The following is a 57,671-nucleotide window of genomic DNA, read 5'->3' on the forward strand; positions in this document are numbered from 1 at the left end:
GGATGATGATGATTATCGCAGAGGTCGATTGACCAATCACAAAGTTTATGGTGAGGCGATGGCCATCCTTGCGGGAGATGCTCTATTGACAAAAGCCTTTGGTGTGATTGCAGAGGGTGTTTTACAAGCGGATCTACCTCCAGAGACAGGATTGGAATTGATACATGAAGGGTCGATTCGAGCAGGGGCGGAAGGGATGGTTGGTGGCCAAGTTAAAGATATCTTGGCTGAGAACAAACAAGTCGATTTAACCCACCTACAAGAGATTCACCGTGCCAAAACGGGAGACTTAATTACCTACTCGGTTCGTATGGGTGCACAGGTGGCAGGAGCCACTTCATCCCAGATAGCGGCGGTGACAGCATTTGCCGAAGGAATTGGTCTTGCCTTTCAAATCCAGGACGATATCCTGGATATCGTCGGAGAACAAGAAAAACTTGGTAAAACGACAGGTAGCGATGAAGAGAAAAATAAATCCACTTACCCTGCTTTGTTGGGCCTTGAAACATCACGGCAATGGGTAACGGAGTTAATCACCGAAGCGAAGGCGAGTATTACCTCTGAGCCTAGTATCAATGGTAACTATCTATTGGCCATTGCAGATTATCTCGTCTCTCGTGATCGATAAGCGCGCACCGATTGACATCTTTTGAGTAATACATCTGTAGAATTTAATGTGACGGTGTGATGAATAAAATGACACACCTTTTAGAAGAGGTTCTTTACAGAGCCTCTTCGTTGTCTGTCTGCGAAAAATTGTGATATAATGAGCCCAATGCAGAGTGGTGCAGTATTCTAGTCGGTTCCTCTCTTCTGAAGGCGGGGCTAAAAATCCGCCAAAGGGCACATCGATGAAGTCCCTGGTGTTGGCTTCTGACGCCCAGTCGGGGGTCGATCCAGGGGTTAAGGAGGAAGGGCGATCCACAAGGGCATGTGGGCGAGGACCCAGCCTCCGCGGAGGCCTCGACGGGGATGTCGTCGGACATCTCCTGTCCCTTCGAGGTATCAACCTGCCTTGCGGGTATTCGACGGCCTAGTAGGCAGCGTAGCCTGCCTTGAGTGGTGTCGCGGGGATGAAGGTTTCCGCCCTCTTTGGATGGCTCCTACTGAAAGCGGCACTGCAAAAGAGGCTAGGAAGAGCATAATTGGGACCGCTGGGGAAAACCCCTAGACTGTTTGCCTTTTGGCGAGGTGGAGCGGGGATTGCAGTGCGGACTAAGTGGTAATCCAGTCCGGCGAACGGTAACGCGTCGAGGAGGAGTTAAAGGGAAACCACCACGATGGCGACATCGAGGATCTCCTCTTGGGAAAACCTACTGGACCTAAGCCGCAATATTTACCCGAGCTGCTGCCACTCTCAACTCGAATTCTTACTTAAAGCTGTCTTTGGTCATCCGTATGATCGGCCGTTGGCGGCTGTCCTCCATCGCGCCGGTCCACCGGGAACCGAGTGCCGGCCCGTTGCTTGGGCCGGCACTCCGCTTGTTTATAGATTATTGCTTAGAGGAGAGTGGCTGAAGCGATGATGAGTGAAATCCTTCGTCGGTCTCTGCGCTGGGCAGTCCTGATCAGTTTGGTGACTGCATGTTTATCGATGGGGCTCACTATTGTATCAGGATCTTTCCTTAGAGGACTGCCTTGGGGTGGTGGGTTGCTCATCGTTATTCTGATCGTGATCACAGGAGTGATTTTTGATATGCTGGGGATTGCAGCAACTGCTGCTCAGGAAAAGCCCTTTCATTCCATGGCTTCCCGAAAAGTAGTGGGAGCCCGCCATGCGATCGCGATCATCCGTAAAGCGGATCAATTTTCAAATTTTTGTAATGATGTAGTAGGCGATATTAGCGGAATAGTAAGTGGTGCTGGGGGCTTTGCTGTAGCAGCTTCTCTATACTACTCCCTAGACCTATCGGGTAGCAGTTGGTGGTTGGAAACCATAGTGATTGGCTGCATATCGGCGGTAACTGTGGGAGGAAAAGCCCTTGGCAAAGCTATATCGATACGTTACAGTAATAAAATCATATTTAGACTAGGTAAATTCTTTTATCTTTTGGAGAAAAGGTTTCATATCCATCTCTTCGATGTAAAGAATAAGAAAAAAAGAAAGCGAAAGCGGGGCGTTCTTCGTGCACCTCGAACAGATAAGCTCGCCTGAACAATTGAAAAAAGTGTCCGCAGAAGAACTTCCTCAACTAGCAGAGGAGATTCGTCAATTTCTTCTCGAAAGCCTCTCCGTTACGGGAGGTCACCTGGGCTCCAACTTAGGTGTGGTTGAATTGACTCTTGCTTTGCATTATCTTTTTGACAGTCCTAAGGACAAGCTCCTGTGGGATGTAGGTCATCAAGCGTATGTACACAAAATCCTGACGGGTCGTCAGGATGATTTTCCGACCCTTAGAAAGTATAAAGGCCTATGTGGATTTCCTAAGCGAAATGAAAGTGAACATGATTGTTGGGAAACGGGTCACAGTAGTACCTCCCTCTCAGGCGCTATGGGTATGGCCGCTGCGCGAGATATTAAAGGGGAAAAATTTCGTGTTATCCCGATCATTGGTGACGGAGCTCTAACGGGCGGAATGGCCCTGGAAGCCCTCAACCATATCGGAAATGAACAAGCGGATATGATGGTAATCCTGAATGATAACGAGATGTCTATCTCTCCTAACGTAGGTGCCCTGCACAATTATCTAGGCAAACTACGTACCAACCGTTCTTATCATAAAATAAAGGACGAAGTAGAAGCACTGTTGAAAAAGATCCCTTCTGTTGGTGGTACCTTTGCCCATGTTGCAGAGCGTATCAAGGATAGCTTAAAGTATCTCATCGTCTCTGGTGTTTTGTTTGAGCATCTTGGCTTTACCTACTTAGGGCCTGTAAATGGTCATAATCTGAATGGATTGATGGAGAGTCTCAAACAGGCAGATCGCACTCCTGGACCGGTATTGGTACATGTAATCACCGAGAAGGGGAAAGGGTACCTTCCAGCTGAAACCAAGGAAGATAAGCTTCATAGTGTAACAAAAGGTTACAAACTGGAGGAAAGCAAGTTAGCAGAGACCAAAAGTGAAAAAAAGGCCGGTACAGAACCGCCAAAGTACACAAAGGTATTTGGAGATACGTTAATTCGTATAGCGAAGGAAGATCCACGCTTGGCAGCGATTACCCCAGCGATGCTAGGTGGGTCAGGGATGAACGAATTTGCTAATCAATTCCCTGATCGTTGTTTTGACGTCGGGATTGCCGAACAACACGCAACCACCTTTGCTGCAGGTTTGGCTACCCAAGGGATGAAGCCTGTATTAGCGATCTATTCAACCTTCCTCCAACGGGCGTATGACCAGTTGATCCACGATGTTGCACGGCAAAACCTCGATGTACTGATCGCGGTGGACCGGGCTGGTTTTGTGGGGGCAGATGGAGAGACTCACCAGGGAGTTTACGATATCGCTTTCATGCGCTGTATCCCTAATATGGTGATCATGATGCCGAAGGATGAAAATGAGTTCCAGCAAATGATCTATACTGGGCATCAATATGAAGGTCCGATTGCTGTACGTTTCCCTCGTGGTAATGGAATCGGAGTTGAGATGGATAAGGATTTGAAGGAACTTCCGATTGGTAAAGGGGAGGTCTTAAGAGAAGGCCGTGATGTAGCGCTCTTTGCTTTTGGTACCATGGTTCCAGCCGCTGTGGAAGCTGCAGAACAATTAGCACGAGAGGGTATTCAAGCTCGGGTTATCAATGCCCGCTTTGCCAAACCCCTCGATACGGAATTGCTTGATCAATTGATCGCAGATAGAATGCCGATGGTTACCATTGAAGAGGGCAGTGCCATGGGTGGTATTGGAAGTGCCACACTTGAATATGTCTCCTCCCAGGATGCTCAGCTGGAGGTCAAAGTGTTGGGTATTCCCGATTATTATGTAGAACATGGCTCTCCCGAAGAGCAGAAAAAAGAAGTAGGTCTTACGGCTGAAAACATTGCTGTCGCTGCCCGGGGTTTAACGCCTCGTCGGCGACAACGGGCGTGACGGCTCGTGGCTAAAGAACGGTTGGATGTTTTACTGGTCAATGGTGGTCATTATGAGACACGTCAGCAAGCACAACGGGGGATTATGGCTGGTTTAGTGCGGGTGAATGGTGAACGGGCAGACAAGCCGGGTACTCGTTTTTTAATGGACGTGGATATCGAAGTGATTGGAAAGGAACATCCCTATGTAAGTCGGGGTGGACTAAAACTAGCCCGGGCTATTGAAGCCTTTGCTCTGGATCTTTCTCATAAAACGGTGTTGGATATTGGTGCATCGACGGGTGGCTTTGCTGATTGTTCCCTGATGAATGGTGCAGCACGAGTTTATGCCGTTGATGTAGGGTACAATCAACTTGCATGGAAGTTACGCCAGGATCCTCGTGTTGTGGTGATGGAGAGAACCAACTTTCGTCATATGAAACCTGAGGACCTTAAAGGAGATCGTCCTGATTTTGCAACGATTGATGTCTCCTTTATCTCCTTGTCTAAAATTCTACCACCGTTAAAAGAACTATTGGTGGAACATGCTACAGTCGTTGCACTAGTAAAGCCTCAATTTGAGGCTGGTAAAGGGCAAGTGGGTAAAAAGGGGGTTGTTCGCGATCCAGAGATTCATCGCCAGGTACTCCAGGGCTTCGTAGACCTGGTACGAGCAGAGGGCTTTGGGCTTCGTGGATTGATCTCTTCCCCCATCAAAGGGGGAGAAGGAAATGTGGAGTTTTTAGGTTGCCTTACCTGGCCCGATGAGCAAGGGGTAGAAAATGAGGAGGCACTCATCTCAACTTTGGTTAAAGAAGTACACAACCTGCCAAAAAACTAAAGTCATCTTCTTTTCTTTTTCTTAAATACAGGATTTTTCGCCGAAGAATGCGAATCTGTTGGAGGAAAAGGAGGTAGCCTGATGATGCTCCGTGATGGAGATTTGATCGTCCTCTTCCTGTTGCTGATTCTCGTTGTTTTTTTCATTATTCGTTGGTGGAAAAAAGCAGATTTTCGTCCGGTACTGACAGCATCCAATCATCCTATTCGGGGTGAAGTTCCGACGATGCTGGAAGCTGATGGATTTGAGTTGATTGCAGCAAAACAGAGACTTCCCATCGCGGTGCGTGTTGGTGACACCAGTTATGACAGTCGGTTGTATGTGGACTATGTAGCAACTAGAGCAGGGAATACGTATCTGGTTGTTTTAGCTAAAGATAAGAAACCCCTCCGTTTTTCAGGAGCGATTCTCAGAGATCGTTTTCTTGCACATGTATTGGCTTTCCGAGCAGCTGGCATCTTGTATGTCGAGCCACATCACGGGATGTATAAAACGGTTTCATTTGATGTGACTGGGGTTCGATATCCTCCAAGGCGTCGATTAGCTTCCTATGTGATCACTCTGGTCATCGGCGCGCTGATCACCCTCCTGATCCGATAATTCTCTTGCATATACCACGAGGTGAGCCATGAAGACAATCGGCATAATAGTCAACAATAGCAAACCAAAGGCACGTACGATATTGCGTGAACTCGTTATGCTTCTTGAGGAAAGAGGCGCAAAGGTATGGGTCGAACCAGAGATGGCTATCGATATGGATCGAAAAGATTTAAGCTTGGTGGCGGATCAATTTTCAACTTGCGTTGAGCTCGTATTTGTCCTTGGTGGAGATGGCACATTGTTAGGTGTCGCAAGGCAATTGGCTGGACATGGGATCCCTATTTTAGGGTTTAATCTGGGTCATCTTGGCTTCCTATCTGAGGCGGAACCAGATAGCCTCTCGACTGCAGTGGATTGCGTATTATCAGGTAATTTTTACATAGAAGAACGACTGATGTTGGAAGCCGAAGTGGACCGAGATGGAACAGTGGTGGAGGGTGGAATCGCACTTAACGATATCGGGATTGCTAAAGGTTCTTTCAGTAGGATGATTCAAGGGAAGGTGTTTTTGGACGGTGCGTATCTCGGCACTTATTCAGGGGATGGCCTTATTGTCTCAACACCAACAGGCTCCACAGCATACTCCTTATCCTGTGGAGGCCCAATTGTTTGGCCAAGTGTACCATGTATCCTACTAACGCCGATCTGTCCCCATACCCTAACATCCCGTCCGATGGTTCTTCCTGCCGATGGCACCCTGGAGATTAAAGTGAATACCACCCATCAAGATATTGCCTTAACCATTGATGGGCAACAAGGATTTGCACTTCAGGTGGATGATGTGATTCGTGTGCGAGTCTCATCTCATATCACATCACTCATTAAATGGAAAGAACGTTCCTTTTTTGAAGTGGTTCGTAAGAAGCTGCAGGGAGAACAAGAAGAAACACCGAGGGTGGAGGGCTGATAATGAAAGCACAGCGCCATATCAAAATTCGGGAAATTATTACTACCTTGGATATCGAAACCCAGGAAGACCTTGTGATCCAGTTAAGAAAAGCAGGGTATAATGTGACCCAGGCGACGGTTTCTCGGGATATTAAGGAACTGCATTTGGTTAAAGTACCTACAAATAATGGGTTTTATAAATACTCCCTACCTGCGGATAATCGATTTAATCCGCATCAAAAATTGAAACGCATGATGACAGAAGCTTTTGTAGGTATCGACCGTAGCGAAAATATGCTCGTCATGAAGACGATGCCTGGAAACGCGAATGCCATCGCTGAATTATTGGATAAGCTGGATTGGCCTGATCTTCTTGGCACCATAGCCGGTGATAACACGATACTTTTGATCTGTCGAGATAAGGATCAGTCCCCGCAGGTTGAGGCAAGGCTGATTGATATGCTGTAGGGGTGAAGTTGCATGTTGCATGAACTATCTATCCGGGATTTTGCAATTATCGAACAAGTACATCTCACTTTCTCTGAGGGATTTCACATTCTGACAGGGGAAACGGGGGCTGGGAAGTCGATTCTGTTCGATGCACTCAGTTTAATTGTTGGCGGAAGGGGCTCTGCTGACTTTGTTCGTCATGGAGCAAAAAAAGCCGAGGTAGAAGCTCTTTTTGAGTTGGCGGCAGGTCATCCAGCAATCAAAGAGTTAGAAGTGCTGGGCCTTACCCAGGATGACGGATCTCTATTAATTCGACGGGAAATTTTGCAAAGCGGCAAAAGTACCTGTCGAATGAATGGCCAGCTTGTTACGTTAGCGATGCTAAGGCAGGTTGGTGAGGTTCTATTAGATATCCATGGTCAGCATGAACATCAATCTCTTATGCGGACAGAAGAACACCTAGTGTGGTTAGATGCTTACGGTGGTCCTTTTCTTGCGGCGGAGTTAGAAAAATACAAGCAATCCTTTCAGGAATATCAAGATATCACCAAGGAATTGGCTAAAATTAATCGGGATGAGAAAGAAATTGCTCAACGGATCGATTTATTAACCTTCCAACGGGATGAAATCGCTGCTGCTCGACTCCAGGTCGGTGAGGATGAGGAGCTGAATCAGGAGCAGAGTCGCCTTGCCAATGCAGAACACCTCACTCATAGCTCAGCGAGTGCCTTTGAGCTATTGTATGGAGAAGAACAAGGGGGCGAGCGCATCAACCGTGCCGCTCGTGATCTAGAAGAAATCGTGTCCTTTGATGACTCCTTGAAAGATGTGTTGGAGTTAGTTCAGTCTGCCTACTTTCAGGTGGAGGAAGCGGCCCGACAGTTAGGGCGTTATCGAGATGAATTAGAATTTGACCCGATGCGTTTATCGGAAGTGGATGAACGGTTGACAGTCATCGAACAGCTTAAGCGTAAATATGGTGACACGGTTGAAGAGATTATCCTTCATGGTGAAGCCGTTGCTAAGGAATTGGAAGGCTTAGAACATCGTGATGAAACGAAGCAAGAGCTCTCCGAGCGACAAGCATCCATACTTACGGAACTTGGGGAACAGGCGCCCCTTTTAACCCAGTTGCGAAAGGAAGCCGCAACTTCCTTAGAGCATCGGGTAGAAGGAGAGCTGATGGATCTCAATATGAAAGGGACACATATTAAAGTAGCCTTTCACGAAGATGTTGGAGGAGAACAAGAAATCCAATTCACAGCGACTGGTGCTGATGACGTGGAGTTTCTCATCGCTCCCAATCCAGGTGAACCACCACGCCCCTTGGCGAAAATCGCCTCTGGTGGAGAGTTATCGCGTATCATGCTTGCTTTGAAAACGATCTTCTCTGACTTAGATGGCATAAATACATTAATTTTTGATGAGATTGATACCGGAGTAAGTGGTCGTGCCGCCCAGGCGATTGCTGAAAAAATTGCGCGACTGGGGAAAAACCGACAAGTCCTTTGTGTTACGCATCTCCCCCAAGTGGCATGTATGGCAGATATTCATTTCAGTATTAGCAAAGAGTCCAAAGAGGGCAAAACTCGGACTCGTGTCAAAATGCTGACAGAGGATGGCCGAGTGATGGAGCTGGCACGGATGCTGGGTGGTGTCGAAGTGACTGAGACAACCCGAACTCATGCGATTGAGATGATTCGCTTAGCTGAACAGACAAAAGAAGGAATGTAGCCTCTTCCCCCCCATAGTGGAGGGATTTTTTTGTCATTCATGCTGAGAACAAATGTTTGCGGAATCATTTGCGTGACATAAAAGGTTTCCGGCGCGGACACCTTAACAATACGATGGAGACATCGCTGTGGAGGTGTAGGTAGGAGCGCAGGAGTGTGAGAGCTTTGGGGCGCAGACAGAGAAGTAAGTGGATGGGTTTGTTTTTGGTTTTATTGCTGGTATTGGGAAGTATGAGTACACCCTTTCGGCAATATATGGCGTTTCCATCGGAAATGAGGCTTTTTTCTGGGAATCTAAAGGAGATTCGACTAACGATGCCGGTATCCGCAACGGCAGTTGTTTCTGATCCGCGGATTGCGGCAGTCAATCGTTCCACAAGTGATCGCGTACAGCTTCATCTGAGTCATCCCTTTACACTGGTACCAAAAAATATTGGTCAAACAGAGCTTTCATTAAAGCTATTTGGCATGGTACCATTCAAAAAAATGCAGGTAAAAGTATTGCCCAATATCCGTGTGATACCGGGTGGACAATCGATTGGTGTGAAGTTGAAATCAGCTGGACCCTTAGTTGTAGGGCATCATCTTGTTCAAGGAACGGATAAATCACCCAGTGAAAGTTCCGATATCCGTGTAGGCGACTATATTGTAGCCATGGATGGACAGCCCATACATGAAATTGCAGAAGTGGGTAAAGTGGTAACGAAGGCAGGACTAGAAGGACGTTCGATTCGTGTGCTTTTGAAACGAGGAGCCAAGGAAAAATTGGTCACCTTAACACCAGCTTGGGACAGGAAGGAAAAGGTATACCGTATTGGGCTTTATATCCGAAATTCAGCAGCGGGTGTAGGGACCCTCACATTTTACGATCCAAAACAAAAAGTATACGGAGCACTGGGTCATGTAATTACTGATATGGATACCGGACAACCGATTAGAGTTGGTGGCGGAAAGATCATTCACTCTAGTGTAACCTCGATTCAAAAGGGCGAAACAGGAGAGCCTGGAGAAAAGAGAGCGATTTTTTTCCAGGAAAACAACACACTCGGAAACATTCAGCGGAATACTCCCTTTGGTATCTTTGGTAGTATGTCACAAGAACCCGATAGTGGCTTCACTCGTCAGTCGGTTCCCGTGGGGTTATCCGAGGAAGTCAAGGAAGGTCCCGCCCAGATCCTTACGGTAGTGGATGGGCAAAAGGTGGAGAGTTATGATATCCAAATCGCTCATCTGATCCATCAAAAATTCCCTGCGACCAAGGGGATGATTATCAAAGTGACGGACCCTCGACTGTTGAAAAGGACAGGAGGCATCGTTCAAGGGATGAGTGGGAGCCCCATCATACAGAATGGAAAGTTAGTAGGAGCGGTTACTCATGTGTTTGTCAATGATCCGACCTCAGGTTATGGGACTTATATCGAATGGATGCTGCAAGATGCGGGTGTTCTCCAATCGACGGCCTTTCAAAAAGGCCGTCGTTTTTTTGTTCAAAACGGAAATTTACGGAAAGGAAATCGAAGAAAAGCAGGAATGGCAGATCCCGTTGTCGAACCCTTGAAATCAACAGAGGAATTAGAGAGCAGTGAGCGTAGTGCGTCAAAAAGAGGGAGGGGCCGGATTTGGAGAAGATACGTGTCATCCTGGCGGATGATAACCGAGAATTTGCTGAATTGTTGAAGGATCATCTCAATTCCCAAGAGGATATTGAGGTTGTCGGAGTTGCCTATAATGGAAACGAAGTAATGGATTTATTGGATCGCGAGCCACCAGATGTGTTGGTATTAGATATCATCATGCCACACTTAGACGGTTTGGGTGTATTGGAAAAGTTGAATGAAGCCTCTACCCCCATGCCTAAAATCATCATGTTAACAGCTTTCGGGCAGGAAAACATTACCCAACGGGCTGTAGAACTAGGAGCGGCATACTATATTTTGAAACCCTTTGACATGGATTTGCTGACCCATCGCATCCGCCAAATGCAAGGTCATTCACTGACAACTACACGTAGCAAATCCACCGCTGGCAACGCTCCCCGAACGGAAAATTTGGATGCTAATATCACGACGGTCATTCATGAAATTGGTGTCCCTGCCCATATCAAAGGATACCTTTACCTTCGAGAGGCGATCACCATGGTGTACAACGAGGTGGAGCTTCTCGGTGCAATTACCAAGACCTTATACCCACGTATCGCCGAAAAATATAACACTACCCCTAGCCGCGTAGAGCGAGCTATTCGCCATGCCATCGAAGTGGCCTGGAGCCGTGGCAATATGGATTCCATTCGTAAATTGTTTGGCTATACGATCAACGTCAGCAAGGCAAAACCAACGAATTCGGAATTTATTGCGATGGTTGCGGATAAACTGCGCATAGAGCATAAAGTGGGCTAATTGCTTGTATGGCGATGTTTTCGGAGGGTTCGGCTATAAAATCTATACCGATAAATCTCTGAATCCTACAAATAATGGGGTATGTAAATCGATAAATGTCGGAGTGTAAAACCGACGAATTCCGCTATTTATTGCCTGTACTAAACAAGGCGTAAAGGCGGAATTTTTTTATTTCCAGATTTCAATTCAACTGTCAAGAAAGACAATGGCTTCGTACGAGCAAACTCTACGGTGCACAACCCCATTTGTATAAAAACAGTTGACAATCCCACAGCACCCCAAGAGCACTTCCTTCGGGCGCTGTGGGATTCTTCTGAGCACCCATCTATTGACGGGATCCTAACCAAGCTTAATCTGCACAACCGCAAATACGCGAATTCCGATGTCTCGGTCGTGGTACGGCCAACGTGAATGAGTGGTAGTGTAATATGCGGCACGTAAACCTTATATTTCCTATTTAAAAAGACGGACATCCAGCATATTACGTGATGAATCCCTGATATATCAAGGATAAGAATACTTAATGGATAAATGGGGATTTTTTCCGTATAATTCATTTATTTTTTTGCATGAATATGGAATCCGAATCCGGACTTATCTATGTTAACATGACAAGTGATTTCCCAGGGAGTCATTGTCCATCAACCGAAGTGGATAGCTGAACAGAGGGGATTGAGAGAGGTTGAGATTTGCCTATTCAATGAAGGTTAGAAAAAGTTTATCTATATTTAATGATTAGACAAGCCACAACACTCTATACAAACTTTCCCTTAACTTCCTTAGGTTGAGTAGACAACCCTTATGTGAGGAAATTACACCTAGACAAAGGGAGGACATCATGAGGAAGAAAAACTGGATTCGCAAAGTAGTAGCAATTGCAACAGCTCTGGTATTGGCAGGGTCTGTCGTTCCGTTTTCAGCACCGGTTAGTGCAAAAGCGGATACAAGTCAAGCACCTTCTACTAAGGGCGCTTCTTTTGGTGCTAAGGTTATCGCAACGGGGGATAAATACCTCGGAACTCCCTATAAATGGGGTGCAAAAGTAGGTGATACGGATACCTTTGATTGTTCCTCTTTCACGAAATATGTCTATGGCAAGAATGGCGTGGAACTGCCTCGCGGAGCACGGAAGCAAGGTGAGGAAGGTAAGAAGGTAACTCGTGCGAACCTACAAAAAGGAGACCTGGTCTTCTTTAAATTGAAACGTACCAATGGCAAAATTGGCCACGTTGGTATTTATGCAGGTGATGGTAAAGTGCTACATACCTGGGGTAGAGGCGGCGTACGATACGATAAGATGACCAATGCATGGTTGGATTGGGGTTTTCTTTATGGAACCCGTGTAACTCCAAAATAAAGTGAAAAAAACCGCTGACAACGAGTCAGCGGTTTTTTTCATTCCATGAAATTTACTTTCCAACAACTTGCCATTCCTTAGGGTAGCCCGTCAACAATCGGTATCCGGTTGCTGTGATGAGGACATCATCTTCGATCCGTACGCCACCAAGGTCAGGGATATAGATACCGGGTTCAATAGTGAACACCATGCCTTCTTGTAGGATATCATCGTTATTCCCATGGACAGAGGGATACTCATGGGCTTCAATACCCAAGCCATGTCCAAGGCGATGGGTGAAGTAACGTCCATATCCAGCATCCTCAATTACTTGTCGAGCGACCTTATCTAATTCCCCGAGACGGACTCCAGGTCGACAGAGGTCAAGGGCCGCCTCAAGGGCAGTTAGCACGGTATGATAAATACGTTCTTGCTCTTCAGTACAGGAGAGGTATGCGAAGGTGCGGGTGATATCTGAGTTATACCCCTGGTGTACAATACCCAGGTCAAAAAGGACCATGTCTCCAGCTTTTAGCTCCCGATTCCCAGGGGAACCGTGGGGGAGGCCTGTCTTCTCGCCAAAGAGAACCATCGTATCGAAAGCCATCCCATCTGCCCCCCTTTTCTTCATCTCGTATTCGATGAGGGAGGCGATTTCCGTTTCAGTGCAACCTTCAGTAAGGGCGGATAGCCCGATGGTAATCGCTTCGTCCGCCATTTGGGCAGCGGCAGCCATTGTTTCTACTTCAGTGGCGTCTTTCTGAGCACGAGAACGATGAAGGGCTTCCTCGGCAGTAATTAGTTTGGCCTCGGGATAATGATGCAAGAGCGCTTCTGCACGGGAGAGAGGGAGGGACTCCTTCTCTACAGCGATCCGATTCGCCATATGGATGCGTCGTGCATGGAGTGCAGGAACGATGCGTGCCCAGGGATCTTCTCCATCGGGGCATGCAACAATCTCACCCAACCAACCAGCTTGTCGGGCCCGATCCTCCTCGAGGGTCGGGCAGACGAGTAGAGGTTCCGTGTGGGGAAAGAGAAACAATCCTAAAAATCGCTCATGGGGATGGCAATTAAAGGAGGTTAAATAAAAAATCTGTGTAGGTGAAGTGATTAATGTAAAGTCAATATTTTCTGCTTTTAGCCATTCAATGATAGGGGCAACACGTGTATTAACCAAAGGGCCACTTCCTTTATAGTAGGATACAACATTACTGTATCATGCTGTGGAGATAGCGAAAAGTACGGATCGATGTATGGGAGGACTCCGCATGATCCAGACTGAAGTTGAAAGGGATGGCCTATCATTGGAGGGATGATCAATGGATATTCAACGAGCGAAGCAAATTATTGAATCACCTAAGGAAATAGAGGTGCGATACCAAAATACTCCGGTATGGATTCAAAACATAAATGAATCCGCCCAGACTGCCAGAGTGTACACTGGTGACCAGCCGGATCGTGAAATGGAAGTCTCCGTTAGAGAATTGACAGAGTAGCATCATCTTTATTACTTAATAGGGTTGCCATGCTACCTGGGAAGCCACTTCAAAACGACTTTCTACTTCAGGCCAGTTGACAATATTCCACCAGGATTCAATGTACAGTTTCCGCTGGTTTGGATATTTCAGGTAGTAAGCATGTTCCCATACATCGAGGGAAAGAAGAGGGATGTTGTCCCACTGAGAGAGGTTTTGATGTTTTTCTGCCTGGAGAATTTCAAGGCGATGGGCACGAGGCGCCCAAACTAAGATGGCCCAACCACCTCCTTGAACTTTTTCTGCTGCAGAGGAAAATTGCTTTTTAAATGCATCGAAACTTCCGAAATAATAAGAGATTGCTTGTGAAAGACTTCCGCTGGGCTTTCCGCCTCCATGGGGGGACATTGTTTCCCAGAACAAGGTGTGTAAATAGTGTCCTGCACCATTAAAAGCGAGTTCACCTTCCCAGTATTGGATCAGATCAAAGTTACCAGTCTCCCTTGATTGCTGTAACATCAGTTCCGCTTTGTTTAAGTTTTTTACATAGTTCAGATGAAGTTGATCGTGGTGTATATGCATCGTTACCGTATCAATATAGGGTTCTAGCGCATCGTAGGGATAGGGTAGGGGTGGCAGTTGATGTTGTCCAGGCGGTACTGGGGATAAGTAAGCATAGGAGGAATCCATCTGATGAGATTCGTCATCTTGAATAGCACTTGCTTGATTGCGTTTATGACCATCTGCTTCTTCGTTATTTTCAGGTTGACTTGCTTTGTTGACAATACTGTTTGGCGGAAAGGATTGTAACCAGCTCTCTGTCTGTGTGCGAATCTTCCACGTTTGTTGTGCAAGTTGTTTTAACGCATCCCAGGAAACGGTACGAGACTCCTCTTCCATTTCCTTTAACTGATCAATAAGGTAATATCCTTGTTCCGAAGTGGCTTTAAAAAGGGAGTAGTCTGTATTTTTGACTTGATTTAAGGAGTGATGAATGAGGTGTTGCCCTTGTTGGGCAAATCGTTGTATATCTTTCCGGAGGCGGTCGGCATTCGATCCTAACGAAGACAATAGGAAACCCCCCTTAGGTGAATTGGATAATATCAGCATATGATTGCAGCAGAGGGACATATGAATGAATCCATGTGCAAATATATGAGTCTGTCCCCATCTATACAGTCAAAGGAGACTAGGGGATTCCGCGATAAATAAGAAGCCCAGCCGATGTGATTTGGCTGGGCTTCTTGATAGGTAGATTGAGCGTTACAGTTTACTCTCGTTCAGCAGCGTGTTGTTCACTTTTCATGGGTTCTTTTTTGCGTCGGGGGCGGAGCATAGGTTGTACGTAATCTTTTTTTAGATCGCGGTAAAATAGAAACCCGCCGATAAACGTTAATCCGCCGAGAAACAGGAGGAGTCCCCCGAGGAATGCTAGCCAAGAGAAACCGTTTCCCGCTAGGTTATTGAAGATTACGTCTTTCATCAGATTCCACCCATAAACACCTGCGGCTCCTGGGATGCAAATGAGTAGGATAGCCAACAATCGTTGGTAGATCATGAATCCAACCGCCTTTCCACCCTTATCGTACCTTATTTTCCTGACTGTTGCCATGGTCCAAATAGTTAAGGGGAAGAGCTAGTATGATAAAATGAGATCGAAGAATGGAAAGGGGAGGGGTGTAATGAAACGGTTCTTGATCGTTGGTGGTGGCCAAGGAGGGGAAGCACTTCTTAATTCATTACTGGAGTTGAAGCGGGTACGAGTAACCGGAGTAGTAGATAGTAATCCAGAGGCACCCGCGGTGAGAGAGGCGTACCGTCGTGGAATCCCCACAGGAGATGATCCCCACCTCTTTTTTGTCGATATACCTCCAGATGTAGTGTTGGATTTGACTGGAGCTCCGAAGGTATATGAGAAACTGTGTCGGATGGCTGAACAGACAGATACACTGGTTGTATCTGGAGAAGTGGCTAATCTGATCATCCAGTTAATAGAGGAGAAAGAACACTGGAGGCGACTGCGTCAATCGGAATTGGATGCTATTATCCATTCTACCCATGATGGGATGATGGCAGTAAATGAACAGGGAAAAGTGACACTCTACAACCGTGCTGCACAGCGTCTTATCGGGCGGGAGCCCGAAAATGTGATGGGATATGCTATCGAAGATGTGTTTCCTAATACACGTCTTGATCGTGTCTTAAAAACCGGAGAGTCGGAGTTGAATTATTCACTTACGCTAGCTAACGGTAAGAAAATTGTTACCAACCGCAAACCTGTGACGGATCGAGAAGGCCGGGTCATTGGAGCAGTGGCAGTCTTTCGTGATATGACCGAGGTGTTATCACTTACTCAGCAGGTAGCGGATTTAAGTCATCTAAAAGGACAATTACAAGCGATCATTGACTCCTCTGATGAAGCATTTTCCGTGGTCGACACGGAAGGGAGGGGGGTATTGATCAATCCAGCTTATACTCGCCTGACAGGTCTTCGGCCAGAAGAGGTAATCGGTAAGCCAGCAGATACCGATATCTCCGAGGGCGAAAGTATGCATATGAAAGTGTTGAAGACTCGGGAACCCGTGCGGGGAGTCTTGATGAAAGTAGGCGCAAGACGTAAAGATGTAGCGGTTAATGTAGCACCCATTATCGTTGAAGGTGAACTAAAGGGTAGTGTAGGCACGATCCACGATTTATCAGAGATAAAGCGGCTCAATCAGGAATTGGACCGAGCACGACGGATCATTCGAACACTGGAAGCGAAATACACCTTTGATGATATCATCGGTGGTAGCAGTGAGATGCTAAAGGTGGTTGAAGATGCACGTCGAGCGGCTCATACGAGGGCGACGGTAATGCTTCGTGGGGAATCTGGGACAGGGAAAGAGCTATTTGCCCATGCGATCCATAATGATTCAGGTCGAAAATTTAATCAGTTTGTGCGAGTGAACTGTGCCTCCATTCCTGAGTCCCTACTGGAGAGTGAGCTATTTGGTTATGATGAAGGAGCGTTCACAGGTGCGCGTCAAGGTGGCAAAAAAGGTCTCTTTGAGGAAGCTGATGGTGGGACTATTCTTTTAGATGAAATTGGAGAGTTGTCGCCGATTACCCAGGCGAAGTTATTACGCGTTTTACAAGAAAAAGAAGTGGTTCATGTGGGGGGAGTTAAATCTATTCCTGTAGATGTACGGGTGATTGCTGCTACCAATGTAGATTTGGAAAAGGCGGTACAGGAGAGGCAATTTCGTGAGGATCTATATTATCGGCTCAATGTGTTGCCGATTCAGATTCCCCCGCTGCGAAGTAGACGAGAAGATGTCAGAGCGTTAGCAGACCATCTGATCAATAAATTTAACCAAGAATATGGTCGCAATGTTTCTCATGTAAGTCCGGCAGTAGTGCAAAGGTTGAGTGAGTATTCTTGGCCGGGAAATGTGCGCGAATTAGAAAATGTGCTCGGTCGTGCTATGATTCATATGCCCCTTCATACACGGGTCATGGAGAAAGAACATCTCTTCTCATTAGAACCGCCACGTCCCCAACCCCCTTCAGCTGAGCAGCTACCTGTTACGCTTGAAAAAACATCTCTGGCGCAGGTGGTTGCTTGGGCAGAGGAATCTCATATTCGCAAAGCCTACGAAGAATGTTGTAGTAATAAAACAGAAACTGCTCGTCAGTTGGGGATTTCTGTGCGGAATCTTTATTACAAGCTGGAGAAGTATGGGATTGATTCCTAGGACTAAAAAATAAACCTTTCTCTGCAAAAATTTGCAGGAAATAATCATCAAGGTCTCTGCAATTTTTTGCAGAGAAAAAGGTTATTCTATCCATTACATAGTCAGTCTACCCAGGGAAGTTGATCCCATTTATTAAGAGGATAGATTAAATAAAAAGGGAAGCGAATGGAATATCTGAAGATGTCAGAATGAATAATTCTACGTAAGGGTAAGCACCTTCGTGATATAATTGATCATGATTATTGGGTTGAGAATGGTTGATGTATACATAACCCTCCGAGAAATACACTGCTCTGGTGGGATAATTGGCATGGAATTTGCTTCTTAGATAGTATGTGGCAGGCCCATTTGACAAAATAGACTTCGACATGATGGATAGGATGCCGTAAAACATGCTTGCATCGATGCTGTCCGCGCTATAAGAGAGGGAGAAGCCGACGTAGTGATAGAAGGAATGGTTCCACTCGTCGGAGTTTCTTCGAGGAATTCTGAACAGAAAGTCCAGTTTACAAAGGCAAAGATTAGAGCGTTGGTTAAAGCTATACTCCATATCTTTGGCGGTGTTACAGGCAGAAAGGAAACGGCAATTATTCTAAGGAGGGTTTGGCCCATGCAACTGTTTGATTACCTAAGTAAATACGACTATGAACAACTCATCTTTTGTCAGGATCAAAACTCTGGTTTGAAAGCAATTATTGCGATACATGATACTACTCTAGGACCTGCTCTTGGTGGCACACGGATGTGGACCTATGCTTCAGAAGAAGGTGCTATTGTTGACGCGCTGCGTTTAGCACGGGGGATGACTTATAAAAACGCCGCTGCTGGCCTTAACCTTGGTGGAGGAAAGACAGTCATCATCGGTGATCCTAAGACAGAAAAAAATGAAGCGATGTTCCGTGCATTTGGCCGCTTTATCCAAGGTTTAAACGGTCGTTACATCACTGCTGAAGATGTGGGTACCACTGTGGAGGATATGGATATTATCCATGAAGAGACACGCTATGTCACCGGGATCTCCCCTGAGTTTGGTTCCAGTGGGAATCCATCACCTGTGACAGCTTATGGTTGCTACATGGGGATGAAAGCAGCAGCGAAGGAAGCCTTTGACGATGACTCCCTAGAAGGGCGTACGGTCGCAGTTCAAGGGGTAGGTAGTGTTGCCTATCACCTATGCAAGTATCTGCATGATGAAGGTGCCAAACTAATCGTCACCGATATTAACCAGGAGAACCTCGCTCGTGCTGTCAATGATTTCGATGCTGAAACTGTGGATCCAGATAACATCTATGATGTGGAGTGCGATATATACTCTCCTTGTGCCTTAGGGGCTGTGATTAATGATGATACGGTGCACCGGCTCAAGTGTAAAGTGATTGCGGGTTCTGCGAATAACCAACTGAAAGAGAATGAACATGGGGATATCCTTCAGGAAAAAGGGATCTTCTATGCGCCGGATTATGTGATCAACTCCGGTGGTGTTATCAATGTTGCGGATGAGCTGATCGGTTACAACCGTGACCGTGCGATGCGCCGGGTGGAAGGAATCTATGGAACGATTTCACGGGTTTTTGAAATCGCTAAGCGGGATAATATTCCTTCCTATTTGGCGGCAGATCGTATGGCTGAGGAGCGAATCGCTTCCATTCGCCAATCCCGCAGCCCATTTTTGCAAAATGAGCGCAACATAATCAATGTGACTTTACGATAAGAACGGAGTGGAAGAAGTGTACGAACCGATGCGGATACTGGCGATCAATCCCGGGTCAACGTCGACAAAAATTGGGGTCTATGATGGTGAACGAAAGATCCTAGAAGAAACACTACGACATGATGCTGAGGAATTGGAGCAGTATACCGATCTGTTTGATCAGTATCCATTTCGTAAACAAGTCATTTTGGACACTCTGGATCGGGCAGGGATTAATTTGACTCGTCTCTGCGCTGTAGTAGGGCGATGCGGGTTATTACAACTGAATTCTGGTGGAACCTATCTTGTCAATGATGCGATGCTAAAGGATTTAACCTATGGAAAAGATGGTGAGCATGCATCCAATCTAGGTGGGGTGCTCGCCTTTGAAATCGCGGACAAGCTAAATATCCCTTCTTTTATTGTGGCTCCTGACATGGTGGATGAACTAGAGTTGATCCCTCTTTCCGATGTTCCACAGATCGAAGAACGGAGAATTATTCATGTTCAGCAAAAGGCAGCCGCTCGGCGGTTTGCCGCTCAAAAAGGAAAGCACTATCATGAACTGAACCTGGTGGTTATCCACATGAGTGTAGAGATTACGGTCGGGGCGCATCGCCGGGGACAGGTTATCGATTTGAATAAGGGTCGCAAGGTAGAAGGTGAAGAAGCACAACTCGTCTGTAGTACGATGGCATACCAGGTAGCCAAGGAAATCGGAGCCTATGCCACCGCACTCAATGGGAATGTAGATGGAATTGTTCTCACAGAGGAACTAGCCTATGAAGAGGACTTTGTCCGTGAAATTACGGATCGAGTATCTTGGATTGCTGAGGTTTGTGTACTTTCTGGGGAGAATGAATTGCAGGTGTTAGTTGAAGAAGTCTTACGGGTAATGCGTAGTGAAGAACCAGCGAAGCGGTATCCTGATGGGATTCTCGTGGAGGGAGTGGAGAAAATCCATGGCAGAAAACTATGATCTCGTAGTCTTGGGTGCAGGCCCTGGAGGCTATGTTGCAGCTATCCGAGCTGCCCAACTCGGTTTAAAAACGGCGGTTGTCGAAAAAGAAAAAGTAGGGGGTATCTGTTTACATAAAGGCTGCATCCCCTCAAAATCCCTTCTCCGCAGTGCGGAGGTATATAATGAGCTGAAAAACAGTGAGGATTTTGGGATCAGTGTGGGTGATGTTAAACTGGATATGGAGTTGGTCCAGAATCGAAAAAATCGTATCAAAGATCAACTTCATCAGGGTGTTCAGCATCTCTTAAAGAAAAATGGTGTTGATGTATATACAGGGACTGGCCGTATATTAGGCCCCTCCATCTTCTCGCCGCAACCGGGTACTATTTCGGTAGAGAAAGCCGATGGTGGGGAAAATGATATGCTCATTCCTCATTATGTGATCATCGCGACAGGTTCTCGGCCACGCAGTTTACAAGGGCTTGAAATTGATGGGAAAACTATTATGTTCTCCGATCATGCTTTGGAAATGGAAACACTTCCAGCTTCGATTGCCATCGTAGGTGGAGGAGTTATCGGGATTGAATGGGCATCGATGCTCAATGATTTCGGAGTCGATGTCACTGTAGTCGAGTTCGCTGATCGTATCCTCCCTTTTGAGGATCCCGATGTGAGCCGAGAGATGACCCGTCTATTGAAAAAGCGAAAAGTGAAGATTCTCACCGGAGCAAAGGTGCTTGCAGAGACAGTCTCTGTGGCAGAAAGTGGCGTTACTTTCGCTGTAGAAAAGAAAGATGGCAACGTCGATTTATCTGTTGAGCGGATGCTTGTTTCTGTGGGGCGCGAGCCCAATATAGAAGATATCGGTCTGCATAATACCTCGATCCAAACGGAGAAGGGTTTTATTCAAGTAAATGAAGTCATGCAGACCGCTGAGTCGCATATTTATGCCATTGGTGATGTTAATGGGGGTTATCAACTTGCTCATGTGGCATCCCATGAAGGAATTATAGCGGTAGAACATATGGCAGGGGAAAATCCCCATCCTTTGGATTTATCGATGGTACCGCGCTGTACATACAGCCGACCTGAGATCGGTAGTATCGGTCTGTCAGAGGAAGAAGCGAAGGGTCAAGGCTTTACTGTAGAAGTGGGTAAATTCCCGATCAAGGGAGCGGGCAAATCCCTCGTCTTTGGAGAGGTTGATGGATTTATTAAGCTCGTCACAGATCAAAAGACAAGTGATATTCTCGGGGTTCATATTATAGGTCCCCATGCGACAGAATTGATTGCTGAGGCAGGTTTGGCCAAGGTATTGGATGCAACTCCCTGGGAGGTTAGTCAGGCGATTCATCCTCATCCGACCTTGTCTGAGGTATATGGTGAAGGTGCACTCGCTGTATTGGGGAAGCCGATTCATGGGTAAGCCAATTCGTTCGATGAAGTTAGGAGGATGAGAAGGAATGGGATCGGAGGAATCCGTAATGGAAACATCTCGTCATGAAGCGTTAGGATTAAGTGATGATCAAGTGTTAGAGATGTATCGTACCATGTTACTCGCCCGCAAAATCGATGAACGGATGTGGTTGCTTAACCGCGCAGGAAAGATTCCCTTTGTAATCTCCTGTCAAGGTCAGGAAGCGACCCAAGTAGGTGCGGCTTTTGCTCTTGATCGAGAGAAGGACTGGCTTTGCCCGTATTACCGTGATCTAGGGATGATGCTGGTTTTTGGCCAAACAGCGAAGGATCAGATGCTTTCCGCCTTTGCAAGAGCAGAAGAGCCCAATAGTGCTGGTCGGCAAATGCCTGGGCACTACGGAGATAAGCGTTTCCGTGTTATCTCAGGCTCAAGTCCTGTTACTACCCAACTTCTCCATGCAGTAGGAGTTGCGCTGGCAGGGAAAATGGAGAAAAAGGATTTTGTCTCCCTAACTTCCTTTGGTGAGGGATCGAGTAACCAGGGGGATTTTCATGAAGGGCTTAACTTTGCAGGTGTTCATAACCTGCCTGTGATCTTTATGTGTGAAAACAATAAATACGCCATATCTGTTCCCATCGAAAAGCAACTAGCAGGAGGAAGTGTAGCAGCACGTGGCCAGGGTTATGGTATGCCAGGGATTTCGGTAGATGGGAATGATCCACTAGAAGTGTATGAAGCTGTACGGGATGCCGCTGCTCGTGCACGTAAGGGAGAGGGTCCTACTTTGATAGAAGCAACAGCCTACCGTCTCGTACCACACTCTAGTGATGATGATGATCGTACCTACCGTGAGATGGGTGAGGTTGAGGAAGCCCGTAAAAAAGATTCTCTCGTTCAGTTTAAAAAGTATTTAGAAGATGTGGGGATTTTGTCCACTGAGAGTGGAGCAGAGTTAGAACGAGAAATTGGTCATATCGTTGATGAGGCGACGGAGTATGCCGAGCAGGCACCTTACCCCGATCCCTCTGAAACCTACACCCACGTATATGCGGAATAGGAGGAATCATCCATGCCCGTCATTTCCTATATCGATGCAGTAACCCAGGCATTGCAAGAAGAGATGCAACGAGACGAGAAGGTGTTCGTCCTCGGTGAGGATGTTGGTGTTCGGGGCGGTGTCTTTCGGGCCACCGATGGCTTATATAAAGAGTTTGGAGCCGAACGAGTCATCGATACACCACTGACAGAATCTGCGATTGCTGGTGTCGCGATTGGAGCCTCTGTCTATGGGATGCGCCCTGTGGCGGAGATGCAATTTGCAGATTTTATCATGCCTGCCTACAACCAGATTGTCTCGGAAGCGGCCAAGATGCGCTACCGTTCCAACAATACCTGGTACTGCCCTCTAGTCATCCGTGCTCCCTATGGTGGTGGGGTTCATGGGGCTTTATACCACTCTCAGAGTGTAGAAAAGCTATTTGCTGGAGTACCTGGGCTAAAAATTGTAATGCCATCCACTCCTTATGATGTCAAAGGGTTATTAAAAAGTGCAATCCGTGATGAGGACCCGGTTCTCTTCTTGGAACATAAAAGGTGCTATCGTTTGATTAAAGGTGAAGTGCCGACAGAGGATTATACGGTGCCGATTGGAGAAGCTGAGGTGAAAAGAGAGGGAGATGATGTTACCGTCATCTCCTATGGACTCACGCTTCATTTTGCTTTGAAAGCGGCGGAGGAATTGGAGAAGGAAGGGATCAGCGTCCACGTCCTTGACCTTCGCACGATCATTCCCCTTGATAAAGAAGCGATTTTAGAAGCGACAGTAAAAACGGGTAAGGTACTTATCGTACATGAAGATAACTTAACAGGTGGATTTGGTGGCGAAGTATCAGCATTGATAAGTGAAAACGCTTTTTTTGAACTAGATGCTCCCATTCGCCGTCTAGCAGGTCCTGATGTGCCTGCAATGCCATATAGCCCGCCACTTGAAAAAGAATTCATGTTAAATCCTGAGAAAGTAAAGACTGCCATTCGAGAATTGGCAGAATTCTAAGTAGTTATCTTCAGCGTTAAGATCGCACCATTATGTGGTTTTTGTGAGGAGGTAGACCGACGATGGCGACGGATATTACAATGCCCCAATTGGGGGAGAGCGTGACTGAAGGAACGATCACTAAGTGGATAAAGGCGCCAGGGGATCCGATAGCTAAGTACGAGCCTCTGTGTGAAGTGGCTACCGATAAAGTGAATGCAGAAGTGCCAGCCACCATGAGTGGAATAATGAAGGATCATATTGCTAGCGAGGGAGAAACCGTTGCGGTGGGAGAAACTATTTGCCGCATCGATGAGGCTAGTACAGAGGGAAATGAGCCAACTTCCGCGGTACAGGAAAATAAGGCTACACCGGAAGTAAAGACATCTAAAGAAGGCAAAGAGGAAAATAAAACGTCAGCAGGGACCAGCGAAGCGGATGGGGACCGATCCATGAAGCGTCGCTATTCACCAGCGGTGCTTCAATTGGCTGAAGAAAATAACATCGACTTAGAACAGGTGGATGGGACTGGGCGTGGCGGTCGTATCACTCGAAAGGATATCCAACGGGTTATCCAATCTGGTGGGATGACCTCTCCTAAAGATCTCTCTACTGCAGAGACCTCTGTCCAAGCTCCTAGCCAGGCACAAGCGCCTGGTTTAGAACTTGGAGATAAGGAAATCCCGCTTTCTAGCGTCCGCAAAACGATTGCCCAGCGCATGGTGCAGAGCAAACATGAGGTGCCCCATGCTTGGATGATGGTACAAGCGGATGTGAGTGGCCTGGTGAAGTTGCGTCAGAAACTTAAGGATGATTTTAAACAACAAGAAGGGATCAACCTCACCTACATGCCTTTTTTTGTTAAGGCAGTTGTCGACTCACTCAAGGAGTTTCCCAAGGTAAATGCCGTCTGGGGTGGAGACAAAATCATCCTTAAAAGGAGAATTAACATCTCTGTTGCCGTTGCGACTGAGGATGCGCTTTATGTACCCGTTATCAAGGATGCGGATGAGAAAAGCATCCTTGGTATAGCAAAAGCAGTCCATAACCTCGCAGAGAAAACCCGTATGGGCAAATTAACGATGGAGGACTTCTCTGACGGTACCTTCACCGTAAACAATACAGGCTCCTTTGGTTCCATTGCCTCTCAGCCGATCATTAATCAACCGCAAGCAGCAATTATTTCGATGGAGTCCATTGTTAAACAACCGGTGATCAAGGATGATATGATTGCTATTCGTGATCTAGTTAACCTCTGTCTCTCACTGGATCATCGTATTTTGGACGGCCTGGTGGCAGGTCGATTCCTTGCTCGTGTCAAAGAACGACTCGAAGCGTATACGCCTGAATCTGCGATCTGAGCATCGACCCCCTCCATATGGAGGGGGTTTTCATATTTAGGGAATGTGAACTTTTCATTGAATGAAAAAGCAGGGGTCTAATTCGATGTATTGACTAATGATTCGCATAATTGCTAATATGAGTGAAGGAAAATTTTTTTCGATTCCAATTTTGAATAATTTTTTTTATATTCTTGAAGGAGTGTTGATATTGAAGCGATGGGTATCTCTCTTTTGTGTTGTGAGTCTACTTCTTGGTCCTCAAATAGCAATGGCTCAATCCAGTGAAAAAGGGGTGAATGGTAAAAGTTCTACGAATCGTGTTCAGCAACAATCATCAGAACAACCACAAGAATTAATGAAGAGGTATGCCCCTCGTTTAATCTTTGATAAGTCAGAGAGTTATTATCCAATGTCTGTCGAAAAATCCTTCCCGTATTTCGATAGAGAAAAACGAGATGATGGGAATTATTCTTTAAAGACGAAGGAGAATTTGGAGGATCCTGATTCAACCTTACCTTTCTTCAACGGGGATCTTTCAACCAGCAAAATCTATGCATACTATATAAAGCGATCCGATAATGTCGTAGATATCGTATACTGGGTCTTCTATCCCTATAACCAAGGGAAGAAAGTGGCCTGGTGGACTTTAGGCAATCATGTAGGGGATTGGGAACATGTTACGGTTCGGCTAACAAATTCTTCTCCAAGCCAGGTCTACTTATCTGCCCATAGCGGAGGGAGCACAATGGGGTGGGATGATGCTCCTAAAGTAGGGGGTACTCATCCGATTGCGTATGTTGCCAAAGGATCCCACGGGATGTACAAGGATGCAGGGAAACATGTATATGGCTTCTCTCTGGGTAGTTTGATTGATGTAGTAGATTACACGAGTGACGGGAAAGTATGGGATCCATGGAATGTCGATGCCCTTTCATATTTTGTCTCCAAAGATAATGGAGAGACTTATGACTCTACCCCTTCTTGGATGAGAAAAGATTTCACATCGACACCCTCTGGTAAAAATGCCACCGATCCTGCTAGCGGTGCGATTTATATGTGGGGGAATTCTTCAGATGGTACCTGTTTTGGCTCGGAGTGTGAGCTTGGTGACGGTCCCACAGGTCCCTCAGCGAAGGATGATATTATGAAAAACTCTCCGGATAATGATGTGAATTGAACGTTGCGTTTATCTGCGGGATTTTCACGCAGGTGGTTTGATATCAATGGAAAGAAGGAATGTTCAAAGTATTACGGTGAATCATTCTAATAAACCGATACCACTTCATCATTAGGGCGACAATATTATCGAATGATTCCTATAGGGAGGGATACCATGGCACTGGACTACCTGCTCGATGAGACGGAGAAACCAGTAGTGCGACATGTCTGCCTTGCAGCTAAAGCGAATCGCTATGACTTTTCCCTTATTTACACCCATAAATTTTATGGCGGTAAGACAATGGTTGCTTGTTTGCAAAGTGGCAAACTATTGTTAATGGATACGGATGATCTCATTACTGGTGAATGGGTTGAAAAGCTGGGCATTGAAAAGGACGATGTCGAGATAATGAAGGCGTTTCTCCAGTCGGCTCTAAACGATGAGGTATTACGGCAGGAGTATTAGTAATAAGAAGTAAGGAGTTACACAAAAAAGCGGATTCCTGTATTGAGGAGTCCGCTTTTTGTGTATGGTACTCACTGAATTCCTACGATCTCATCATAGACCGCGATAAGAGTTACAAGTACTAATAGGGCTGTGAAAGTACCACCGATCAATAGGCCCGGTTTGTTGTGCATTTTCTTGTTTTTGAGTGTGCCCATTACGGCCAAGATGCTGAGGAAGACTAGGATCACTGTCATATACACGGTTTGTTCACCCGCTTTCCAGTCCGCATTTCTTATGGGAGATCATGGAGTGCAGTTCGTGATCATCGAAAGGACATGAAAACGCTTCCGAATCACTGAAACAAGAGCGCACGAATGCGCTCTTCACTCGCTATTTGCATTATACCCAAAACCCATGGACTTGCAATAAGTAAATCGAAGATCGGATTCTTTATCCAAGAAAGAAGAAGGTTCCAGTAAGGATAGTGGTAATTAGTAAGGTAGAGATTAGTACATAAATTACAACTCTCGTCCAACGTGGAATCATTTACAATCACCTCAATCACTTATTTTAGTAGAGAAGGTAATGGATGTCCAATAGAAGGTTAGGGGAAAACCCGGCAAAGCCACGTAATTTTTGATATATTAAAACTGATAGCGCTTTATTGCGTTGGGTGCAGGCCTGTCGATGATGACAAAGGGATACGAGTGAAGCCCAATGTCGTGAAGAACGACTCATCGCCAGGCCTGCATTGGGATGACTAGCTTTGGAAGGAGAGAAATGGGTGACTACGAAATCCTTTGCGGAGTTGTATAGAGAATGGGAAGAAAAAACCCAACAACTCCTTCAAAAATACCCAGAACAAAAAGAGCGCTTTGAAACGCTCTCAGGCATCAAGGTTGATCGACTTTATATGCCGACAGAGGCGACAAAACATGATCAAGAGCAGATTGGCCTACCAGGGGAATTCCCTTATACCAGGGGAGTCCGGCCTACCATGTATCGCTCTCGCCATTGGACGATGCGTCAATACGCAGGATTCGGCTCTGCGGATGAGACCAATAAAAGGTTTCGATACCTGTTGGATCAAGGGCAGACTGGACTCTCAGTCGCCTTTGATCTACCGACCCAGATCGGTTACGATTCCGATGATCCAATGGCTGCAGGTGAGGTGGGAAAAGTGGGTGTGGCCATTGATTCCTTAGAGGATATGGAGCGTTTGCTGGCAGGGATTCCCCTTGATCGTGTTAGTACGTCGATGACGATTAACGCTCCGGCTTCGGTGCTACTGGCTATGTATATCGTTGTGGGGGAAAAACAAGGAGTGCCCGCTAATCAGTTAACAGGTACGATTCAGAATGATATTTTGAAGGAGTATATCGCTCGGGGTACTTATATATTTCCTCCTAAACCTTCGATGCGGCTGATTACGGATATCTTTGCCCATTGTGCGGAGGTTGTCCCTCGTTGGAACACGATTAGTATTAGTGGTTACCACATCCGTGAAGCAGGCTCTACTGCTGTGCAGGAGGTAGCGTTTACCCTAGCGGATGGGATTGCTTATGTTCAAGCGGCCATAGATGCGGGGTTGGATGTGGATCGATTTGCACCACGGCTTTCCTTCTTTTTTAATGCCCATAATCACTTTTTTGAAGAGGTAGCGAAATTTCGAGCAGCACGGCGAATCTGGGCACGGGTGATGAAGGAACGTTTTCGCGCAAAGGATACTCGCTCCCATCAGTTGCGATTCCATACCCAGACGGGTGGTTCCACACTGACGGCACAACAACCCGATAATAATGTGGTCCGTGTGACGATGCAGGCTCTCTCCGCTGTGCTTGGAGGTACCCAAAGTTTACACACCAATGCACGGGATGAAGCCCTTGCCTTACCTACTGAAGAATCTGCACGGATTGCTCTTCGTACACAGCAGATCCTCGCCTATGAAACGGGTGTGACCGATACCGTCGATCCTCTAGGAGGCTCCTACTATGTTGAAGCCCTTACGGATGCGATAGAAGCAGAGGCAGGAGCTTATATTGATCGGATTGATGAGATGGGCGGGGCAGTCGATGCCGTCGAACAGGGATACATGCAACGGGAAATCCATCTAGCGGCACTAACTACCCAAAAGAAAGTTGAATCAGGTGAAGAAATCCTTGTTGGGGTAAACCGCTACCGTCTGGAAAATGAACAGCAACCTGCTCTTTATAAACCAGATCCCTCGATTAGTCACCAACAATTGGAGCGGCTCCAAGCGCTAAGGGCCAAACGTGATAATCAAGCAGTTGAAGTAGCGCTTACAAAGTTGAAACAAGGGGCTACGGGCAGTGAGAATCTGATGCCGCTCATCATCGCAGCGGTTAAAAGCTATGCGACCGTGGGTGAAATTTGTAACAGCATGCGAGAGATCTTTGGTGAATATCAACCCAACCTGTGAGGAATGAAGGAGTGGAAGAAGGATGAATAGACCGATACGGGTATTAGTTGCTAAACCTGGGTTGGATGGCCATGATCGAGGGGCATTGATTATTGCTCAGTCCCTACGCGATGAGGGGATGGAAGTCATTTATACAGGACTTCGACAAAGCCCAGCTCAAATCGTTGCTACAGCGATCCAAGAGGATGTGGATGTGATCGGCCTCTCTTGTTTATCAGGTGCACATAAAGAGCTTTTTCCTGAGGTGACTCGTCTTTTAAAGGAGCAGGAAGCGACGGATATCATTGTCGTAGCGGGTGGGGTGATCCCACAGACTGATATCCCATTCTTATTAGAAAATGGAGTTGCTGGGGTATTTACATCAGGAACGTCAACGAAAGAGACTGCTGACTTTATACGGAAAGCAGTTGCAGAGAAGGAGGGCCAACAATGAGTAACTCTCTTGACCCTCAAAAAATTGATCACATCGGTATTGCCGTTCGTAGTTTAGAGACGGCGCTTCCCCTTTATAGGGATGTGCTTGGTCTGTCCTATCTAGGTACAGAAAGGGTGGACAGTGAACACGTTCGTGTCGCTTTTTTTAAACTAGGGGAAACCAAACTGGAATTATTGGAACCCACTTCAGAGGAGAGTGCCATCGCTCGTTTTATCGAGAAAAAGGGAGAAGGTATCCATCATATCGCCTTGCGTGTAGAGGGGATCGAGGGTGGCTTAAATAAACTGTCTGAAGCAGGGCTCCGTCTAATTCATGAACAACCGAAGGTGGGTGCGGGGAAAGCGCAAGTAGCTTTTGTTCACCCGCGTTCCACTGGTGGAGTGCTCTATGAACTTTGTGAACCAGTCTTAGGCGATCAGTTGCGTCAGAAAGGGTGAACAGAGAAGGATGCATAAAAAAATCGATGAACTCAATGAACGCAAGCGGCGGGTAGAGATGGGTGGAGGGGACCATCGTATTCGTGCCCAGCATGATAAAGGGAAATTAACCGCGCGGGAGCGGATTGATCTCTTGTTGGACGAGGATACATTCGTAGAATTAAATCCATTCGTTGAAAATACGAGTGCTGAGTATGGGGAAGCACCTGGAGAAGGTGTAGTCACAGGGTATGGTCAAATTAATGGGCGTGATGTGTATCTATTTGCCCAGGATTTCACGGTTTTTGGAGGGGCACTTGGGGAGTATCATGCTTTGAAAATCGCGCGCATTATGGATTTGGCGGCGAAGAATGGTGCGCCGATCATCGGATTAAATGATTCGGGTGGGGCACGAATCCAAGAGGGCGTTCTCTCCTTGGATGGCTATGGTCATATCTTTTATCGCAATTCGATTTACTCCGGAGTGATTCCTCAGATTTCAGTGATCATGGGGCCCTGTGCAGGAGGGGCTGTCTATTCACCCGCCATCACAGATTTTGTTTTTATGGTGGAAGAGACGAGCCAAATGTTTATTACAGGTCCTAAGGTAATTGAGACGGTAACAGGGGAGACGATTTCCTCAGAGGATCTGGGTGGTGCCAAAGTTCATGGGAGTATTAGCGGAAATGCACATTTTACTTCCCCCTCAGAGCCTGAAGTTCTAAATGAAGTACGTCGACTTCTCTCTTTTCTCCCACAAAATAATGTGGAGGATCCCCCACGCGTTTACGCTAAGGAAGACGATGGCTGGGTGGAGGAATTAGCCGAAGTAGTTCCTGTTGAAGGAACCAAGGTCTACGATGTACGAGGCGTTATCGACCGAATTGTAGATGGTGGAGAGTTCATGGAAGTGCACCAAAAATTCGCCAAGAATATCGTCGTCGGCTTTGGACGGATTGGTGGTCGTTCGGTGGGGATAGTTGCCAACCAACCGAAGGTGATGGCGGGTGGGCTGGATATCGACTCCTCCGATAAACTGGCTCGCTTTATTCGTTTCTGCGATAGCTTTCAGATTCCGATTATCACCTTTGTCGATGTGACTGGATTTTTCCCTGGGGTAAAACAGGAGCATCACGGGATTATCCGTCATGGAGCGAAGATCCTCTATGCTTATTCAGAGGCCACCGTGCCAAAAATTACAGTAATTACACGCAAAGCCTTTGGTGGTGCTTATGTAGCCCTAAACTCTAAAGCCATCGGTGCTGACATGGTTTATGCTTGGCCAGGTGCAGAGGTAGCAGTGATGGGGCCAGAAGGAGCGGCCAATATCATTTATAGCCGTGAAATCGCCGAATCAGAGAATCCTGTTGCTAGCCGAGCGGAGAAAATTGTAGAGTACCGTGAAAAATTTGCGAACCCTTATGTAGCTGCCTCTAAAGGAATGGTTGATGATGTCATTGATCCCCGAGAAACACGGAAAAAATTGAAACAAGCTCTGGCCATGTTAAAGAATAAACGGGAGATTCGTCCAGCGAAAAAGCATGGGAATATACCGCTATAACGAAGGGGAATGAAAGGAGGGTATTCCATTGGAAATAGAGGAGAGACCGCTGGTATTACGATTGATGGAGCGAGGGTCAGATCAAGGGCAACAAACAATGGCAACAGGTGAAGTAGTGATTCGCCCTCGGCGTAAATTACGTCTATTGCGGGCATTTGAGATCAAGTTTATACGTGGCCCACGTGATCGTTCTCTGTGGCGGGAGGAAGGGCGCCTAGAAGCCCATCAACAACGGGACTTCTTACAATCTGGTAATAGTGACCTCGCTCATTTTCGGCGTTTTCCCCGGGCGGAGAAAGAAGCGCACCAAGTTCGCTGGAACTGGCGTTAAATTGAACGACTCTCTCCACCTGTTTAATAGCATCAGCGAAAGGGGAAATCAAGTGGCGAGGAAGTGGAAAAATCGTTAAGCTGGATAGGGGACAACTCGGCTAAGAGTATCCGGGCTCGGCGATGATGAATGTATTGAGATTTTTTTCGGAGCAAGTTGATCATCAACCATACTTAGTAGTGAGCGAAGGAGTGTACACATAGCGATGATGATTAATGAACAGCGATTGCTGGATGAATTCCTTGAACTAATTACAACCGACAGCGAGACGGGGGAAGAGCGTGAAATCTGTGATCTGATTACAGAAAAATTGACAGCGCTTGGCTTTGCGGTGACCGAGGATGATAGCACAGAGCAAACGGGTCATGGTGCAGGCAATCTTGTTGCTACCCTAGATGGTACGATGGAGGGCCCTCCTTGCATTTATTTTACGAGTCATATGGATACAGTGGCTCCTGGAAAAGGTATCAAGCCCCAAGTGGAGGATGGGTGGATTACCTCTGATGGGACAACCATTTTAGGGAGTGATGATAAAGCAGGTCTTGCTGCAATCTTTGAAGGGGTACGGACCATAAGAGAACAAAATCTTCCCCATGGTACGATCCAATTGATCATTACAGTAGGGGAAGAGTCTGGATTAGTAGGTGCGAAGGCTTTGGACCGCAATTTGATACAGGCAGATTTTGGTTTTGCGATGGATTCCAACGGCCCAGTAGGAGATATCATCACCTCAGCTCCTTCCCAGGTAAAAATCCTTGCTAAAATGCATGGGAAAGCCGCCCATGCTGGAGTGAGTCCAGAAAAGGGAATCAGTGCGATTCAAGTGGCAAGTCGAGCCATTAGTAAGATGCCTCTTGGACGGATCGATGAAGAGACGACAGCCAATATTGGTTGGTTCCGCGGTGGGACGGCGTCCAATGTTGTTGCTGAGTATGCGGAGGTACTAGCAGAAGCGCGAAGCAGGGTAGAGGAGAAACTGAATACCCAAGTGCATAAGATGACAAAGGCCTATGAATCAGCAGCTGCTGAGTTTGGTGCAGTGGTGGATCTAGATGTAGACGTGATGTATCCAGGTTTTAAATACGATGAATCGGACGTTGTTGTACGTAAGGCGATGGAGGCTGTAAAAAAAGTGGGCCGTCAACCACGGCTTCTGGCCAGTGGTGGTGGAAGTGATGCCAATGTAATCGCTGGCCATGGAATTCCGACTGTCAATTTGGGAGTTGGCTATGAAAACATCCATACTACCAGCGAACGGATGCCCGTCGCTGAACTGAATAAAGCAGCGGAATTGGTTGTCGCGCTGATTGATGTTTCTAAAACTAAATAAGCGAAGGATATACTTACCAACTTCTTAGGGAGTTGGTTTTTCTAACCGATCAAAGGATAAAGAGAGGGAGTGGGTCGAGTGACATCATTTAACACCAATGAACGTGATGTGTTGCATCGAATCCTTCGGGCACGAAGGGATATCCGCCATTTTCGCCATGATTCTGTGCCAGAAGAGGTCCTTACGCGGATGTTGGAAGCCGCCCATTATGCCCCCTCTGTTGGCTTTAAACAACCGTGGAACTATATTTTGATTCGTTCGCTGGATGTGCGTCGTCGTATCAAATCTTTATTTGAGGAAGCGAACCAAGAGGAATTAGCTAAGCTTTCGGGAGATGAGCGGAGCGATTTGTACAAGAGTCTAAAGTTAGAAGGAATCATGGAAGCTCCCCTCAATCTCGCTGTTACCTGTGACCGGGATCGTGATGCGCCATTTCATCTAGGACAAGGGCAGATGCCTGAGATGGATCTATATAGTACTTGCCTTGCTGTGCAAAATTTATGGCTAGCTGCAAGAGTAGAGGGAGTAGGGGTGGGGTGGGTTAGTATCATCGATCCCGAGAAAACAGCCAAGATCCTGGAACTACCCAATCATATTCAGTTGGTAGCCTATCTTTGTGTAGGGTATCCTATCGAGTTTAAGGATCGTCCCATGTTGGAAGAAGCCGGATGGAAGTCCCGGCTTTCATTGTCAAACCTTGTATTTGAAGACCGTTGGGGTCATTCTCCTAAATAGATAGCGCATCCTTTAACGACGCTGGGAACATCGGCGAGCCAACCACTCTTCTAAAGTCAGAGGGTGCTTAGCCATTTGTCGAAGGATGGCTCGTACTTGCCATCCTTTGCCTACCACACAGAGATGTTTTTCATCCATTATGGTTTTCATATTTTGTTCCCTCCTGATGGAAGATCTTGTTCCTCAGCTTATCAAGGGAGGGTGATTTTTATACTCCAATGCCAGTCTGAAGGAGGAAGTAGGATGAGCCGATTTGAAGAAAAGACGCTTCACAGTAAAACGATTTTTGAAGGGAGAGTGATCCGTGTTCAGCTGGATACGGTGGAACTTCCCAATGGAAATACTTCTACAAGAGAACTCGTTATGCACTCAGGGGCTGTGGCGGTGATGGCAATCAACTCAGAGAATCGCATGGTCTTTGTGCGTCAATACCGTAAGCCTTTGGAGCGGGAGATTTTAGAAATTCCTGCAGGAAAACTAGAGCCCGGGGAAGATCCTGATGATTGTGCCCGTCGCGAGATGGAGGAAGAAACAGGCTATCAAGCGGCAACCTTAAAGAAGGTAAGTTCTTTTTATACCTCGCCTGGTTTTGCAGATGAAATTCTTTATCTATATGAGGGTACTGGTTTGACGGAGGGAGAAGCGAGACCAGATGAAGACGAGTTTGTCGAACGAGTGGAGCTTACCTTAGAAGAGGCTTTTTGGGCGATGGAAGCAGGGGAAATCTGTGATGCAAAAACAGTAGCAGCCCTTTATTGGTGGAAGAGTAAGGTGTTAGAAGGGAAATGACGCTGAGTCACTTGTTTGCCGACCTTCATATTCACATCGGATGGACAACCAGTGGTCTACCCGTAAAAATCACAGGATCTCGTAACCTGACCTTTGCCCATATCCTTAAAGAAGCATCTAGTAGAAAAGGGATTGAAATAATTGGTATTATCGATGCCCATTCGCCTCCAGTGATAGCGGAGATCGAAGAGGGCATCGCACGTAGTCGATATGATGAGCTCCCTGGGGGAGGACTTCGCTATGAGGCGACAACAGCGATCCTAGGATCAGAAATTGAGATTACGGGTCCACGTGGTCTTGCCCATGTGTTGGCCTATATGCCTGATTTGGCAGCAATGAAGGAGTTTAGTCAGTATCTCGCTCGTTTTATGCGAAATACACAACTCTCTACCCAGCGCTTTCATGGTGAACCCATTCAATTAGCTGAAACAGTGGCAAGGCTAGGGGGAATTCTTGTTCCCGCCCACGTATTTACACCTTTTAAAAGTGTGTACGGAAGTGCATGTGATCACCTTTCTGAACTTTTTAATCTGAGTGCTGTGGCTGGAATTGAATTAGGTTTATCTGCGGATACGGAGATGGCAGATACCATTAAAGAGCTCGATTCATTAACATTCTTGAGTAACTCGGATGCTCATTCCCTTGGCAAGATTGGCCGAGAATATAATGAGTTAGCTCTTAAGGAAAGTTCCTTTGCTGAGGTAAAGATGGCTTTAGCGCGCGAGAGTGGTCGTCAGGTGGTCGCAAACTATGGACTGGATCCAAGGCTAGGAAAATATCATCTCACACGTTGTGCAGGTTGTGATGAAGGATGTTCTACGGCAGAGGTTCGCTGTTCAGTTTGTGGAAGCACGCGGATCATCAAGGGGGTCTCTGATCGGATTGCCGAAATTGCTACACGACCGACCCAGTCACCCTCCCATCGACCTCCTTATATTCATCAGGTTCCACTGGAGTTTATCCCGAAATTAGGGCCCAAAACCCTAGATAAACTATTGAGCCACTTTGGTACTGAGATGGAAATTATTCACCGAGCTCCACTTGAGTCCATTCAAAGTCTAGTGGGTGAACGGATCGCCTATCAAATTGGGCTTGCTCGGGAGAATCGTCTCACCCTACAAGAGGGTGGGGGTGGGAAGTATGGGCGTGTCGAAAGGTAATCTCGTAAATTGAGTCTATTTTTTTCTCCTTGCTCATAGAAATAGAGTAATGAGTGAGGAGGGACGGTTATTATGAAAAAGGCTATGAAGACCCGGGGGAGTAGTTGGGGTCATTCGCTCCGCTACCATGTACAAAACCAGATGTCACTCTATCTTTTTGTAGCAGTTCTCTTTATGATGGGAGTCATTTTTGGTGCAGTGATTGTTAATACGATGTCGCCCGTGCAAAAGGAGAATCTCCTCGGTTATCTAGGTCATTTTTTCCAAGGGATGAAGACCGATTCTGTGGCGGATCCAAGGACGGCGTTTCAACATAGTATGGGAGAACATTTTAAAACGATTGGTTTGATCTGGCTCCTGGGGGTATCCGTAGTTGGGATGCCATTGATTCTACTCCTTGTTTTTTTCAAGGGGATTGTTATCGGATTTACGGTCGGTTTTTTAGTCAATCAACTCTCCTGGAAGGGACTTGGCTTTGCCTTTGCTTCTGTGGTCCCTCACAACCTATTAGTCGTTCCTGCTTTGCTGGTAGTTTCGGTGAGCGGCATCGCCTTTTCCATCTTGCTAGCAAAAAATCGGCTGATCCAGCGCCGGGGTCCCATCTATCCTCAGTTCTTGTCCTACTCGGTTCTTGTGACCATCATGGCTGGGGTGATGGTGGTAGCTTCTCTCTTTGAAGCTTATGTTTCACCTGTACTTATGCGAGTGACATTACCTTAATTATAATTGTTACAAATTGATAATTTTTATCATTTAATTGACTTCACTCATTTTCCTCCCATATAATGAGATCAGAGCAACATGGGGGGTGTTGAGATGGAAGAGCGTGTGAAGCAAATCAAGCAACAATTATCTAGCCACAGTTATAAACTAACCCCCCAACGGGAAGCGACGGTCCGCGTACTCCTGGAAAATGAACAGGATCATCTCAGCGCGGAGGATGTCTACCTGTTGGTGAAAGACAAATCCCCAGAGATAGGTTTGGCCACCGTATATCGGACACTAGAACTTTTGAGTGATTTGTCGATTATTCATAAGCTGAACTTCGGAGATGGAGTTACCCGTTATGAATTTCGTGCAGCAGATGCGGACCACCATCATCATCACTTGTACTGTCTCCATTGTGGAACGGTAGATGAAATAACCGATGATTGGTTGGGCGCCATCGAAAAACGGGTGGAGAAGGAATTTGATTTTCAGATTATTGATCACCGGTTGACTTTTCATGGGATCTGCTACCGGTGTAAAGGACAAGTTAAGGATCCTAAAAAGCTGGTAGGCTCGAAAGTAACGTGAGTTCCCTGTCGGGTACTCGCGTTTTTCGTGGGATAGAGTATGAATTTATGTACTCCAGTGGTATGATAGTGGATGGAAAAGGGGGAGTTAACAAGTGATCATCGGCGTTCCCAAAGAGGTCAAGGATAACGAAAATAGGCTAGCTATTACACCAGCGGGCGTAGATGCGCTTGTAGGAGCGGGTCATGAAGTGCTCGTGGAAAAGGGAGCTGGAGAAAGTTCTGGCTTCACGGATGAAGTGCTTTCTTCCAATGGTGCGAAGATGATAGAGCGAGCAGATGATGTATGGAGTTCTGCTGAGCTCGTCCTCAAGGTGAAAGAGCCTCAGCCAGAGGAATACAAGCATTTCCGCGAAGGACTCAATTTGTTTACATATCTCCACTTAGCTCCAGAGCCCGAACTTACCAAAGCGCTCATGGATAATAAAGTAACGGCTATTGCTTATGAAACGGTTCAGCTAGATAATGGAGCACTACCCCTTCTGACCCCGATGTCTGAGGTAGCTGGACGCATGTCTGTTCAAATTGGTGCACAGTTTCTGGAAAAGCCTAAGGGCGGAAAAGGTGTGCTATTAGGAGGCGTTCCAGGGGTATTAGCAGGTGAAGTAGTCATTATTGGTGGTGGGGTTGTTGGAACCAATGCTGCTAAAATTGCAGTGGGTATGGGGGCCAATGTAACCCTTCTGGATTTAAACTCAGAACGATTGCGTCAGTTGGATGATATCTTCAGCTCTCAGATTCACACGGTGATGTCTAATCCTTACAACATCGCGTGGGCTACCAAAAAAGCAGATCTGTTGGTTGGTGCTGTACTCATCCCAGGTCACCGAGCTCCTCGGTTGGTGACAGAAGAGATGGTTAAGGAGATGACTCCGGGGTCCGTGATCGTGGATGTGGCGATCGACCAGGGTGGATCGATTGAGACGATTGACCGGATTACCACCCATAGTCAACCTACTTACGTTAAACACGATGTTGTACACTATGCTGTAGCCAATATCCCAGGAGCAGTTGCTCGTACATCGACCTACGCTTTGACCAATGTGACCATCCCGTATGCACTAATGATGGCTAACAAAGGCGTAGAGCAAGCCCTTAATGAAAACCGTCCTCTTTCTAGAGGAGTGAATGTATATGGTGGCTATGTGACTTACAAAGCCGTAGCAGATGATTTAAACCTTCCTTTCAAATCATTAGATGAGTTGATAGGTGATTCACAAAAGAGCTAGTCATCGTCATATCGGGTCGTACCCCTCCATAGGATGGAATTATATCCCTTTGGAGAGGACGAGTCCTCAATGGTGATCTCCTTGAAACGGCTGGCTGAATGGGCAAAGTTTCTCACTGCTTTTGTGGTGTTAACTTTGATCCTTTATCAGGTAATTGCGTTCTTCACTCATTGGATCCAGCCATCTCATCGGTATGGTGAACCGAAGGGACGGGCGGTAAAGGTGTTTGCCCATTATGGACAACCAGGAGAACGAATAGAGGAAGTGAGCTTAACCGAGCGCCTTCGTCTTTTCTATTGGTTGGGTGAGTGAGAACGACCGCCGAGGATCCTTTCCTTGTGCGGTTTTTTTGTTTCAATTTTGAGGTGAGGTGAACCAATGATGAAACGACCTTTTGAACGGATTGCAATGATTGTATTAGATAGCGTCGGGATTGGAGCGTTACCAGATGCGGATCGTTTTGGTGACAGTGGTGCCCATACAATGGGACACATCGCTGAGACGAGAGGCTTACGTATGCCTAAGTTAGCTTCGATGGGGTTATCCAACATTGAGTACATTAAAGGGAATGATCCTGTTGATGTGCCAAAGGCCCACTATGGTAAAATGACCGAGGTATCCGCAGGGAAAGATACGACGGTCGGCCATTGGGAGTTGATGGGGGTACATACACAGAAACCTTTTAAAACCTACCCTGAAGGCTTTCCTGATGAATTGATTCAAACATTCTCTGAGAAAATTGGTCGAGGCGTACTAGGGAATAAACCAGCATCCGGTACAGCAATCATTGATGAATACGGCGCTGAGCATATGAAGACAGGTGCTGTCATCGTCTACACCTCTGCAGATAGTGTGTTTCAAATCGCTGCTCACGAAGAGGTGGTTCCCTTAGAAGAGCTTTATCGGATCTGTGAAATAGCGCGGGAACTAACCCTTGATGAGCGTTTTTCCGTCGTTCGTGTAATTGCTCGACCCTTTGTCGGACAACCAGGATCCTTTGAGCGGACATCCAACCGACGAGATTACTCGGTAGAGCCTCCTTATGATACGGTGATGGATGAATTGGAAAAGGCGGGATTTGACTCCATCGGAGTCGGTAAAATATCTGATATCTATGCAGGTAACGGAATTACGCGCTCTCTCAAAACAAAGGACAATATGGATGGGGTGGAGAAATTCCTTCAAGTGTTGAAAGAAGACTATAAGGGATTTGCCTTTGTCAATTTGGTCGATTTTGATGCGAAATTTGGTCATCGCCGTGACCCTGAGGGGTATGGGAAAGCACTAGAGGACTTTGACCGCCGGTTGCCTGAAATCTTGGATGCTATTGGGGAGAATGACTTACTAATCATTACCGCGGATCATGGAAATGATCCTACGCACCCAGGAACGGATCATACGCGAGAGTATGTGCCGCTATTTGTTTGGAGTCCTTCTCTGAAGGAGGGTGTCTCACTTGGTGTGCGGAACACTTTCTCGGATGTAGGCGCGACCATCGCGGATAACTTTGGGTTACCCGCCCCACGTCATGGCACTAGCTTTTTATCCGAACTACAAATAAAGAGATAAGAGGGGGAGACAAGATGTCTGTTACTGCTATTGAAAAAACAAAACTAGCTGCAGATTTTATCCGTCAACAAGCCACGGTACAACCCCGACTTGGCCTGGTTCTTGGTTCTGGTTTGGGTGTATTAGCCGATGAAATCACAGAAGCCAATGTGGTTCCCTATAACGAAATTCCTCATTTTCCTGTATCGACCGTAGAGGGCCATGTAGGGCAACTCGTTTTGGGGAAATTAGAAGGGCAGCCTGTCATTGCCATGCAGGGCCGTTTTCACTACTACGAAGGCTATACCATGCAGGATGTTACCTTTCCCATTCGTGTAATGAAAGAGCTTGGCGTAGAAACGCTGATCGTTACCAATGCCGCGGGTGGGATCAATAAAAACTTCAATGCAGGGGAGTTGATGCTGATCCGGGATCACATCAACTTCCAATTTAATAACCCGCTAATAGGACCCAATCAATCCGAGTGGGGCGTTCGCTTCCCTGATATGTCTGAGGCCTATGATCCTGCTTACAATCAACTTGCGAAACGAGTAGCGGAATCCTTTGGTGTAAACCTTCAGGAAGGTGTCTATGTAGGAGTGACAGGTCCCTCCTATGAAAGTCCTGCGGAGATCCGTATGTTTGGAAACCTGGGAGCGGATGTAGTAGGAATGTCTACGGTCCCAGAAGTGATCGTGGCTCGCCATGCAGGCATTCGGGTGCTGGGTATCTCCTGTATCTCCAACATGGCGGCAGGAATAAATGATCAACCTCTAACCCATGATGAAGTGATGGAGACGGCCGAACAGGTGAAACCACAGTTTATTCGTTTGGTAAAAGGTATCGTCCAGGATATTCTTCATATCTAATAATTCCATTTCTCAGAAGTATTAAATAGCCTATATGAGGGAGATGACCATCTATGGCAACAGCAGCATTTGATCGCATCGAAGAGGCAAAAAATTGGATTCAACAAAAAACCTCCCACGTACCAGAGATCGGCCTTATCTTAGGTTCTGGCCTCGGTGATTTGGCCAATGACATTGAGGATGTTACAGTGATCCCCTACTCCGATATCCCGCACTTTCCTGTATCCACAGTAGAAGGACACGCTGGTCAATTAGTTGTTGGTCAGCTATCTGGGAAAACGGTAATTGCGATGCAGGGTCGTTTTCACTACTACGAGGGATATCCTGTTCAGGAAGTCGTTTTTCCTGTTTATGTCATGAAAGCCCTTGGTGTGAAGGTTTTAATCGCTACCAACGCTTGTGGTGGGATGAACTCTACCTTCGCCGCAGGGGATCTCATGTTGATTGAAGACCACATCAATATGACAGGGGTCAACCCGCTGATCGGGCCAAACGATTCTCGTCTAGGGGTACGATTCCCGGATATGTCCGAGGCCTATGATCGTGAACTGATTACCTTAGCACAGCAAGTGGGTGAATCCCAAGGTCTCTCCTTGCAAAAAGGGGTTTACGCTGGCGTCAGTGGTCCTACCTATATGACCCCAGCAGAATTGATCATGTTGCGCAATCTGGGTGGCGACACCGTCGGTATGTCTACGGTGCCAGAAACCATCGTGGCTAATCATGCTGGAATGAAAGTGCTAGGTATCTCTTGCATTACCGATATGGCCATTGGTGAAAACTTGGAACCCCTCACCCATGAACAGGTAGTGGAAGTAGCGGATCGTACTCGTCCTCGCTTTATTCGCCTGGTGAAGGGCATCCTAGATGAGGTTTCTCTCTAATGCAAACGGTAGAACTGATTCGTAAAAAAAGAGACGGTAAAGAACTTTCAACGGAGGAAATCCGTCACCTCGTGCAGGGATACTCTGAGGGGAAGATCCCTGATTATCAGATGTCCGCTTGGGCGATGGCTGTCTTTTTTCAAGGAATGACCTCCCGTGAGCGGGCCGATCTGACGATGGAGATGGTACACTCTGGAGATGTAGTCAAACTAGACTCCATCCAAGGGGTGAAAGTAGACAAACACAGTACAGGTGGGGTAGGTGATACGACTACCTTGGTGCTAGGCCCTTTGGTAGCGGCAGCAGGTGTTCCAGTAGCCAAGTTATCTGGGCGGGGGCTTGGTCATACAGGGGGGACCATCGACAAATTGGAGTCCTTTGCAGGGTTCTCAACCTCTCTTACTACCGATGCTTTTGTCAATCAAGTAAACCAATTGGGCATAGCAGTCATGGGACAGACTGCTGATCTAACTCCAGCGGACAAGCAGTTATACGGGTTACGTGATGTGACAGCTACGGTAGACTCGATTCCACTCATCGCCAGCTCCATCATGTCAAAGAAAGTCGCTGCAGGCGCTGATGGGATTGTGTTGGATGTAAAAACGGGTAAGGGTGCCTTTATGAAGGATGAGGAGCATGCGATCAATCTCGCTCAAGCGATGGTAGAGATAGGCTCAAACCTTGGTCGAACAACCGTAGCGATTATCAGTGATATGGAACAACCCCTAGGGTTTGCTGTAGGGAATGCGCTGGAAGTGAAGGAAGCGATCGATACGTTAAAAGGAGTTGGGCCAGAGGATCTGACGGAAATTTGTCTAACCCTGGGAGCTCATATGGTCGTTATCGGGGGGAAAGCGGACTCCGCAGAGGGGGCTCGGCGAATTCTTGAGGAGAAAATTGCGGATGGTAGTGCGCTTGCTAAATTCCGTGAGTTTGTTGAAGCTCAAGGGGGAGATCAACGTGCGATTGATGATCCCTCCCACCTCACACAAGCTGATCACCTCATTGAAGTAACAGCTCCTTCCTCGGGGACAGTAGCTACTTTGGAAGCCGAGGAGATTGGCATCTGTGCCATGATGCTCGGTGCTGGTCGGGAAACCAAGGATGATGAAATCGATTATGCAGTAGGTATTGTCCTGAAGAAGAAAGTAGGGGACCGTGTAGAAGAAGGAGAGGTGCTTGCGGTACTCCATGCCAATGATCAAAGCAAGGTAGGCGAAGTACAGGCACGCTTCCTCCAAGCGGTGACGATCTCTGATAAGCTGGCAGTTGCGCCGCGTCTGATTAAGGCGCTGGTAACAGAGCAAGGTGTTGAAACGCTATAAGTAGTTAGGTGGCTGGTTTGCACAGACTGTTTGAAAAAAGTAGTAGATCATGAAAAAGGTGACCAATATGGCCGCCTTTTTTATTTTGTGATTTTTTCTATTCCTTCCGTCCTCAGTTGGAATAATCATCCTTGCCATCGTTCAGACTATGGAGTACGAAGATAGGAGGGGTTACGCGATGCGTTCACGTGTATGCTTGGTGACGCTCTTGATCTTTTTTTGTTGTCCTTTGTTCATGCCATCAACGGCCTGGGCCGCAAAGGCGAGTGAAGGAGGGTTAGCTCCTTTGTCTAAGTCTGCCTTGTTATTGGATGCAGACACGGGCACTGTTCTCTATGAAAAAAATAGCCGTGAGCGATTAGCTCCTGCTAGCATCACGAAAATCATGACGATGCTTTTAGTGATGGAAGGGATAGATTCACAAAAGATCTCCTACAATGACCCTGTACGTGTAAGTGAACGAGCGGCTTCGATGGGGGGCTCCCAGATCTTTCTTGAGCCCGGTGAAACGATGAAATTAAATGAACTGCTTAAAGGGGTGGCGATTGGAAGTGCCAATGATGCCTCTGTTGCGCTGGCAGAACATATCTCAGGAACCGAAGAGGGCTTTGTTGCGCAAATGAATAAACGGGCGCAGGAGCTTGGAATGAAGGATACCCATTTCCAAAATCCCAACGGTTTATCTGCCCCTGAACATTACAGTACAGCCCAGGACATTGCGATTATGTCACGGGAATTATTGAAGTATCCAGCTATCACGAAGTACACACGTATTTACGAGGATCATTTACGCAAGGGATCGAAAAATCCCTTTTGGTTAGTTAATACCAATCGGTTGGTAAAGTTTTATCAGGGGATGGATGGGATAAAAACAGGCTTTACCTCCGAGGCGAAATTTTGTCTTTCAGCAACCGCGAAGCGAAAGAATTTTCGCGTGATTGCTGTGGTGATGGGAGCCCCAAATGGGAAAACACGCAATCAGGAAATCACCCGGATGCTCAACTTTGCCTTTAGTCAATACATCAATCATGTGGTGTATAAACAAGGAGAAAAGATCACTACGTTGCATGTGGACAAGGGACAACAAAATCGGATCATTTTCCGGGCCCCCCATCAATTTAGTTTGGTGATCAAAAAAGGGGAAGATCCAAAGGGCTATGTGAAGCGAATGGAATGGCGTAAGCTGAAAGCCCCGCTTAAGAAGGGTCAGCCCATCGGCAGTATTCATGTCGAAAAAGGGGGGCGTGAAGTGGTACGAATGGATCTGGCCGCAGGTCGTGATATCCCTCGTGCCGGTACTTGGACACTGATGAAGAGGTCATTAAAGTGGATGTTCTTCCTTCCTGAGGACGTGGAACCCTCCGAGGTGAACCCCTCATAAATCCTTCGACAGTATCGGGAAAGTCCTGGCGGGCTTTCCCGATTTTTTGGTTCTTTTGTCAACTAGAAGGAACCTACCCAGTAATCGTAGAAAACATAAGGATCAAGTCAGTCAAAGCGAGGGGGAAGGAACTACATGGGTCTGTATGTCGATGTGGCTCGTAGACGGAGCGTTCTGATTGTCCGTCTCTCTGGGGAACTGGATCATCATACTGCCACTCAAGTACGCCAACGGTTGGAGAATGAGTTGTCGAAGGAGATTGACACAAATCTCGTTCTTAATCTGGAGGATCTCACCTTTATGGACAGTTCTGGTCTTGGTGTCGTGTTGGGGCGATATCGTCAGATTTCACAGTTAGGTGGTCAGATGGCTGTTTGTTCCGTACAACCCTCTATTCACCGGTTATTTGAAATGTCTGGATTATTTAAAGTTTTCTCCTTCTATGAGAATGAGGAGCAAGCGATTCAAGCTTGTGGGGTGGCATCATGAGTGAAGTACATAAAAACTTTATGGAGCTTTCCTTCGCCAGTCGGTCAGAAAATGAATCCTTTGCTAGGGTAGCCGTTGCCTCTTTTATCTCCCAACTGGACCCTACCATGGAGGAGTTGACAGATATTAAAACGGTTGTCTCAGAAGCAGTGACCAATGCCGTCATTCATGGCTACGAAGAGAAAACAGATGGTGTCATTACGATTCGTACTTACATGGAAGGGCATAAGGTTTCAATTGAAATTGTAGATCAAGGCCTAGGTATCGATAATGTGGACGAGGCAAGACAACCTCTCTACACATCGAAACCCGAGCTAGAACGCTCAGGGATGGGCTTTACGATTATGGAAAATTTTATGGATGAAGTGACTGTCGAAAGTCAAGCAGGTCAAGGTACAAAAATCCAACTAGTCAAGCATTTAAAAACCCATCAGCAAACGATACAACACTAGGGGCGGCGCCTATGGAATCTGATGTACGTAATTCCCGTCACCCGCACTTGTCTGATACAGAAGTGAAAAAGTTGATTCGACAAAGTCAAGAAGGGGATGCAGCATCACGGGATCGGTTAGTTAGCCATAACATTCGACTCGTGTGGTCTGTAGTTCAGCGATTCTTGAATCGAGGATATGAGGCGGAAGATTTATTTCAAATCGGATGTATCGGTCTGTTAAAAGCAGTGGACAAGTTTGACTTAAGTTACGATGTGAAATTTTCCACCTATGCTGTTCCTATGATCATTGGAGAAATTCAGCGTTTCTTACGAGATGATGGGATGGTGAAGGTGAGCCGATCCCTCAAGGAATTGTCCAATCGAGTTCGCAAGGCGAAGGATGATTTAACAAAGAGGTTGGGTCGTTCCCCAACCGTGCACGAACTAGCTGAAACAATGGGAGTAACCGCCGAAGAGATCGTGTTTGCACAGGAAGCTAATCGCGCTCCTACATCGATCCATGAGACGGTCTATGAAAACGATGGCGATCCAATCACTTTGATGGATCAGATTGCCGATGAGTCTCAAACAGCTTGGTTTGATAAACTCGCTCTAAAAGAAGCGATCAATCGTTTGAATGAGCGAGAGCGTTTAATCGTTTACTTACGTTTCTTTAAGGATCAAACTCAATCAGAAGTGGCAGAGCGATTGGGGATTTCTCAGGTTCAGGTCTCTCGGCTCGAAAAAAAGATTATTCGTCGGATTCGTGATGAGATCGATGAGGATGAGATGTGAAGCATCGTCCCTCCAGCAGGGGCGATGCTTTTTTGTATGGGATTTTTTAAGAGGACGCATACTAATGATGCGACAGGGTTGAGGGGGGATGCCATGTGGCGATCACAAGGGTGTATGTGCAGATGAGAAAGCGGATTACAGCCATCCCCGGGCAAGTTCTTCGTATTAAAGACGTCGCACGGCTCTTAGCAGATGGAGAGGAGAAGGCTTTAGAGGATCTTCCTGTCTTTCGCTATGATCAAGATCTAGGCAACCTAGCCGTTGTAGATTTGATGGATGTACTAGCTGTCCTTCGGCGGACCAATGAAGGAATTCGTGTTGAGAGTGTAGGGCTTACTCACACGATCATCGAGATGAAAAAGGACCGTAAGGTTCCAGTGCTTTTGTATGTCTGCTTGGTATGGCTACTGCTATTCATCGGTTCGGGTCTTGCGATTATGAATTTCCATACGGATGTAAGTATGAGAGATGTTCATCAACGGATCTATTACCTGATGACTGGAATGAATAATAGCCATCCACTGATTATGCAGATTCCCTATTCCTTTGGTATCGGGCTCGGGATGCTTTTGTTTTTTAATCATCTATTTAATCGGAAGTTTAATGAAGAACCGAGTCCCCTTGAATTAGAAGTATTTCTTTATCAGGAGAATATGGATCAGTATGTAATTGATCATGAGAAAACGAAAAAAAATGGGAAGGGTGCTCCCGATGGACGTGATCCATAATACACTGCTAGCCTTTATCGGTCTGGCAGGGGGGCTCGCTGTTGGTAGTGGGTTAGTCGCTTTCCTTACCGTACTGGATATCATTCCACGGCTAACGGTAATCACACGGACACGGCGGTTTATTCGCACCTATGAACACTCACTGATTTTAGGTACAGTGGGAGCGACGTGGATGGACTTTTTTGGCTGGACGATTCACCTATCCCCGATGGGTTTGATACCTATCGGATTAATTGCAGGATGTTTTATTGGTCTATTAGCCGCAGCATTGACAGAAGTAATCAATGTATTACCCATTCTTGCCAAGCGCATTCGTCTGCAAGATCATTTGTTGTATCTTCTCATGGCTATGGTATTAGGCAAAGTAGTGGGGTCGTTGTTTCAGTGGATAGTATATACGGTGCACTGATCAATTTCACTTCGTGTAAAAAGAGGAGTGCGATTCTGATGAATATATCTAAAATTGTTGAGCTAAGGAGGAGGCAAGAAGATGGGGTCATTTTTGACAGCGTTTCTTATCGGGGGCCTGATTTGTGTCATCGGTCAAATAATTTTGGATTTGACGCCCTTGACCCCGGCCCATGTATTGAGTGGGATGGTCGTCGCTGGAGCCATTTTATCCGGTTTTGATCTTTATCAGCCCTTGATCGAATTTGCAGGAGCAGGAGCGACCGTGCCCATTACAAGTTTTGGCCATTCCCTTGTCAAAGGGGCTTTACAAGAAGCGAAGGAAGATGGATTAATCGGCGTTTTGTCCGGGATCTTCCAAGTAACGAGTGCAGGGATCTCGGCGGCGATTATTTTTGGATTTTTTACAGCGGTGATTTTTCGACCAAAGGGATAAATCTCTAAAAGAAATGGGTAAAATTACCTTGGCAGAGAGAACGTGAATGTGATATTCTCCAAGGAACAAAATAAGATCGGCTCTGAATGAGTAGAGGAGCGAGGACGCATCAGTATCTTTCCGGAGAAGGGCATCGATGATGGGAGGAGAAAGGGCGACTCGCCGAAGCGTGGGCGGATGCCAAATCCGTTATGCTGATCCCCTGAGTGAAAAACCCGGGGATTGCCGTAGCAAGTAAGTTACGGAGAGCTACCATCAGGATGATGGCGTTCTAGCAACAGACGCATACTCGTCCGTTGCTTTTTTGTATTTGTATGAAAAAAAGGGAGAGAGGAGACAATCATGTATCTACATGGCACCAGTCGGATTAATGAACAAGGACATCTAGAAATTGGAGGGTGCGATACCGTTAAGCTAGCGGAACAGTTTGGCACTCCTTTATATATGGTAGATGAAGCGCACATCCGCAATCGGATGCGTCAGTTTGTTACTGCTTTTCAAAAAACGGGTCTTGCTTTTCAAGTCGCCTATGCAAGTAAAGCCTTTAGCACACTGGCAATGAATCGGATTGTAGAAGAAGAAGGTCTCCTCCTCGACGTGGTATCCGATGGGGAACTCTACACCGCTTTACAGGCTGGCTTTCCTCCAGATCGGATTTATTTTCATGGCAACAATAAGACCCTTTCAGAATTAGAAATGGCATTAGAAGTAGGCGTGGGACTCTTTGTGGTGGATAATTTTACAGAATTATCCTTGTTGGATCGACTAGCTACTACCCGGGGGAGCAAAGCGCGCATTCTCCTTCGTACGACGCCAGGGGTGGAGGCCCACACCCACGATTATATCCAGACGGGGCAGGAGGATTCTAAGTTTGGTTTTGACTATCTAAGTGGCCAGGTGTTTCAGGCTGCACAGCTTGCCCTTTCCTCGAGTGGATTAGAGCTGCTGGGTTTTCACTGTCATATAGGTAGCCAGATCTTTGAGACGGAAGGTTTCTCCCTTGCTATTGGGAAAATGGCCGATCTATGTAAAGAGTGCCAGAACTCCTTGGGTTTTCAGACGAAGGTGTTGAATGTTGGAGGCGGTTTTGGGATTCGATATAACGACAGGGATCAACCTCTACCTGTTGCAAAGTATGTAGAAGCAATCGAACGTGGCGTTCGCATAGGGTTTCATGGGATGGATATCCCTGAGATCTGGGTAGAGCCTGGCCGCAGTATCGTCGGAGAAGCAGGAACCACACTCTATACTGTAGGAACGATGAAAGAGGTTCCAGGAGTGCGGAAATATATTTCAGTTGATGGAGGAATGAACGATAACCCTCGTCCAGCACTTTACCAAGCAAACTATGAAGCGATGCTTGCTAACCGAGGAGCAGAACCTGTAGCGGAAACGGTATCGGTTGCGGGGAAGCTTTGTGAGAGTGGAGATATGTTGATCTGGGATGTATCTCTTCCTCAAGTGAAAAATGGGGATCTACTTGCGGTTAGTTGTACAGGTGCCTACAATTACTCCATGGCCAATAACTACAATCGGGTGCGACGCCCAGCTGTTGTATTTCTTCGCGAAGGAGTGGCGGATCTGATCGTACGCCGGGAAAGTTTGGCGGATCTCTTGCAAAATGATCAATTGCCCGAGCGATTGAAAAGAAAAGAAGTATCCGTTACTGACAAAGATGCAGTATTGGAAACAGAGGGATGAGGATTCGAGTGCTAGGCTACGAAGAGGTTCGGGTCGATTTTCTCAGATAATAATTTCGTTGAATTAGAAAGAAGCATTTGTTCTCTTTGAACAAATGCTTCTTTCTGTTTGCTAATGTCAACACCGAACTGCCAAGTATGGGATTGGCAAAATATCACTTCTCTCCTGAGAAAAATAAATCAAAAAAATAAAAAATAAGCATTGACCAGATGGTCAATGCAACATACAATACTATTGACCAACCGGTCAATAGTATTGTTAACTCTAACGAAGATTAACAATACGGGGAGGTTATTCGAGTGCCAGATGTAACAAATATGCCGCCAAATAAAAGAGAAGCCGTACTTCAGGCGGCTATTGAAGAATTTGCAGAACGGGGGTATGAGCAAGGGTCGACGAATCGAATTATTCAACAATCAGGGATTTCTAAAGGGCTACTATTTCATTACCTGGGTAGTAAAAAAAATGTGTACCTTTTCGCACTGGATTATTGTATTCAATATTATGTCGACCATATATACGCCAAAATTGACGATCCATCACCCGATATCATTCAACGTATTTTGCAGATTAGTCTCCTAAAAACACGGATGTATTCTAGTACTCCTGTGATGTATCGCATGGTTGTTACCGCGTTTGTAGACACTCCCCCTGAGTTGAACGAGGAGATGACCGCCCGAAATGAAAAGCTATACGAGGATCATTTTCAACGTTTGATGTTAGACGGCATTGACTTTACTTGTTTTCGTAAAGAAGTGGATGTGCAAAAAGGGATCGAACTTCTCTTTTCTGCTATGGAAGTAATGTCTAAAAAATTGATGGACAGTTATTTAGAGAAAGAAGATCGTGGGTTAGGGGATATGGAAAAATTTCACGAAGAATTAAAGGAATATCTTGAAATCTTTCGGTATGGTCTATATCAACAGTAGGAACAAAGAAAGGATGAGAGCTATGTCATTCTTTACTCGATTTAGTATCCGTAATGTTGCTGCTGTCATGATCTTGGCCTTATTGGTGACGGTGGGTGGAGTTTATGCTACCACCCAATACAATAAGGAAGCGATGCCAGATATTGCGATTCCTTTTTTATATGTGACGGAAGTGAACCCAGGGGCTTCCCCTCAGGAAATGCAAAATGAAGTAACTCTTCCCCTAGAAAAGGCGTTGAAAAACGTTGACGGTGTGAAGGCTGTTTATTCTGATTCTTCTGCTAATGTGTCAAGTTTACGACTGGAATTTGAATTTGGCGAAGATATGAGTGCTATGAAGTCTCGGGTAGAAGAAGTGCTGTCAGGAGTTTCCTTACCATCTGAGGCAGAAAAGCCGAAGGTTAGCCAGATTACGATGGATACCCAGCCGATTATTTATAGTGCAGTAACTGCCAAAGATGGCCAAAGCCTAAAGGATCTACAAAGGTTGGTTCATGATCGGATTGTGCCAACGTTACGAGGTGTAGATGGAGTAGGCGATGTTCAAATTTTGGGCACGATGCCTGAGGATATCTATATCCGTCCCAATCTTGAAAAATTAAAGGAAAAACAAATTCCTCTACAACAACTGATTCAAACCTTAAAAGGATCCAATATTGATCTGCCTGCCGGTCAAATTAAAGTAGATGGAAAGAAAAATCCCGTGCAGGTTAAAGGCCGGGCTGCATCGACTGACGATTTGAAAAAACAGCTGATTTCTCCTATAGGAAAAGTAGAGCTACAGGATGTAGCGAAGGTGACTAGGGGTTCAGGAGAGGCAGAATCCCTAACCCGCATTCAAGGAAAGCCAAGCATCGCAGTCAATGTAACAAAGAATAATGATGCGAACGCGGTAGAAGTGGCTGAAAAGGTGAAGAAAGAGATCGCTGCCTACACCAAGAGTACCAATGGTATTGACGTAAACATCATCTATGATCAGTCCAAGGATATCAAGAAATCAGTAGAGGGCATGACTCGGGAAGCGGGTCTTGGGGCACTCTTTGCTAGTCTCTTGATACTTTTGTTCCTTAGAAATATCCGGGCAACCTTTATCGCGATTGTCAGTATTCCCCTTTCCATATTCCTCGCCCTTGCTTTGTTGAAATACATGGTGCCTGATCTTACTCTCAACATTATGACCTTAGGTGGAATCGCAATCGCCGTCGGGCGGGTGATTGATGATAGCATCGTCGTCATCGAAAATATTGTCCGCCGATTGCAGAGTGAAGAGGTGTCCCAGAAGCTGATAATCGATGCAACCAAGGAAGTAGGAACAGCGATTACAGCCTCTACGTTAACGACGGTGGCTGTATTTGCTCCTCTGGCCTTGGTAGGTGGATTTATCGGTCAGATTACTACTCCTTTTGCTTTAATAGTGGTTAGTTCATTACTCGCCTCTTTACTTATCGCAGTATCCGTAGTACCCGCCCTTGCCTATCTGCTGATGCGTCGCTCCGTCCCTAAGACGAAAAAGGAAATGCGGATTAGTAACGGATATCGGAAAATTTTAAGGTGGACGCTTAATCACAAGGTGATTACGTTGATTCTTGCCACTCTCATATTTCTAGGGAGCCTACCACTCGCAGGATTAACCGGATTTACTTTTATGCCAGAACAAGAAGAGAAGTTTCTCGTTCTGAACCTGAAAATGCCCCAGGGTACGGATATTGAGAAGCTAAAGGATGAGGCATTACAGTTAGATCAGAAAATACGCAAGGAGAAAGACGTCGAGCTTTCACAAGTAATGATCGGTTCCCCTGAAGGGGAGTTGGATGTTTTCTCCATGTCAACGGATGGGGCAAAGGCCAACTGGCTGGTGAAACTTCGCTCCGATGCCGATACAAAGGCATGCATGAAACAGTTGAAGAAAATATTGAAGCCAAAGGATAAACGGGCACGGTTTATCGTACAAGATCAAGAAAGTACTTCCGGATCCGCAGCACCGATCATGATTACCGTCACAGGTAAGTCAGAGAAGAGCATCACAGAAGCAACAAAAAAAGTAACCAATTTGGTGAAGGGATTAGAGGGAGCGGATAACGTCGACAATACCCTAGTCTCCATGATGAATGGAATCGATGTAACGATCCGGGATGAGGATGCATTGAAATATGGATTGACGACTGCTCAAGCAACCAGTTTCATTCGTCCATATTTATCTGGAGAAGAGGTAGGCAAAGTCGGCTCAGCTGGTAATTTGCAACCAGTAAAGATGCAACTAGCAGCCAAGGACATGAATCAGTTACAAGATATTAAAGAGTTAGAATTATCGACTCCAAACGGAAAGAAAGTGAAGCTCAAAGAGATTGCTGATGTAAAAAAGGTAACCTACCCAGCGGTTCTCCAGTTACGAAACGGAGAGAAGTATGCAACGATCTCGGGTGATATCATAAAAGAGAATACGGGTGGCGTACTGCTAGATTTACAGGCAAAGCTTAATAAACTGAAACTGGCGGATGATGTGAAGGTTACCCTTGGTGGAAGTAATGAGCAGATTACGGAATCCTTTAAGGATTTAGGGATCGCTATCCTGCTTGCCATCGGGTTAGTCTTTATCGTCATGATGATCGCCTTTGGTGAAGGAAGAGCTCCCTTTGCGATTCTCTTCTCCCTCCCCTTTGCTATCACGGGTGCATTGTTAGGTAATTTTATCGCAGGCCAGCCGATATCTTCTGCTAGTTTTATCGGGATGTTGATGTTGGTGGGGATTGTGGTTACCAATGCCATTGTGTTAGTGGATCGGATTCAACAACAGATGAGAAAGGGACTTACGATTCGTCAGGCGATATTGGAAGCTGGGGGAACCCGTCTACGCCCCGTGTTGATCACGGCGATCACGACGATCTGCTCTTTGCTGCCACTTGCTGTAGGAATAGGCGAAGGGGCTATTATTTCAAAAGGGTTGGCAGTCGTTGTGATTGGTGGCTTAATCGCTTCTACCATCCTCACGCTAGTCATCGTGCCTATTGTTTATGAACTCTTACACCGTAAAGAACGAAAAGCGGAAAAGAAGAGTCAACTGGATAACGGAATCCCTGGTTAACTTGCTTGCGAATCAACAAAGATCCCTGATGACAGGATGGTGAGAATTCGCCATGGATGCATCAGGGATCTTTGCCATGTAAACTATGAAGAAATTGTGCCTCTTTCCCTTCGGTTCCATGGGTATGGTAGAGCCTATGGTAAGATGATACTGAGAATGGACCGATTTAAAAGGAGAAATGGCGATATGAAACGACTACTTCGCATCCTGGCTGTTTTTGCTTCTGTTGGCAACTTTATCATTCTGATCCAGGGGGCAGTGGTGACTAAAACGGGTTCAGGTGAGGGATGTGGGAACACCTGGCCATTCTGTTATGGAGAAGTGTTTCCTACTTACCAGACATTAGAGTTATGGATTGAATATAGTCATCGCATCGTATCAGGAATGGTTGGTATGTTAGTAGTGGCACTGACCATTTTAGCTTGGCTCACGTATCGGCGAGAGGGCAGTGTTAAACTATTCGCCTCCGCTAGTTTGTTTTTCATCCTATTACAAGGATTGATGGGGGCTGCTGCCGTAGTATGGAGTCAATCCCAAGCCGTTCTCGCGCTACACTTTGGATTATCCCTGCTGTCCTTTGCTTCCTCCACCCTGCTCTGTATCGTTCTTTATCAATTGAAACGATCGGGTGAGACGGTAGCTAAAGAGCAAGCAGATGTTTCCCAAGGGTTAAAATTAGGGATATGGGGACTAGCTGTCTATACATATTTCGTCGTTTACACAGGAGCATTCGTCCGTCATATGGGCGCTAGCCTAGCATGCTCCGAGTGGCCGCTTTGTGGGGGAGCATGGTTACCGGATATGACAACCCCTCAGGGAATTCAACTGATGCATCGGTTCTTTGCCGGCCTCCTCTTCTTCATGGTACTGTGGTTGCTGATCGCTATCTATAAGCGATATCCAAAACGTGGAGATTTAAAGCGGGGTGCTTGGATCGCCTTTCTCCTCGTATTAGCCCAGGTATTTACGGGTGGTCTAATTGTCCTGACTCAGTTGGAACTGTTAATTGCACTTCTGCACACCACACTGATCGCCGCCTTTTTTGCTTCACTCTGCTATCTTGCGATGCAGGTAGGCTCACCTTGGCAAAAAAATAGGTTGCCTAATTCGTCATCTGAGAAGTAAAAGCTTTATATACTACAGCACATCTCCTTGCACATAGACACTTTGCAACAGGTATTATATAATTACTTGGTAAGATGACCATGGAATGAACCACCGTGTGTCTCTGTCAATCCTTCGGGGCGGGGTGAAATTCCCCACCGGCGGTGATGGCTAGATATAGCCTCAGTCCGTGACCCGCGTTATGCGGTTGACCCGGTGCAACTCTGGGACCGACAGTGAGAGTCTGGATGGGAGAAGGATGAACAGGACAGATGCAAGGTGTCTGATGAACCCACATCCATGAAAAGAGATGATGGGGGCAGTCTGCCCTCTTCTCTGAGATGATGTGAGAGCAAAAGGACTTCGTCAAATTGGCGAGGTCTCTCCCACTATGGTTTGCAGGCAGGCGTCTTTCTTGTCCTATCCACAAAAAGCCCCGATCGCGGGCTTTTTTTGTTGTATTGATACTTTCTAAAAAAGAGGATGTGAGGCGATGGTTGGCGATCATAATGAAGAATGGATGCGTTTTGCTCTATCCTTAGCACAATCAGCGCAGGGGCAAACATCGCCTAATCCTATGGTAGGTGCAGTTGCAGTAAAGGAAGGGCGCTTGATCGGTTTTGGAGCTCACTTACGAGCAGGAACTCCCCATGCTGAGGTTCATGCCTTGGATATGGCAGGAGAGCAGGCGAAGGGATGTACGTTGTATGTTACGTTGGAGCCGTGCAACCACTATGGGCGGACTCCACCCTGTACTAAGAAAATAATTGATTCCGGTGTTAAACGCGTGGTGGTAGGTTGTCTTGATCCTGATCATCGGGTAGCCGGTCAAGGCCTTATCCGTCTCCGCGAAGCGGGCGTGGAAATCATTGAGGGGGTATTGAATACAGATTGCCTTCAACTTAATGAGGCATATTTTCATCATCGGAAAACGGGACTCCCCTTTGTCACCCTAAAAACGGCAGTAACCTTAGATGGAAAAACGGCAACGGTCTCTGGTGACAGCCGTTGGATTACCGGAGATGCCGCTCGGTTGGAGGTACATCGACTACGTCATACCCATGATGCTGTTTTGGTGGGATCGGGTACAGTACTAGCGGATCGACCTCAATTGACAACCCGCTTACCAGGAGGGGGAGTTAACCCGATACGGGTGGTGATCGATAGCCGGTTGCAACTTTCCTTGGATACTCCTGTAGCCGATGTTTCGGAGGTTCCTACCTGGGTATTTTGTACAGAAGAAGCAGATGAAAAGCGAGAACAGGCGCTGATTGAACGTGGTCTCCGTGTCTTCCGAACAGGAGGTAGCCCTCGAGTCGATTTGCATAAGGTTTTCCAAAGGTTAGGACAAGAGGAGATCATGTCCGTGTTGACGGAGTGTGGCGGGGAGTTGAATGCTACTCTCCTTCAAGGAGGCCACGTTAATCAGGTAAAAGTTTTTCTCGCTCCTAAGTTACTAGGTGGAAAAGAGAGTGAGACAGCATTAGAAGGAGAAAATCCCTTGAAAATGGCGGATGCGATGCGTCTAACGGATGTCGAGGTCGCTCATTTTGGTGAGGATATTTGTATCACTGGAAAGCCAGATCATGGTGCGAAGGGAGTGAACTGCTGATGTTTACTGGTTTGGTAGAAGAAGTAGGGCGAATCCAAAAGCTCGACCGCAAAGGGATGGCGATGCGCTTATCGGTAGAGGCGAAAAAAGTGCTAGAGGGTGTAGCTATCGGGGATAGTATTGCTGTGAATGGTGTCTGTCTTACGGTAACCGACTTCGATAAGGATGCCTTTGCTGTCGATGTTATGCCAGAGACGATGAAAAAATCCAACCTCGGTCGACTGAGACCAGGGTCTGCGGTAAACCTCGAGCGTGCATTGGCAGTAGGAGATCGACTAGGGGGACACTTTGTTCAAGGGCATGCGGATGGAGTTGGAAAGATTCGCTCCCGCCAACCGGTGGAGAACGCAGTCCTTTTTCATATTAGTGTCCCAAAAGAGCTGACCCGGACGATGGTGGATAAAGGTTCGGTGGCGGTGAATGGCATTAGTCTTACCTTGGTAACTGTAGAAAAGGAAGGGTTTGCTGTTTCGATTATTCCCCATACCTTAGAGCATACCCAGCTTGTCCATGCGCAGCCTGGGGATGAGGTGAACATCGAAATAGACATGCTTGGGAAAGTAGTGGCTAAGCTCATCGGTGAGGGACGTACGGAGATGACAGCGGAAAGCCTGCGCAACTTTGGCTTTTAAATAAAGGATTTCTACTATAGCATGGGGAGGGATGGACAATGCGACCCTTTAATAGGATTGAGGAAGCGATTACTGAATTAAGCCAGGGCCGTGTGATCATCGTGGTGGATGATGAGGATAGAGAAAACGAAGGGGACTTCGTTGCCTTAGCAGAGAAAGCGAGTCCTGAGGTAATCAATTTTATGGTTACCCATGGTAGAGGACTTGTCTGTACCCCGATACCAGAGGAACGAGCATTGCAATTGGATTTACCTCCGATGGTGAGTCGTAATACAGATAGCCACGGCACGGCCTTTACCGTCTCCATCGATCATCACTCTTGTACGACGGGGATCTCTGCTCATGAGCGATCAGCAACCATTCAAGCGATGATCGATCACAGTAGTAAAGCGGAGGACTTTCATCGCCCTGGACACATCTTCCCCTTGATAGCGAAAAATGGTGGCGTACTTCGTCGCGCAGGACATACAGAGGCAGGAGTAGACCTGGCACGTCTGTGTGGAGCTTATCCAGCAGCGGTGATCTGTGAAGTGATGAAGGAAGATGGTTCTATGGCTCGGGTGCCTGACCTGATGGAATTAGCTGATAAACATCAGTTGAAAATGATTACGATCCAGGATTTGATTCAGTATCGCAATCGGAAGGATAAGTTGGTCGAACGGGTGGTAGAGACACGGCTTCCAACGGAGTTTGGGGAGTTCACCGCAGTAGGCTATAAGAATGACGTGGATGATAAAGAGCATATCGCCTTGGTGAAGGGGGAAATTGACCCGGATCAACCAGTAATGGTGCGTGTTCACTCCGAATGTTTAACAGGAGATGTATTTGGTTCTCATCGTTGTGACTGTGGACCCCAACTCCATGCTGCCCTCAGCCAAATTGAAAAGGAAGGGCGCGGTGTCCTTCTTTATATGAGACAAGAGGGGCGGGGTATTGGACTGATCAATAAACTAAAGGCTTATAAGCTTCAAGAAGAGGGCATGGATACCGTGGAGGCCAACTTGGAATTAGGCTTTCGTCCGGATCTACGTGAGTATGGGATTGGTGCTCAGATTTTGCGGGATCTTGGTGTG

At 46.6% G+C, this 57,671-nt stretch carries 57 protein-coding genes and 2 riboswitches (2 of these 59 running past the window's edge); of the genes, 52 read left to right on the forward strand and 5 right to left on the reverse strand.

All coding sequences use genetic code 11. From position 1 onward, the window contains the following. From BLV90_RS05105 to BLV90_RS05155, 11 genes are all read left to right on the forward strand, one after another. Positions 1–628 carry the 3' portion of a polyprenyl synthetase family protein gene (locus tag BLV90_RS05105; RefSeq protein WP_245726253.1) on the forward strand. Its footprint begins 266 nt before the window's first position, so 628 of the gene's 894 nt are visible here — the last part of the coding sequence; its start codon lies off the left edge, out of view; it ends in the stop codon at positions 626–628. An 894-nt stretch (positions 629–1,522) separates the two neighbouring features. Then, positions 1,523–2,155 (forward strand): hypothetical protein, encoded by a 633-nt coding sequence (locus tag BLV90_RS05110; protein ID WP_245726254.1) that lies wholly within the window; start codon positions 1,523–1,525, stop codon positions 2,153–2,155. Then, complete coding sequence (gene dxs, locus BLV90_RS05115) at positions 2,127–4,031, forward strand: 1-deoxy-D-xylulose-5-phosphate synthase (RefSeq protein WP_091737259.1); 1,905 nt, start codon at positions 2,127–2,129, stop codon at positions 4,029–4,031. Before BLV90_RS05110 ends, dxs begins: the two co-directional genes overlap by 29 nt. Positions 4,032–4,037: 6 nt before the next feature. Then, positions 4,038–4,850 carry a TlyA family RNA methyltransferase gene (locus BLV90_RS05120; RefSeq protein ID WP_091737263.1) on the forward strand — a complete coding sequence of 271 codons (813 nt, stop codon included), beginning with the start codon at positions 4,038–4,040 and terminating at the stop codon, positions 4,848–4,850. 81 nt (positions 4,851–4,931) lie between these two features. Continuing rightward, positions 4,932–5,450, forward strand: a complete 519-nt coding sequence (locus BLV90_RS05125) for a hypothetical protein (RefSeq protein ID WP_091737266.1) — start codon at positions 4,932–4,934, stop codon at positions 5,448–5,450. A 28-nt stretch (positions 5,451–5,478) separates the two neighbouring features. Continuing rightward, positions 5,479–6,357, forward strand: coding sequence for an NAD(+)/NADH kinase (locus BLV90_RS05130; protein ID WP_091737269.1), 879 nt, complete (start codon positions 5,479–5,481; stop codon positions 6,355–6,357). Continuing rightward, positions 6,357–6,806, forward strand: a complete 450-nt coding sequence (ahrC, locus tag BLV90_RS05135) for a transcriptional regulator AhrC/ArgR (protein ID WP_091737272.1) — start codon at positions 6,357–6,359, stop codon at positions 6,804–6,806. Before BLV90_RS05130 ends, ahrC begins: the two co-directional genes overlap by 1 nt. A 12-nt stretch (positions 6,807–6,818) precedes the next feature. Then, positions 6,819–8,522, forward strand: a complete 1,704-nt coding sequence (recN, locus tag BLV90_RS05140) for a DNA repair protein RecN (RefSeq protein WP_091737275.1) — start codon at positions 6,819–6,821, stop codon at positions 8,520–8,522. Positions 8,523–8,686: 164 nt separating this feature from the next. Continuing rightward, positions 8,687–10,198 carry a SpoIVB peptidase gene (spoIVB, locus tag BLV90_RS05145; protein ID WP_177167907.1) on the forward strand — a complete coding sequence of 504 codons (1,512 nt, stop codon included), beginning with the start codon at positions 8,687–8,689 and terminating at the stop codon, positions 10,196–10,198. Continuing rightward, positions 10,141–10,917 carry a sporulation transcription factor Spo0A gene (gene spo0A, locus BLV90_RS05150; RefSeq protein WP_091737280.1) on the forward strand — a complete coding sequence of 259 codons (777 nt, stop codon included), beginning with the start codon at positions 10,141–10,143 and terminating at the stop codon, positions 10,915–10,917. The genes spoIVB and spo0A overlap by 58 nt, the downstream gene beginning before the upstream one ends. 838 nt (positions 10,918–11,755) lie before the next feature. Beyond that, a complete protein-coding gene (locus BLV90_RS05155; protein ID WP_091737283.1) occupies positions 11,756–12,274 on the forward strand; it encodes a C40 family peptidase in 519 nt (172 codons plus the stop codon). 52 nt (positions 12,275–12,326) lie between these two features. Here the strand turns inward: BLV90_RS05155 and BLV90_RS05160 are convergent, their stop codons facing one another. After that, a complete protein-coding gene (locus BLV90_RS05160; RefSeq protein ID WP_091737286.1) occupies positions 12,327–13,433 on the reverse strand; it encodes an aminopeptidase P family protein in 1,107 nt (368 codons plus the stop codon). 142 nt (positions 13,434–13,575) lie between these two features. Between BLV90_RS05160 and BLV90_RS05165 the strand changes: the two genes are divergently transcribed. After that, positions 13,576–13,752, forward strand: coding sequence for an H-type small acid-soluble spore protein (locus BLV90_RS05165; protein WP_091737289.1), 177 nt, complete (start codon positions 13,576–13,578; stop codon positions 13,750–13,752). A gap of 15 nt (positions 13,753–13,767) precedes the next feature. Here the strand turns inward: BLV90_RS05165 and BLV90_RS05170 are convergent, their stop codons facing one another. Beyond that, positions 13,768–14,802, reverse strand: coding sequence for a superoxide dismutase (locus BLV90_RS05170; protein ID WP_245726255.1), 1,035 nt, complete (start codon positions 14,800–14,802; stop codon positions 13,768–13,770). Positions 14,803–15,001: 199 nt separating this feature from the next. Next, a complete protein-coding gene (locus BLV90_RS05175; protein WP_091737292.1) occupies positions 15,002–15,289 on the reverse strand; it encodes a DUF2627 family protein in 288 nt (95 codons plus the stop codon). A gap of 124 nt (positions 15,290–15,413) precedes the next feature. Between BLV90_RS05175 and BLV90_RS05180 the strand changes: the two genes are divergently transcribed. The 9 genes from BLV90_RS05180 to BLV90_RS05220 all read left to right on the forward strand — a co-directional run bounded on the left by BLV90_RS05180 (position 15,414) and on the right by BLV90_RS05220 (position 26,538). Beyond that, positions 15,414–17,468, forward strand: a complete 2,055-nt coding sequence (locus tag BLV90_RS05180) for a sigma-54 interaction domain-containing protein (RefSeq protein WP_091737295.1) — start codon at positions 15,414–15,416, stop codon at positions 17,466–17,468. A 610-nt stretch (positions 17,469–18,078) separates the two neighbouring features. Next, the gene (locus BLV90_RS05185; protein WP_091737298.1) at positions 18,079–19,179 is read left to right on the forward strand and encodes a Glu/Leu/Phe/Val family dehydrogenase; all 1,101 of its coding nucleotides are present in this window, start codon (positions 18,079–18,081) and stop codon (positions 19,177–19,179) included. 28 nt (positions 19,180–19,207) lie between these two features. Beyond that, the gene (locus BLV90_RS05190; RefSeq protein ID WP_177167919.1) at positions 19,208–20,137 is read left to right on the forward strand and encodes a butyrate kinase; all 930 of its coding nucleotides are present in this window, start codon (positions 19,208–19,210) and stop codon (positions 20,135–20,137) included. Then, a complete protein-coding gene (lpdA, locus tag BLV90_RS05195; RefSeq protein ID WP_091737304.1) occupies positions 20,121–21,545 on the forward strand; it encodes a dihydrolipoyl dehydrogenase in 1,425 nt (474 codons plus the stop codon). Before BLV90_RS05190 ends, lpdA begins: the two co-directional genes overlap by 17 nt. A 58-nt stretch (positions 21,546–21,603) precedes the next feature. Continuing rightward, positions 21,604–22,596 carry a thiamine pyrophosphate-dependent dehydrogenase E1 component subunit alpha gene (locus BLV90_RS05200; protein WP_091737765.1) on the forward strand — a complete coding sequence of 331 codons (993 nt, stop codon included), beginning with the start codon at positions 21,604–21,606 and terminating at the stop codon, positions 22,594–22,596. A 12-nt stretch (positions 22,597–22,608) separates the two neighbouring features. After that, complete coding sequence (locus tag BLV90_RS05205; protein ID WP_091737307.1) at positions 22,609–23,592, forward strand: alpha-ketoacid dehydrogenase subunit beta; 984 nt, start codon at positions 22,609–22,611, stop codon at positions 23,590–23,592. A gap of 62 nt (positions 23,593–23,654) precedes the next feature. Beyond that, the gene (locus BLV90_RS05210; protein WP_091737311.1) at positions 23,655–24,932 is read left to right on the forward strand and encodes a dihydrolipoamide acetyltransferase family protein; all 1,278 of its coding nucleotides are present in this window, start codon (positions 23,655–23,657) and stop codon (positions 24,930–24,932) included. Between the two features lie 190 nt (positions 24,933–25,122). Further along, on the forward strand, positions 25,123–26,091 hold the full coding sequence (locus BLV90_RS05215; RefSeq protein ID WP_177167909.1) for a Vps62-related protein: 969 nt from the start codon (positions 25,123–25,125) through the stop codon (positions 26,089–26,091). 156 nt (positions 26,092–26,247) lie between these two features. Next, complete coding sequence (locus BLV90_RS05220) at positions 26,248–26,538, forward strand: SAV0927 family protein (RefSeq protein WP_091737317.1); 291 nt, start codon at positions 26,248–26,250, stop codon at positions 26,536–26,538. 71 nt (positions 26,539–26,609) lie between these two features. Here the strand turns inward: BLV90_RS05220 and BLV90_RS16145 are convergent, their stop codons facing one another. Further along, positions 26,610–26,780, reverse strand: a complete 171-nt coding sequence (locus tag BLV90_RS16145; RefSeq protein ID WP_177167910.1) for a hypothetical protein — start codon at positions 26,778–26,780, stop codon at positions 26,610–26,612. 524 nt (positions 26,781–27,304) lie between these two features. On the opposite strand from BLV90_RS16145, the gene BLV90_RS05225 reads away from it, so the two are divergent. From BLV90_RS05225 to bluB, 7 genes are all read left to right on the forward strand, one after another. After that, complete coding sequence (locus tag BLV90_RS05225; protein WP_091737320.1) at positions 27,305–28,960, forward strand: acyl-CoA mutase large subunit family protein; 1,656 nt, start codon at positions 27,305–27,307, stop codon at positions 28,958–28,960. Between the two features lie 22 nt (positions 28,961–28,982). Next, entirely contained in the window at positions 28,983–29,393 is a 411-nt protein-coding gene (locus tag BLV90_RS05230; protein ID WP_091737324.1) for a cobalamin B12-binding domain-containing protein, read from the forward strand. Next, complete coding sequence (gene mce / locus BLV90_RS05235) at positions 29,390–29,833, forward strand: methylmalonyl-CoA epimerase (protein ID WP_091737327.1); 444 nt, start codon at positions 29,390–29,392, stop codon at positions 29,831–29,833. Before BLV90_RS05230 ends, mce begins: the two co-directional genes overlap by 4 nt. 10 nt (positions 29,834–29,843) lie before the next feature. After that, positions 29,844–31,373 (forward strand): acyl-CoA carboxylase subunit beta, encoded by a 1,530-nt coding sequence (locus BLV90_RS05240; protein WP_091737330.1) that lies wholly within the window; start codon positions 29,844–29,846, stop codon positions 31,371–31,373. 28 nt (positions 31,374–31,401) lie between these two features. Continuing rightward, positions 31,402–31,704 carry a hypothetical protein gene (locus BLV90_RS05245; RefSeq protein ID WP_091737333.1) on the forward strand — a complete coding sequence of 101 codons (303 nt, stop codon included), beginning with the start codon at positions 31,402–31,404 and terminating at the stop codon, positions 31,702–31,704. A gap of 208 nt (positions 31,705–31,912) precedes the next feature. Beyond that, a complete protein-coding gene (locus tag BLV90_RS05250; protein ID WP_091737768.1) occupies positions 31,913–33,034 on the forward strand; it encodes a M20/M25/M40 family metallo-hydrolase in 1,122 nt (373 codons plus the stop codon). 78 nt (positions 33,035–33,112) lie between these two features. Beyond that, entirely contained in the window at positions 33,113–33,769 is a 657-nt protein-coding gene (gene bluB / locus BLV90_RS05255) for a 5,6-dimethylbenzimidazole synthase (protein ID WP_218142284.1), read from the forward strand. Between the two features lie 12 nt (positions 33,770–33,781). Here bluB and mciZ read toward each other — a convergent pair whose 3' ends face one another. Beyond that, positions 33,782–33,919 carry a Z-ring formation inhibitor MciZ gene (mciZ, locus tag BLV90_RS05260; RefSeq protein ID WP_091737341.1) on the reverse strand — a complete coding sequence of 46 codons (138 nt, stop codon included), beginning with the start codon at positions 33,917–33,919 and terminating at the stop codon, positions 33,782–33,784. 93 nt (positions 33,920–34,012) lie between these two features. On the opposite strand from mciZ, the gene BLV90_RS05265 reads away from it, so the two are divergent. The 24 genes from BLV90_RS05265 to BLV90_RS05380 form a co-directional block, all read left to right on the forward strand. Further along, positions 34,013–34,558 carry an NUDIX domain-containing protein gene (locus BLV90_RS05265; RefSeq protein ID WP_091737344.1) on the forward strand — a complete coding sequence of 182 codons (546 nt, stop codon included), beginning with the start codon at positions 34,013–34,015 and terminating at the stop codon, positions 34,556–34,558. Beyond that, positions 34,555–35,718 carry an endonuclease Q family protein gene (locus BLV90_RS05270; protein ID WP_091737346.1) on the forward strand — a complete coding sequence of 388 codons (1,164 nt, stop codon included), beginning with the start codon at positions 34,555–34,557 and terminating at the stop codon, positions 35,716–35,718. Before BLV90_RS05265 ends, BLV90_RS05270 begins: the two co-directional genes overlap by 4 nt. 72 nt (positions 35,719–35,790) lie before the next feature. Then, on the forward strand, positions 35,791–36,438 hold the full coding sequence (gene spoIIM, locus BLV90_RS05275) for a stage II sporulation protein M (RefSeq protein WP_245726256.1): 648 nt from the start codon (positions 35,791–35,793) through the stop codon (positions 36,436–36,438). Between the two features lie 96 nt (positions 36,439–36,534). Further along, on the forward strand, positions 36,535–37,014 hold the full coding sequence (gene fur / locus BLV90_RS05280) for a ferric iron uptake transcriptional regulator (RefSeq protein WP_091737349.1): 480 nt from the start codon (positions 36,535–36,537) through the stop codon (positions 37,012–37,014). A gap of 94 nt (positions 37,015–37,108) precedes the next feature. After that, positions 37,109–38,242 (forward strand): alanine dehydrogenase, encoded by a 1,134-nt coding sequence (gene ald / locus BLV90_RS05285; RefSeq protein WP_091737352.1) that lies wholly within the window; start codon positions 37,109–37,111, stop codon positions 38,240–38,242. A 69-nt stretch (positions 38,243–38,311) separates the two neighbouring features. Then, positions 38,312–38,554: a DUF4227 family protein gene (locus BLV90_RS05290; protein ID WP_177167911.1), complete on the forward strand. Its 243-nt coding sequence runs from the start codon at positions 38,312–38,314 to the stop codon at positions 38,552–38,554. Positions 38,555–38,623: 69 nt separating this feature from the next. Then, a complete protein-coding gene (locus BLV90_RS05295; RefSeq protein ID WP_091737358.1) occupies positions 38,624–39,811 on the forward strand; it encodes a phosphopentomutase in 1,188 nt (395 codons plus the stop codon). 14 nt (positions 39,812–39,825) lie between these two features. Beyond that, complete coding sequence (locus tag BLV90_RS05300; protein ID WP_091737361.1) at positions 39,826–40,659, forward strand: purine-nucleoside phosphorylase; 834 nt, start codon at positions 39,826–39,828, stop codon at positions 40,657–40,659. A gap of 53 nt (positions 40,660–40,712) precedes the next feature. Beyond that, complete coding sequence (locus tag BLV90_RS05305) at positions 40,713–41,543, forward strand: purine-nucleoside phosphorylase (protein ID WP_091737364.1); 831 nt, start codon at positions 40,713–40,715, stop codon at positions 41,541–41,543. Then, the gene (locus tag BLV90_RS05310; protein WP_091737367.1) at positions 41,543–42,868 is read left to right on the forward strand and encodes a pyrimidine-nucleoside phosphorylase; all 1,326 of its coding nucleotides are present in this window, start codon (positions 41,543–41,545) and stop codon (positions 42,866–42,868) included. Before BLV90_RS05305 ends, BLV90_RS05310 begins: the two co-directional genes overlap by 1 nt. Positions 42,869–43,046: 178 nt before the next feature. Next, positions 43,047–44,249, forward strand: a complete 1,203-nt coding sequence (locus BLV90_RS05315) for a D-alanyl-D-alanine carboxypeptidase family protein (RefSeq protein WP_091737370.1) — start codon at positions 43,047–43,049, stop codon at positions 44,247–44,249. A gap of 135 nt (positions 44,250–44,384) precedes the next feature. Next, positions 44,385–44,738, forward strand: coding sequence for an anti-sigma F factor antagonist (spoIIAA, locus tag BLV90_RS05320; RefSeq protein ID WP_091737373.1), 354 nt, complete (start codon positions 44,385–44,387; stop codon positions 44,736–44,738). After that, the gene (gene spoIIAB, locus BLV90_RS05325; protein ID WP_091737376.1) at positions 44,735–45,190 is read left to right on the forward strand and encodes an anti-sigma F factor; all 456 of its coding nucleotides are present in this window, start codon (positions 44,735–44,737) and stop codon (positions 45,188–45,190) included. The genes spoIIAA and spoIIAB overlap by 4 nt, the downstream gene beginning before the upstream one ends. Before the next feature lie 11 nt (positions 45,191–45,201). After that, on the forward strand, positions 45,202–45,966 hold the full coding sequence (gene sigF / locus BLV90_RS05330) for an RNA polymerase sporulation sigma factor SigF (RefSeq protein ID WP_091737380.1): 765 nt from the start codon (positions 45,202–45,204) through the stop codon (positions 45,964–45,966). 95 nt (positions 45,967–46,061) lie between these two features. Further along, entirely contained in the window at positions 46,062–46,694 is a 633-nt protein-coding gene (locus tag BLV90_RS05335; protein ID WP_245726257.1) for a stage V sporulation protein AA, read from the forward strand. Further along, positions 46,678–47,103 (forward strand): stage V sporulation protein AB, encoded by a 426-nt coding sequence (locus BLV90_RS05340; RefSeq protein WP_091737383.1) that lies wholly within the window; start codon positions 46,678–46,680, stop codon positions 47,101–47,103. The genes BLV90_RS05335 and BLV90_RS05340 overlap by 17 nt, the downstream gene beginning before the upstream one ends. An 81-nt stretch (positions 47,104–47,184) precedes the next feature. Continuing rightward, a complete protein-coding gene (gene spoVAE / locus BLV90_RS05345; protein WP_091737386.1) occupies positions 47,185–47,538 on the forward strand; it encodes a stage V sporulation protein AE in 354 nt (117 codons plus the stop codon). Positions 47,539–47,621: 83 nt separating this feature from the next. Continuing rightward, positions 47,622–47,798: riboswitch (Lysine riboswitch) on the forward strand. A gap of 82 nt (positions 47,799–47,880) precedes the next feature. After that, complete coding sequence (gene lysA / locus BLV90_RS05350; RefSeq protein ID WP_091737389.1) at positions 47,881–49,239, forward strand: diaminopimelate decarboxylase; 1,359 nt, start codon at positions 47,881–47,883, stop codon at positions 49,237–49,239. Positions 49,240–49,538: 299 nt separating this feature from the next. Next, on the forward strand, positions 49,539–50,168 hold the full coding sequence (locus BLV90_RS05355) for a TetR/AcrR family transcriptional regulator (protein WP_091737392.1): 630 nt from the start codon (positions 49,539–49,541) through the stop codon (positions 50,166–50,168). 22 nt (positions 50,169–50,190) lie between these two features. Then, positions 50,191–53,250 carry an efflux RND transporter permease subunit gene (locus BLV90_RS05360; RefSeq protein WP_177167912.1) on the forward strand — a complete coding sequence of 1,020 codons (3,060 nt, stop codon included), beginning with the start codon at positions 50,191–50,193 and terminating at the stop codon, positions 53,248–53,250. Positions 53,251–53,436: 186 nt separating this feature from the next. Next, positions 53,437–54,375 (forward strand): COX15/CtaA family protein, encoded by a 939-nt coding sequence (locus BLV90_RS05365; protein ID WP_177167913.1) that lies wholly within the window; start codon positions 53,437–53,439, stop codon positions 54,373–54,375. A gap of 106 nt (positions 54,376–54,481) precedes the next feature. Further along, positions 54,482–54,618: riboswitch (FMN riboswitch) on the forward strand. A 229-nt stretch (positions 54,619–54,847) separates the two neighbouring features. Further along, on the forward strand, positions 54,848–55,966 hold the full coding sequence (ribD, locus tag BLV90_RS05370) for a bifunctional diaminohydroxyphosphoribosylaminopyrimidine deaminase/5-amino-6-(5-phosphoribosylamino)uracil reductase RibD (protein WP_091737401.1): 1,119 nt from the start codon (positions 54,848–54,850) through the stop codon (positions 55,964–55,966). Next, a complete protein-coding gene (ribE, locus tag BLV90_RS05375) occupies positions 55,966–56,598 on the forward strand; it encodes a riboflavin synthase (protein ID WP_091737404.1) in 633 nt (210 codons plus the stop codon). Before ribD ends, ribE begins: the two co-directional genes overlap by 1 nt. A gap of 38 nt (positions 56,599–56,636) precedes the next feature. After that, positions 56,637–57,671 carry the 5' portion of a bifunctional 3,4-dihydroxy-2-butanone-4-phosphate synthase/GTP cyclohydrolase II gene (locus tag BLV90_RS05380; protein ID WP_091737407.1) on the forward strand. It continues 165 nt past the right edge of the window, so the window shows 1,035 of its 1,200 coding nt (coding positions 1–1,035); its start codon is at positions 56,637–56,639; the stop codon falls past the right edge of the window.

The organism is Marininema mesophilum, from assembly GCF_900106775.1.
Taxonomy (GTDB): domain Bacteria; phylum Bacillota; class Bacilli; order Thermoactinomycetales; family DSM-45169; genus Marininema; species Marininema mesophilum.

Bases quoted from the DNA above. Each gene is read 5' to 3' on its own strand.
- BLV90_RS05110 (WP_245726254.1), top strand. From the start codon at position 1,523: ATGATGAGTGAAATCCTTCGTCGGTCTCTGCGCTGGGCAGTCCTGATC.
- BLV90_RS05125 (WP_091737266.1), top strand. From the start codon at position 4,932: ATGATGCTCCGTGATGGAGATTTGATCGTCCTCTTCCTGTTGCTGATT.
- BLV90_RS05130 (WP_091737269.1), top strand. From the start codon at position 5,479: ATGAAGACAATCGGCATAATAGTCAACAATAGCAAACCAAAGGCACGT.
- recN (WP_091737275.1), top strand. From the start codon at position 6,819: ATGTTGCATGAACTATCTATCCGGGATTTTGCAATTATCGAACAAGTA.
- BLV90_RS05155 (WP_091737283.1), top strand. From the start codon at position 11,756: ATGAGGAAGAAAAACTGGATTCGCAAAGTAGTAGCAATTGCAACAGCT.
- BLV90_RS05165 (WP_091737289.1), top strand. From the start codon at position 13,576: ATGGATATTCAACGAGCGAAGCAAATTATTGAATCACCTAAGGAAATA.
- BLV90_RS05175 (WP_091737292.1), bottom strand. From the start codon at position 15,289: ATGATCTACCAACGATTGTTGGCTATCCTACTCATTTGCATCCCAGGA.
- BLV90_RS05180 (WP_091737295.1), top strand. From the start codon at position 15,414: ATGAAACGGTTCTTGATCGTTGGTGGTGGCCAAGGAGGGGAAGCACTT.
- BLV90_RS05185 (WP_091737298.1), top strand. From the start codon at position 18,079: ATGCAACTGTTTGATTACCTAAGTAAATACGACTATGAACAACTCATC.
- BLV90_RS05190 (WP_177167919.1), top strand. From the start codon at position 19,208: ATGCGGATACTGGCGATCAATCCCGGGTCAACGTCGACAAAAATTGGG.
- lpdA (WP_091737304.1), top strand. From the start codon at position 20,121: ATGGCAGAAAACTATGATCTCGTAGTCTTGGGTGCAGGCCCTGGAGGC.
- BLV90_RS05200 (WP_091737765.1), top strand. From the start codon at position 21,604: ATGGAAACATCTCGTCATGAAGCGTTAGGATTAAGTGATGATCAAGTG.
- BLV90_RS05205 (WP_091737307.1), top strand. From the start codon at position 22,609: ATGCCCGTCATTTCCTATATCGATGCAGTAACCCAGGCATTGCAAGAA.
- BLV90_RS05210 (WP_091737311.1), top strand. From the start codon at position 23,655: ATGGCGACGGATATTACAATGCCCCAATTGGGGGAGAGCGTGACTGAA.
- BLV90_RS05220 (WP_091737317.1), top strand. From the start codon at position 26,248: ATGGCACTGGACTACCTGCTCGATGAGACGGAGAAACCAGTAGTGCGA.
- BLV90_RS05230 (WP_091737324.1), top strand. From the start codon at position 28,983: ATGAATAGACCGATACGGGTATTAGTTGCTAAACCTGGGTTGGATGGC.
- mce (WP_091737327.1), top strand. From the start codon at position 29,390: ATGAGTAACTCTCTTGACCCTCAAAAAATTGATCACATCGGTATTGCC.
- BLV90_RS05240 (WP_091737330.1), top strand. From the start codon at position 29,844: ATGCATAAAAAAATCGATGAACTCAATGAACGCAAGCGGCGGGTAGAG.
- BLV90_RS05250 (WP_091737768.1), top strand. From the start codon at position 31,913: ATGATTAATGAACAGCGATTGCTGGATGAATTCCTTGAACTAATTACA.
- mciZ (WP_091737341.1), bottom strand. From the start codon at position 33,919: ATGAAAACCATAATGGATGAAAAACATCTCTGTGTGGTAGGCAAAGGA.
- BLV90_RS05265 (WP_091737344.1), top strand. From the start codon at position 34,013: ATGAGCCGATTTGAAGAAAAGACGCTTCACAGTAAAACGATTTTTGAA.
- BLV90_RS05270 (WP_091737346.1), top strand. From the start codon at position 34,555: ATGACGCTGAGTCACTTGTTTGCCGACCTTCATATTCACATCGGATGG.
- spoIIM (WP_245726256.1), top strand. From the start codon at position 35,791: ATGAAAAAGGCTATGAAGACCCGGGGGAGTAGTTGGGGTCATTCGCTC.
- fur (WP_091737349.1), top strand. From the start codon at position 36,535: ATGGAAGAGCGTGTGAAGCAAATCAAGCAACAATTATCTAGCCACAGT.
- BLV90_RS05290 (WP_177167911.1), top strand. From the start codon at position 38,312: ATGGTGATCTCCTTGAAACGGCTGGCTGAATGGGCAAAGTTTCTCACT.
- BLV90_RS05295 (WP_091737358.1), top strand. From the start codon at position 38,624: ATGAAACGACCTTTTGAACGGATTGCAATGATTGTATTAGATAGCGTC.
- BLV90_RS05300 (WP_091737361.1), top strand. From the start codon at position 39,826: ATGTCTGTTACTGCTATTGAAAAAACAAAACTAGCTGCAGATTTTATC.
- BLV90_RS05305 (WP_091737364.1), top strand. From the start codon at position 40,713: ATGGCAACAGCAGCATTTGATCGCATCGAAGAGGCAAAAAATTGGATT.
- BLV90_RS05310 (WP_091737367.1), top strand. From the start codon at position 41,543: ATGCAAACGGTAGAACTGATTCGTAAAAAAAGAGACGGTAAAGAACTT.
- BLV90_RS05315 (WP_091737370.1), top strand. From the start codon at position 43,047: ATGCGTTCACGTGTATGCTTGGTGACGCTCTTGATCTTTTTTTGTTGT.
- spoIIAA (WP_091737373.1), top strand. From the start codon at position 44,385: ATGGGTCTGTATGTCGATGTGGCTCGTAGACGGAGCGTTCTGATTGTC.
- spoIIAB (WP_091737376.1), top strand. From the start codon at position 44,735: ATGAGTGAAGTACATAAAAACTTTATGGAGCTTTCCTTCGCCAGTCGG.
- sigF (WP_091737380.1), top strand. From the start codon at position 45,202: ATGGAATCTGATGTACGTAATTCCCGTCACCCGCACTTGTCTGATACA.
- BLV90_RS05340 (WP_091737383.1), top strand. From the start codon at position 46,678: ATGGACGTGATCCATAATACACTGCTAGCCTTTATCGGTCTGGCAGGG.
- spoVAE (WP_091737386.1), top strand. From the start codon at position 47,185: ATGGGGTCATTTTTGACAGCGTTTCTTATCGGGGGCCTGATTTGTGTC.
- lysA (WP_091737389.1), top strand. From the start codon at position 47,881: ATGTATCTACATGGCACCAGTCGGATTAATGAACAAGGACATCTAGAA.
- BLV90_RS05360 (WP_177167912.1), top strand. From the start codon at position 50,191: ATGTCATTCTTTACTCGATTTAGTATCCGTAATGTTGCTGCTGTCATG.
- BLV90_RS05365 (WP_177167913.1), top strand. From the start codon at position 53,437: ATGAAACGACTACTTCGCATCCTGGCTGTTTTTGCTTCTGTTGGCAAC.
- ribD (WP_091737401.1), top strand. From the start codon at position 54,848: ATGGTTGGCGATCATAATGAAGAATGGATGCGTTTTGCTCTATCCTTA.
- ribE (WP_091737404.1), top strand. From the start codon at position 55,966: ATGTTTACTGGTTTGGTAGAAGAAGTAGGGCGAATCCAAAAGCTCGAC.